Origin of the sequence: Sinobacterium caligoides (assembly GCF_003752585.1) — a bacterium.
Lineage (GTDB): Bacteria > Pseudomonadota > Gammaproteobacteria > Pseudomonadales > Sinobacteriaceae > Sinobacterium > Sinobacterium caligoides.
Map to the genome: position 1 here is coordinate 346,028 of NZ_RKHR01000003.1, position 57,671 is coordinate 403,698.

The following is a 57,671-nucleotide window of genomic DNA, read 5'->3' on the forward strand; positions in this document are numbered from 1 at the left end:
CAGGTGGGTGTACTGCGAGCTACCGCCGAGATGTTTCCCAAAAAGGCCCACAACCCTTTCTCTGTCATTACCGGTACATCCGCCGGCGCCATCAATGCCGTCGCCCTCGCGGCAAGTGCAAACAACTTCCGCCTAGCGGTAAAAAAAGTCGAAGCCATCTGGCGAAACCTGCACGCCAGCTCAGTCTACCAAGTCAAAACCATGGAACTGGCGCGGTGCTTCGGCCGTATTCTACTCTCCTTGACCAATCAGGGCATCGACAATAAGCACGCCATCGCACTACTGAATACCGCCCCTCTTCGGGAGCTACTCACCCACTCTATTCAGTTTAAAAATATTCAACGCCGTATTGATGCCGGCCACCTTGATGCGCTGGGCATCACCGCCTGCGGCTATAGCTCAGGGGAATCGGTCACCTTTTTCCAAGGTAAAGAGTCAATTGAACCCTGGCGTCGACCACGCCGCCACGGCCGCCGAGATGAGCTCAGTGTCAGTCACTTACTCGCCTCATCTGCTATTCCTACTGTGCTCCCTGCCGAACCGCTCGGTGCTGAATATTTCGGTGATGGCGCACTGCGGCAGCTGTCACCCATTAGCCCTGCACTCCACCTCGGTGCTCAGCGTGTGATGGTTATCGGTGTCAGTAACAATGAACAGCAACTTAATAACGTTAAGAAAAACCTTCATTCACCCTCTATCGCACAAATCATTGGCCACGTCTTCAATAGTGCCTTTCTCGATTCACTCGATAATGACATCGACCACCTCATCGCCCTTAACGATATGGTGGCGACGTTGGAAAACGATGCGCCACACTTACAAACCAACAATCGAAGAAAAATTGGCTTGTTAGTCATTAATCCCAGTGTAGAAATTGACGAAATCGCTGCCAAGCATTTCACCGCTCTGCCGCGCGGCATGCGGGCATTAATGCGCGTCATCGGTGCTACCAAAAGCGCAGGAGGTGCCAGTCTAGCCAGCTACTTGCTGTTTGAAAAAGACTTCTGTCGCGAGCTTATCGAGCACGGCTATCGGGATGCACACCGGCAACGTGACGAAATCATCGAGTTTTTTACTCACTAAAATAGTGTTATCAAAACAGCAGATATAAAAAACGCGACAATAAAGTCGCGTTTTTTATATTACTGGGACGCCAACTAAGGCTGAGGAATAAGCCCTGGCGGTAAAGGCATTGCCTTGCCATTAAGATTGACTTCACCCTTATTAAATGAGAAATCAATTTTAAATGTCTTATCGAGATCCTGTAGCATCCCTTGGCCCGCCAGCATCATCAACGTCATTGATGCCTGCTGTTGCGCCATCTGACGTGCTTCTGCCATATCCTGTGGTGCTTGCTGCTGATTCGCCTGCTGTGCTGTAAAGAACTCAGTAGCGATTTTCTCTGCCAGAGGCTTATCGGCAGTAAACGAGCTATCAAAAACAGTATGCTGCAACCAAAATGCATTATCTTCTAGCTTAATATTGTCAGCATTAACACCTTTAACAGCTAGGTTCGCATGACCGATAAAGCTGCCCTCTGGTAAAGTTACTGCGAGCTTTTTAATATTGAACTCAGGATCGTTCTTCAATAGCAGCGGTAAGCTCTTCAGTAAAAGCGCCTGCATATTCTCGGCCTCGAGCGCGCTGTCATCAAGCTGCTCTAGCTGCTCGCTATAGAAATCATTAAACTCATCACTGATATTCTTCACTTCGATCTCTAAGGCAAGATCACTGGCAGTGTGCTCAGCCACTGTCACCTCAGCTGCAGAGTAAGCAACGGTCGCATCAGCCAATTTAGTCTTCGCGTCATAGTCACTGCTCACATCAACCATGAGTTTCTTCAGTGCAAACAGTTCACCTACATCGAGCTGGTCAAGGCTGAAATTCGCAGACATGTTACTCAGTTTACCGTCAACAAACTTATCGAGATCTAGCTCCGTCTCAAAGTTCACATGCAAACCTTTAGCGACAACACTACCGCCTTCGATAGGGATCAAGAGACTCTCTGCTCCTCCCTCATACTGAACAACGCCACGCCCCTCACCCTGGCCTTGGTAGCCACTAAACTTAACCACCCCTGCCTCTGAGTCGATTTCGAAAGGCAACAGACGCTCTGAGAAGTCAATCTTTTGTAGCAGGCCTACAGAGCCTGAGAACTGATACAAGGGCTGGCTATCATCCCAACGCAATAGCGTCTTTAACTGCTCACCGGTTTCTACCTCTAAGTGCCATTTCACCCAGTCTAACGAAGGTGCGCCATCAAAAATCACCGGGCCATGAGCCACTGATAACGGCAGTTTAACCGTAAAATCATCTTCGCCTGCGCCCGCCGTGGCCTCACCATGAAAAGTGACATTGATCACGGCATCGGAAGAAAACCAGCTTTTATTGTAATCGCTGAGCGAAACTTCCAACATAGGTGAACGATTGAGGGTTTTGACCATATCCTCGAGACGGTTTTCAACGGCGTTACCAACAAACTTCGGCGCAATCGCTAGCCCCGCAACAATTAACGCACTCGTGACAATAACAGGGGTCTTCATGAAGCTTCCTTTTTCATCCAGGGAGCCCAGCTGCCCCCATAAAATTAAATATATTTATTGCTGCCGCTAGATCATTACATTAGGCCACAGCAAAAAAAATGGCTGGCAAGGATGATAGATCAATAGCAAATACAGCACAAACCTTTCGGCCAGCTTACGTTAACTGACCTCGACTGCTGCCGTATGTGTACTGGTTCAACCGCCTCGACAGTTTGAATGCCGCAGGCACAAAACAAAAAGACAGTATCGTCGTCAGCACCGTGCCACCGGCAATCGCTATTGCAAAGGGAGGCCAAAACCCCCCGCCTGCTAGAATGAGCGGTAGGAAACCACCAACAGTCGTAATCGTTGTTGACGTAATGTGACGAGCACAGGACATCACGGCCGCGACAATAGCGTCAGCATCACCCGCCCTCGCCCGCTCATCGGACTCGAGCTCAGCCAGAATGACAATTGCCGCATTTATCGCTAAACCGATCAGCCCCAGCACAGCAATAATAACGGTAAAACCGAAAGGGTACGTTGATAGATAGACGCACAACAACCCTAAGCCTGCCGCCTGCATCGCCACCATAAGAATAATCGCGCCAAGCTTGAACGAGTTAAAAGACAACACTAAGACTGCAACCAACAACACCAAGATCACCGTCACATAAGTCATCAGATCATTGATAGAGTCGGCCCTTTTCGCTGACTCACCACCTGTTTCCAATCGGTAACCCGCTGGCAAATCGAACCCCTGCTCAGCCAGTTTCTGCTTAAAAGCCGTTAATACTGAGTCCGGTAGCACGTCCGCTCGCAAATACGCCTCAATGACGTTCACCCGTTGACCGTCACGGTGGGGGATTGCTCCTCGAGAAGGGCGCAACTCTAAATCAGCCAGTGCAGATAGGCGAACACCGCTGTTCTTCTCCCCCGCTACCGTGGGCAAACTTAAGTCACCCAGTGCCGCCAGATCCTTACGCTCCTTATCACCCACGCGAATGCGCACCGGGATCAGCTCCGTCGCTTCAATTACGGAGCCTCTAAGTATCCCGTGTAGGTTGGTCTGTAGCTGCAAGGCTAAATCCGTCAGCTTCATGCCACTCATAAGGCTAGCTTCTTCGTTTACATCAAGCCATATCTTAGGCGCTCCCGGCTGGAGCGTCGCACGTGTATGAATCACATTATCCGTTGTCAGTAATACCCTCTGCACCTCTTCTCCCAGCGTTTTCAACACATCAAGGTTTGGCCCTAAAATACGCATTTCGACGGGCGCATTAAACGGTGGCCCCTGTTCTAACTTACGTACTAAGACTTGCGCACTAGGGAACTGTTTATCGAAGCGCTGTTGTAAAAGAGGGATCAGGCGGTTTGCCGCTTTAAAACTTTCAGCCGTCACCATCGCCTGGGCATAATAATTTGCTCCACGCTGCCTTGGGAGGAGGTTGTAATAAAATGATGGCGCACTCTTGCCAACAAACCAGCTCACCGATTGAATCTCTTGCTGTTCTGACATCACCTCATCCAGCTTTTCCGTCATAGCCCTGGTCGCGATGATGCTCGATTGCGGCGACATATAAAGCTCGATATGAAACATATCACGGTCAGAGGGGGGGAAGAATTGATTGGTCAACTGCCCCGCAGCCACAAACCCTAATAGCGGTAACAAAAGCGCCAAGCCAATACTGGTTTTAGGCCGTGCAATACTCTTCGCTAATAAAGCCTCAAAACGCGCGCTAACCTTTGGTAGTTCAATACCTGTTTGGTACCAGCTGCGCCTTACCGCCTGCCCCTCTGGCAACCAACTCCCCGCTAAGCTTGCGATAATTGTATGAGAGATAAGATAAGAGCCGATAAGAGAGAAAATTACACTAAGCGCAATACCACCAACAAACTCTCCGCCACTACCGGGCATTAATACAATCGGTAAAAACGCTAAAATCGTCGTCATCGTCGACCCTAATAAGGGCAACCAAAGGTGGTTTAATGATTGGCGAACTGCAGTAAGGCGGGCAACCCCCTGCTGGCGCTTCTGCGCAATACTCTCCACCATAACAATCGCGTTATCAACCATGATACCTAACGCAACCACTAAGCCCGTCACCGACATTTGGTGAATAGGTAAACCGTAATATTGCATGCAACTTAAGGTGAACATCAGCGTCAACGGTAGTGACAACGCAACAATAATCGCTGAGCGCCAGCCCAAGGTGACTAACAACACAATCACCACCAGGGTAAAGCCAAGCAAGATATTGCCAACCAACTCCTCGAGCCTACTCTCTGTGTAATGGCGCTGATCAAAAATCGTATCAATAGCGATATTACTCGGTATGTCAGCCTGCAGGGTGGCGACTGTGTTGTCGACCCGCTGCATCCAGTCGGTTATGCGAGTCTCAGCATCCATGCGCACCGCCACAACGACACTATCACGCCCCTCTACAGAGGCAATATCTGAGGGTGGATACTGCACCTCACGTCGTATCTCGGCGAGATCACCTACGCGGTAGACACGACCATTGCTACCAGTAATCACTGGCACCTCTCTAATCCTCTCGATCGTATCTAACGAACCGCCTAGCTCTACTTGAAACTGGTTACGATCACCATAGATCTGACCAGCGGCGACCTTAGCATCAGCACTTTGAATCGCCTCTGCAATCGCCACCGACGACAGCCGTAATGAGCTCGCCACATCCGCATTAACCTCGACCAAGACCTCTTCTTTGGGCATGCCGAACAACTCAATATACTCGCTACCAGGCAATACCCGCAGACGACTTTCAAGCTCTCTTGCATAACGTCCTAAAATCGCGATATCAGATTGGCTATCCCCCTGCCAACGCAGAGCAATCAAAGTAGTAAAAGCATAGCCCCTATCACTATTTAACGAGGGCACAGAGGCACCACTGGGCAGGTTGGGCGCCACATCGGAAATATGATCACGAGCGCGCGACCACACCGGTGTAGACTCCGTCACCCCTGGCTTTAGCATCATGCTGATGATGCTCACTCCCGGGCGCGAGATAGAGGTGATCTCATCAATCTCACTCAGCCGACGCAACTCACTCTCAACAGGTTCCGTGACCAGTGCCTCTACCCGCTCGGCACTAGCCCCTGGGTATGTCGTGGTGACGATCGCAAAGCGATTCAGTAAATGCGGGTCTTCCATGCGCGGAAGGCTTTTCAGAGCGCCTAAACCTGAGACCAGTAGCAAAGCTACCAGCAGAATAAGCATTCTTGGGCTCTCAAGAAATAGCTTCATCGTTATTGCTCCACCAGCGTCACATCCACCGATGCTTTCTTGGTAGGTTCAACAGGTGCTGCAATGACAACCTGCTGGCCAGGCACCAAACGATGCATGCCACCTGCGACGATACTCTCCCCCTCGGCGATGGCGCCAGTCACATAGGCCCGCTCAGCGGTTGCATAAAGCACTCGTATGTCACGCTTCTCCAATATGTAGGAGCTGCCATCAGCATCGGCCATTAACACATAGACATTCCACAGCCCTCTTAAACCATCGGTCAAAGCCGTTAAGGGTACCCAGTATCCGCTACGATGAATCTTTTCCGGCAAAGACAAATAAGCCAGCTGGCCGCTGATCACCGAACTATCAGCCGGCAATGCCAAGCGCAGCTGCACCGTCCGTGTCGCAGGATCAATCACTGCCCCCTTGGTAATAAGTTGCACTGGGAACAGCTTATCAGCAACGGTCACGGACAGATCATCCCCACTATGTAGCTGCTCCAGCATACGCACAGGCACACCAATCTGCGCCTCGTTTGATTGCTGCAACGACAACAAATAAACCGGCATGCTGGCTGTAACAACTTGCCCGAGAGATACCAAGCGACGGCCAATCACGCCGTCAAAAGGCGCCTTCAACGTCGATTTATCAATTTTCAACTGGTTAGCATTAATACCTGCCTGTAATTGATTGAGCTGAGCGAGCAAACTACTTTCACGAGCTGTCTGTTCATCGACACTCTGGGTCGAGGTATAGCCTTTTTCCTGCAGCGAATGTAACCGCTTCAGGTTGGCTCGAACCAGCTTCAAATCTGACTTCGCCTGCTGCCTCTTAGCCTCTAGCTGACGACTCTCGGTATGCAGTAGGCTGACATCCAGCATCATCAACGCCTGTCCCTGTCTAACCTCTTCACCCTCATCCACGAGAATTTCCGAGATTTTACCACTCAGCTCGAAGCCTATGCTGCCGTTTTGGCTCGGCGTTACTAACCCGACAAACTCTCGGTCGAGCTCAAGGTCTTCGCTCCCCCGCAAGGTATAGCTCAATACCGAATGATAATCAGCTGCTTGCACCTCATCGGTGGCATCGCCAGCACAGCCAACTAATCCACTGAGCAAGGCAGGCACGAGAGTCATTAGCAGCAAACATCGACAGTAGACCGAGGGTTTCATAGCAACCTCCATATTGGTTGTGCAATAATAGTTAGACTTATGAGTCCAGTTTAAAACACTTCACACTAGACAGTCCAGTTTGATCTTGGAGTAATCGATGTCACAAACGTTTAAAAATAAGAGTGAACAAAAAGCCCAGCAGATTCTTCAAGCCGCTGAGCAACTTTTCTGCGACCAAGGTTTCAATAATGTCAGCATGGACACCGTCGCCAAGGCCGCCGGTGTATCAAAACAAACCATTTACAGCCATTACGGTACCAAGAACGACCTCTTTACCGCCGCCGTCACCGCCAAATGCGAGATCTATCAGATCAACGATGAGATCTTTAGTCAGCAGCGCCCTCTGCGTGACACCCTGCTCGACTTCTGCCAACGCTTTCACGCGATGATCACCAGCAGCGAGGCTATCGCCATCGTACGCACCTGTGCCGCACAGGCACATTCTCACCCCGAGTTAGGTGCTCTGCTCTACGAGGCAGGCCCCGCTAAGGTCTCTCAGTTATTACAAGACTTTCTACGACTGCAACACGAAACAGGGAAACTGCAAGTCGACAACGTCGAGGATGCCTCTTTCCAACTACTGCTAATGACTCAAAGTGCCTGCAAGGTGCAACTTGACTGTGGCTTAGAGCCGCCAATACCCGACAACGAGCGTTACTTACAGAGTTGTGTCGACATGTTTCTAAGCTATTATCAGCGTTAGAAAGCAAGCACAGCGACGCCGTACAACGAGACACACGGCGCGATGTGACTCTGCACACTGGAAGAATCGATAAATTACTGTACATTAAATATCAGCAGCATTGGCTATCTGCTGCCACAATAATAAACACGCTCACTTTTTCTACCAGACTATTTAGAGTGCCGTATGAAAAAACTCATCAGACCTATCTGCACTATCGCCGCCCTCTGTTTATCCACCTCTATAATGGCGCTCAGCGCCGGTAAGCTCGAGGTTTTATCCGGCATCAACCAGCCCTTCCACGGCAAAGTTACGCTATATAATGTCGGCTTCCTCGACAAAGACACCATCAAAGTTCACCTGGCCGATCAAAGCCAATTCGACCTACTGAATACCGAACGAAAACACCTGCTCACCGAATTGAAATTCAACCCCGTTCTTAACGGTGAACAAAGCTTTATCGATATCAAGGGGCGACAGCCCGTCAAAGAGAGCTATATCGACTTCATCATCGAGATCAAATGGCCACAGGGACACATCATCAGGCCTTATACCGCGCTGCTGCCAATACCTGAAACTCACTAATAATTAGCCGCCGCTATCCGGGCACAAAAAAAAGCAGCCACTAAGGCTGCTTTCTCATTCGCTCACAAGTAATCAGTAGTTGTAGGTCAGATCAAGACCATAGCTACGTGGCTCACCAAAGTAACCGTTATGCGTCACCCCCTGACTGATGGAGTGGACGATATACTCTTCATCCGTCAAATTCTTACCCCATAGCGCCAAGGTCAACTCACCGCTATTCTCACCCAGAGCAACCCCTTCTAAAGCAATACGACCGTTCAGCAAACCATAATGCGGAACTTCAAAGCCCTTCATATCAGCATTGGCCGCCGTGCCATACTGCACGCCACGCCAATTGTAGTTCAGCGTGCTCCTCAGCACCTGCTCTCCTAACGGTACTACGTGATCAAGCACCAGGCTGTAGCTCTCTTCCGGCGCAAAAGGCATGGTGTAATCAGCCGTTACGTCTGCGCCAGTATTGCCATTTGTAACCTTATCAAAATCAGCATCGAGATAGGCATAGTTCGCTGTAATCGCCAGCGTCTTGGTCAGCTGCGCTGTCACATCTAACTCTATTCCCTGCGTCGTCGCCTCACCGGCATTAAAGACATCGGTTAAGAAGATTTTTGAATTGTCGGTGATCTGCTGAATCTGCATATTTTCATAATCATTATAAAATACTGCAGCATTGACCCGCAGACGATTATCAAGCCACATCGACTTCAAACCAGCCTCGTATGACCACAGTTCCTCTTCATCGAAAGGCCGCTGAATGCCTTCATAGGTACTGCGTGCATTGAAGCCACCTGATTTATAGCCATTCACGACCTTGGCATAAGTACTAAGGTCGTCAGTCCAGTTGAACAACGCCGTAAAGCTTGGGTTGGTATTCGAATAGGTCTGCTTACCCTTCACCGCCGCATCCGTTGGGAAGTTGATAATGTCAGCCTTTTCAACTTCACGATGGTCTTCGGTATAACGCACGCCGACAGTAAGATCCAACCGATCATCTAATAGTGCCGGCGTATAGGTTAACTGACCATAGGCTGCGTAGGCGGTATTCTCCGAGTCGATATAACGATCAACGATGACATATTTACTGACGAAACCAACACCTTGCCCCGTTGGCTTAACACCTGGGATTGGATACATACCTGGCGCTGTATCCGCCTCCTTTTCAAGTCCTTCCTCGTAATAATAATACAGGCCCGCAACATAGCTTAAGCGCTCTCCCACATCACCAACCAGCTGAAACTCTTGTGACCACTGTTCATGCGCAATATCGACGTTGACATGAAAGCCTTCCGCCGGCCCACCGGAGTAATCCTGTACGATCGACTCATCTAACTTACGGTAGCCGGTAATCGACTTGAATACCGCACCACCAAGATCATAGCTAACCGTTAAGTTATGACCGGAGACCTTGGTTTGACTGTCTTCCACATCACCGGACCATTGACCTTCTGATTGCCGCTTGTCATTACCTTGTAGGCCTGCGGTAAATATAGGCGCGTAAAAAGCAACTGACTCAGGAGTAAAACCAGAAGCAGCGAGATTATAAGCCATCGCCTGCTCAGCACCTGCTGGTACTGCAGTACTTTGATAGAACTGTTGCGGCCCTTCTACCTCTGAAAAGTCATAGCTGTAGTCAACGGTCAAAGCTTCTGTTGCCGCAAAACTTAATGCAATACGCCCAGCCTCATTGTCTTCCTCACCAAAGTCATTGCCATTACCCAGGTTTTCAACCCAACCGCCGTTATGACTGCGTAGATAGGTCAACTTACCGGTCAATCCATCAACAACCTCACCACTATCGATCGTCGTCTTCGAGGCCCAATGATCATTATTGCCAGCGCCAATAGTTTGCTCAAAAGCAAACTCTTGCGAAGGTTTAGCCGTCACATAGTTAATCGCACCGCCGGTAGTGTTCCGGCCATAGAGCGTGCCCTGTGGCCCACGCAGTACCTCAATGCGCTCCAGTGCTGCAACATCTGTTGTCAAGCCAACAGAGCGGCCTATGTAGACACCATCCATATAGACACCGACCGCAGGATCTTGTGTCGTCTGACTATCGTTATTACCAATGCCGCGAATGAAAACGACAAGTGAAGAGCGACTGTTTGGAAAGGGGGTAATCGACAAGTTAGGCGTTAGCCCCTCAAGATCGCCCATGTTATCGATACCGAACTTTGTCAGGGCAGTATCATCAAAGGCCGCCAGTGAAATCGGCGTATCCTGCAACGTAGCCTCACGCTTCTCAGCGGTAACAACAATCTCCTCAAGGGCAAGGTTCTCTGCGGCTACAGCGTTACCGGACAACAACCCAAGACTGGCCGTAGCAATCATAACGGCCAAAGGTTTGCGAGTAAAAGACGCTAACATGTAAACTCTCCTGATACACGAGACTGTTTCTCGTATAAATAAATTTATTATTCTTGTGCTTTAAGTGACGTACTAAAAGGCGGTAGGATCTGCACTCAGCCTCTTGCCAAGTGACATCATTTTATCGGCTCGCCACAGACACTGCTAACCAGAGTCTAACCCAATAAGGTTAGGTGCATCTAAACAGTAAATGTATCTAGTCATCGTGTTCGATTTTATTTTTTTATGACAAAAAGCATTTCGCATTTGATCAAAACTGACGGCCTAACATATGCACGCCTATACGCCCCCGTTACTATTACGTAACCCACACGTACAATCCATCGCCTCTTCCCTGCAGCCCCGGCGCGCTATGGTGCGTTTTCAAGCAAAGAGCTGGTTAAAGGCCAGCAGCTGCCATATTATCGACTGCAACGGGGTCAAGATGCAGGCCTTCAGCAACATCCACCCACACGCGAAAGGTTTAGTACAGCTTATACACGGCTGGGAAGGCTCTGCCGAATCCAACTATTTAATCAGCGCCGCCCACGCTTTTTATAGCGCTGGCTATAGCATTTTTCGCCTAAATCTTCGTGACCACGGCCACACCCACCACCTCAACCCAACGCTGTTCAATTCCACCAGGATGGACGAGGTACTCCGCGCCCTTGCCTGGGGACAAGAGTTCTGCCAGTCAAAAAATCATTACTTAGTCGGCTTTTCACTTGGAGGAAACTTCGCCCTGCGCACCGCTGCCGACATGCAGCAACAAGCGCTCTCCTTTCAGCGCATCATCGCGGTCTGTCCCGTTATTTCACCACGCCTCACAATGCAGACATTAAGTAATGGCCCAAAAATCTACCACGATTACTTCGCAAGAAAATGGCGAAGATCATTATTCAAAAAACTGATTTTCTACCCACAGCTAGGCTATGGCCAAAAACTAAAAACGCTCTCAAACCTAGAGCAAATGAACCAGTTTTTTGTTCCCGCGCACACCGATTACGACGACACAGAAAGCTATCTGGATGGCTACGCGGTCAATGGCGACCGACTCCAACAACTCCATGCTGACACCCACATCATCGCCGCCATGGATGACCCCGTCATTCAACATCAACACCTTCAAGAAGTTGCTCACAGCCAACAACTTAGCATTGAGCTAAGCCGTTACGGCGGACATTGTGGCTTTTTGCATGATTACGCCTTAAATAGCTGGCTAGACCAACGACTAATAAGCCTGACTGAATAGGAACAACTACAAACGTGTAAAAATGACAGTAAACTAACAATAAAAGGTCATCCTGATTAGACGCAATCAATGATAGATTCATCGTTAGCAATAATTCTGCACAAATAATAACACTGAGCGTTTTTCAACTCACAAGACAGTAGCGATGACTATGACGAAACGACAATGGCAGCACACCGTCGACACTTTAATCGTTGGTTCCGGCAACGGCGCCATGACCACAGCGTTATGCAGCCATATCCTCGGTACAGCGGATATACTACTTATTGAGAAGGACGAAAAAATAGGCGGTACTAGTGCACTTTCAGGCGGTGGCATCTGGATTCCAAACAACCGTTACGCAAAAGCTGCTGGTGCTAAAGATAGCATTGAGGATGCCAAAGCTTATCTCACAGAGACCATACCCGATACAATCCGTCGTGATGACATGATTGACTGCTATCTTGAAAACGCCCCAAAAATGGTCGATATGCTCCACGAAAACACGCGTATTCGTTATGACAGCTTAGAGAAGTACCCCGACTATTACTCAAATGCTACCGGTGCGCGCAATGGTCACCGCTCGCTAGAACCAACACCGTTTAAGGTCACCGAACTCGAAGATGAGCTGGATAATATACTCCCTGGCACTATCTACATGTTCGACCGTATCAACATGTCTCAGCATGATGCACAAATCATGTCGTGCAAGGAAAAAGGCGCCAAACGCCTGGCACTGAAAAAACTATTCAAACACTACAGCGATATTCCCTGGCTACTAAAACATCATCGCGGGCGTGAGGTGAGCTGTGGCTTTGGCGGTATTGCCCAACTCTACATCGCACTACGAGAGCGTAATATTCCGCTATGGCGCAACACCGCAATGATCGAATTAATCAGCGAGGACGGCATAGTCATTGGCGCCGTGGTCGAGAAAGAAGGTAAGCGAATGAATATTCGTGCACGCAAAGCCGTTGTCCTTGCCTGTGGGGGCTTTGAACACAATCAGCAGATGCGCGAAAAATATCTACCCAGCCCAACCAACACCCAATGGAGCGCCGGCACATTGAGCAATACTGGCGATGGCATCAACGCCGGACTTGCCCTTGGCGCACAAACTTCACTCATGGATAACGCTTGGTGGTGCACGACCATGCATATCCCCCGTGTGCCCTACCCCTTTCTGAGTATCGTCACCAAAGCGCAACCCGGCACCATCGTCGTCAACAAAAAAGGCAAGCGCTTTAGTAACGAATCACAGAATTATATGGCGTTTCAAAAAGAGCTATTGTCGCTGCACAGCGAAGAGAACCCATGCGCGCCCTGTTATATGATATTCGATGACAACTTTAAGAAAAAATACGGCGCCTACCCTCTGATGGGGCCGAAGTGGACTATCCCGAAAGACTACTTTGAAGAGGGCTTAGTCGCCTGCGGTGACACCGTCGAGGAGCTGGCAACCAACGCTGGACTTGATGTCGAAAACCTCAAGCAAACCGTCAACACCTTCAATGGCTACGCCAGAACAGGAAAAGACCTCGATTTTAAGCGCGGTGACTACGCCTACGATCGTTACTACGGCGACCCCACCAACAAACCCAACCCCTGTCTTGGCGAGATACTCACACCGCCGCTATACAGCCTGACACTGCAGGCTGGCGACTTTGGCACACAGGGCGGGCTCACCACCAATTGCAACGCGCAAGTCTTAGACACTGAAGGTCAAGCTATCACTGGTTTATATGCAACAGGGAACTGTTCTGCTGCCGTGCTACCAACCTACCCTGGCCCAGGTTCCACACTAGGACCTGCCATGACTTTTGCCTATCAAGCAGCCAAACACATCCAAGGCCAGCAACAACAGTGCAGCAACAGCGATCAAAAAGCAGAGCCCTTAGCCACGAATTAAATCGACAAGCCACCGCTCTTTGACGGTGGCTTATTCAGTGATAATAACTACTAGAGCCCAATGCAGTGGTACTTCTCTTCATAGAAGTCCTCTATGCCTTGGTGCCCGCCCTCCCTGCCGATACCCGACTGCTTGACTCCGCCAAACGGTGCTACCTCACTGGAAAATACTCCGGTATTACAAATCACCATACCGTAGTCAAGCTCTTCTGCAATGCGGTACAGACGACCAATATCCCGAGTATAATAATAAGCAGCTAAACCATACTCACTCGCATTAGCCCTCTCAATCACCTCGTCATCACCCTCAAAAAGCTGAACTGCTGCGATGGGCCCAAAGATCTCCTCATGGGCAAGCCGCATCTCCGTACTCACTTCTGTAATCAGTGTAGGTTGATAAAAATGCCGCCCTTGTGTACCACGCTCACCACCGCAGACAAGCTGAGCGCCATGCGCCAACGCGTCATCAATCAAGCTCACCATATTATTTGCTGCTGCCTCACTGATCAGCGGGCCAACGGTCACACCTGATTGACAGCCATCCCCGATAACAAGTTGGTCAATCGCCGCAGCCAACTTGACTGTAAACTCATCTGCAACGCTACTATGCACGTAGATCCTATTGGTACATACACAGGTCTGTCCAGCATTACGAAACTTCGTTGCCATGCAGGCCTCTACAGCAAGGTCAACATCCGCGTCATCAAAAACAATAAACGGCGCATTACCCCCTAACTCCATCGACACCTTCTTGACCGTCGAGGCACACTGGGCAATCAAGATCTTGCCAACCCGTGTCGAACCGGTAAAAGTAAACTTAGCTACTCTAGGGTCCGTAGTTAGCTCAATACCCAATGCACTCGTATCCGTTCCCACCACCACATTGATCACGCCAGCAGGGATGCCCGCCCGTTCAGCAAGCACACAGAGAGCAAAGGCGGACAAAGGCGTTTCTGTTGCCGGCTTAATAACGACCGTACAACCAGCCGCTAAAGCTGGCGCAGCTTTTCGTGTAATCATAGCGGAGGGGAAATTCCAAGGCGTTACACACCCCACCACACCCACGGGCTGCTTCATGGTTTGCATCCGCCGACCTTGATCCGTCGTCGGTATGGTATCACCGTATCCTCGCTTTGCCTCTTCAGCAAACCATTCTATATAACTTGCACCATAATGGATTTCACTGAGCGCCTCAGGCAAGGGCTTGCCTTGCTCAGCCGTCATGATTGCCGCCAGATCATCGGCGTTTTCAATAATCAAATTAAACCAGGCTCGCAATAAATTAGCACGCTGCTTAGCGGTGGTCTTGCGCCATTGTTTAAAACTTGCAGCTGCAGCGGCGATAGCTTCTCTCATTACCTCAGGCGATGCGTCGTCAACTTCTGCTAACAGCTGCTCAGTCGCAGGGTTGATGACGGGAAAAGTCTTCTCCGCCATGCGCCAGCACCCACTGATATAATTAGCTGTTTTAAGTAATGCTGGGTCTCTTAATACAATACTCGAAGCTACTGCTGAATTTGACATCGTGTTAACTCACTCATACCTATTTACTGGTAACCGAGCACCCTATATCACTCTCATAGGACATGCCGTCATAAATAACTACTCTATACTCTTTTATAAGGGCTTTCGACAACCCTAAGGGGATATAGGCAAGTAGCGACAACAAAAATCACCAAAAAGTGACAGTAGGCTAACTGCAGTATGAATGACTTCAAACTTCCCAAAGAAGTTAAAATAGTCGAGGTGGGACCTAGGGATGGTCTACAAAATGAACGTCAGACCATAAGCACAGCAGATAAGGTCGAGTTTATCAAACGCCTCCACAAGAGTGGCATCAACGATATCGAAATAGGTAGCTTCGCGCACCCAGCGTGGGTTCCACAAATGGCTGATACTGAAGATGTTGTACGCGAACTAACTCCCTTCCAGGGCCACTACAGTGCCCTTGTCCCAAATCGACAAGGGCTTCGTCGAGCCATTGATTCTGGCATCGAAGAGATCGCTATAATTGCCTCGGCCTCTGAAACCTTTAGCCAAAACAACATCAACTGCTCCATCAAAGATAGCCTGAAACGCTTCGAGCAGATAATTACCCTTGCCCATCAACAGAGCATTCGTGTTCGTGGATACGTCTCCTGTGTGGCTGGCTGTCCCTATGAAGGGGATATTGCCCACGACGCCGTCGTTAACCTGAGCTTACAACTAAGCGAGCTGGGTTGTTACGAGATCTCTCTAGGTGACACCATCGGCATTGGTACGCCATTGCAGATAGCTGAGCTTATAAATGCCATCAGTCAACGTGTCGATATTGACACTCTCGCCATTCACTGCCACGACACTTACGGACAGGCACTGGCCAATATCCTAGCAGCCCTTCAACAAGGCGTATCTATCATCGATAGTTCAGTAGCTGGGCTCGGTGGCTGCCCTTATGCAGAAGGAGCAAGTGGTAATGTGGCCACAGAAGATGTCGTCTATTTATTACGAGGGATGGGAATAGCCACGGGCATTGACCTGTTAAAACTACTCAATGCAGGACGCTTCATCTGTCACACATTATCTCGTCGCAGCCAATCTAAAGTCGCTATCGCCATGCAAACTAGTGGAGCAAATATCAATACACCAGCTTAATTCAGAGCGGAGGAAACACCCTTAAAAGCGCTTATATGCTGTAAGTAACTCGTTGACAACAGAGGCATCATGGCCGCGATAGGCCATAAAACGCGCTCGCTTTGTGTATTCTTTTGCATCAGCAATCACACTCTCAGCATATTTTCGCTGATAACACTCGGCAGCGATAGAAAACCAGTCAATATCAAGTTCCTGCAATACCTCCTCTATCAAGTAGGAGCTCACACGCTTTGGATAGAGGTCTTGTTGAATACGGCGCCAACCATGATTTCTATTGATACGACTATGAATGTAGCTTTCGACAAAACGACGGTCACTCTGTAAGCCATCCTGCTGTAATGATTGTAAAGCAGATAGGATCAACTGATGATGTGAGGAGCGCTGCTCTTCATCACATTTGACAAAGCGCTTCTTCAAACGCTCAGTTAATTCACCAAAGGAGTACTCTCTTCTCGCCAGCAAGTCCATTGCTGCATTTTTTGCCTGCTTATAAAGCTCGTAGCTTTGCTCATCCTCAAAAGACTCTGACGGATGAAACTGAGGGGCAGTTTCCGTCAGAGCGGCAACGGTGACAGGGACCCCATCACCGCTTATCGTCTCACCGGCAAAGGCCGACGAAACCATATCTTTAACTGCCTTGGCTCTGTGAAAAACCGCAATAGCGTGTTCATCTAAGAGCTCTTCAGCAGCTTTTTCTGTCATTATTTCGCCGCAGCGGCACTATCTTTCTTGCTCGCTTTATTTGCGGATTTATCAGCAGCTTTGCCTTCTGACTCGGGTGTCGCAGTAGCTAACAACTGAGCGCGAATAGTGCCTTCAATTTCAGCGCAGATTTCAGGGTTTTCTGTTAGGTAGCGTGCCGCATTGGCTTTGCCTTGACCAATTTTACTCCCTTTATAAGCATACCAAGCACCCGACTTATCAACGAGTCCCTGCTTCACACCTAGGTCGATAACCTCACCCATACGATAGATACCCTTACCATACAATATCTGGAATTCCGCCTGCTTGAATGGGGGCGACACCTTGTTCTTCACAACCTTCACTCTGGTCTCATTACCGATCACCTCATCACCGTCTTTCACGGCGCCAATGCGACGGATATCCAAGCGCACTGATGAGTAGAACTTCAAAGCATTACCACCTGTGGTCGTTTCAGGGTTGCCGAACATAACACCAATCTTCATACGAATCTGATTGATGAAAATAACCAGAGTGTTTGAATTCTTAATTACACCCGTCAACTTACGCATCGCCTGCGATAATAAACGCGCCTGGAGACCAACATGGCTATCCCCCATATCACCCTCGATCTCAGCCTTTGGGACTAATGCCGCGACCGAGTCAATAACCAATACATCAACGGCACCAGAGCGCACAAGCATATCGGTAACTTCCAGCGCCTGCTCACCGGTATCTGGCTGAGATAAAATCAGGTTATCAATATTAACCCCTAACTTTTCTGCATAGATTGGATCCAGCGCGTGCTCAGCGTCAATAAAAGCACAGGTACCGCCTACTTTCTGAGCTTCGGCAATCACTGACAGCGTCAACGTTGTCTTACCAGATGACTCTGGCCCGTAGATCTCAACAATCCGCCCCTGGGGCAGCCCGCCAATGCCTAGAGCAATATCCAGCGCCAGAGAGCCGGTAGAAATAGATGGGATGGCCTGCACCTGCTGGTCACCCATGCGCATAACCGTGCCTTTACCAAATTGACGCTCAATCTGTGCTAGTGCGGCTGATAGGGCCTTATCCTTGTTTGCATCCATTAGTCTATGCTCTCTCGAAGTTCTAAATGTTAATCGTTCGCCGCCATGGCATTTAATAAATGTATAACAGTATTCAATGAAGCAGAGCATTCAATGAAACACTGCTGCAGCCCTGAATATAGTTAACTGCATAGGCTAGCGGGTCACTCATCATAATATATTTAAACAGTGAAACCACTGTACACCCATTCAGCTGTATAGATCAACAGTAAATTTGCATTCTACCGATATTTTAGTTCGACAGTGCTCCGCTGCCAATAATAGACGCTCAGCCCGTCGACCTACACCGCCCAAGAGTTGAGCTTGCTCAACACACCACAAAAGGTTTATCCATAGCGCGTAACGCCGCCAAAGTTGCAGACCTTTGGGCTTCAGTGTCCGCTTATAATCACTCTGTAGGTAACCGCAAAGCCGCAGATAATCATCATGATCTAAGCTCAGGATCACTGAGCTGAAGGCCAGCTCCTGCTCTACGGTGCCAAGACTAGCGTATTCCCAATCGATCAGTACACCACCTCGATCATCCGTTAGCACATTCGCCAAGGAGATATCATTGTGACACACGCTTAGATGAGACTCTGGCTCATTGCCCTGCCAGCACGCCATCGCACTGGCCAGCCCCTCCGCATCCTCCCAAGATATCAAGCGAAGTATAGAGGCCGTTATTTCAGTACAGTGCTCGATGCGCCGACGATAGCGTAACAGGTCAGCCCCAGTCGCCAGCGGCTGTAGCTGCGATAACACCGACGACGGACACTTACTCCTACTCACCACTGAGATTAACGAAGCGATTTGCCGCAATGAATCCTGTTTCGCCAGCCCTTTACCTAATAGGTCCCCTCGATCACACCAAGGGTAAATCCACAGATAACCATCTTCACTCACTTGTATGGCAGCCAAACCGAAGCCCTGCTCCGACGCCCAGAGCTCTAATGCACGCGTTTTCGCAACTGATTCAGCAGAGCTCAACACATCTAAGGATTTAACAAAATAGCTGGCATGCTGAGTCTGACACTGATATACAGAGTTCGACTGCCCCAACTCCAGTGCGCTCAAGGAAACAATGTTCCTAACCCCCATTGCCGACAGTTTCGCCAACAGCTCTTGCTGCACCAATTGCTTCACCGTGAGTCCTGCGCCGTCCGCCCTTGCCACTCCCCGCGCCAACGAAAGTAGCCAAAAATGCAGACCAGGCTATAAACGGTAAACAAGAGCGCTGTTACATGTAGCCCTTTCATCACATACAAATACACTGACACTGTATCGATAATAAAAAAATACAACCAGTTAGACAGCACTTTATTAGCGACAAGATAGGTCGCAAACACCGCGAAACAAGTGGTAAAGGCATCCCAATAAGGGAAGTCGGTATGCAGCACATCTTGGCCGAAGCGGGCTAATAAATAAGTCGGCAGCAATAAAGCGACTATCGCCACCGCATGCCAACGCCATGAGTACTCAACCACAGTCAAAGGCTTATCCTCTACTCCTCGACGCCAGCGCCACCAACCATATACAGCCATATACATATAGTAAATTTGCAACAAAGAATCCAACTGCAGGTTAACGCCGTAGAATAACCATGTGTAGATCGCCGTACTAATAAACGCCGCAGGCCAACACCAACGACTGCCTTCTGCCGCCAACACAACATAGCAAACGCTTAATAGCGCTGCCAAGCCTTCCCATCCCCAAAGCATGTCTGCTAATGACACAACTAGATCCATTAAAATATAGCCTTCTCTAATTACTTACACCCGCCCCTATTCTATAGTGACAAGCCCGTCTTATTTGTTACCATAGTCAATAAATACTAAGGTAAGTGCTGAAATAATATTACCTTTCGCTTATACGAGCGGCTAAATTTCTAACATGGCAGATATTGCATCGTCGTCCTGTTAATACAAACAGAATAAAAAGACTTAAACTTATGCGCCTCTCAATACGCAATAAAATGCTCTTCTTCATTGCGCTGCCGTGCACACTTATCTATTTGGCGGCACTGTTCTTTATGCTCCGCTCCAGCTGGCTGCAAAACTATCGCAGCGCTGAGCAGCAACTACGCGATTCCGCAGAGAGCAGTGCTGATCTATTTGAGCAATACATCACTAAATCCGCAAACATTGCTGACACGGGCGCCAGTTTTGTCAGCATTATCGATGACCTTGATGAAAAAGAGCTATACAACCTACTGCACGCCAACGTAGCGAACAACCCGGAAGTCTACGGCTCCGCTATTGCTTTCGAACCAGGTAGCTACCGCAGAACCAACGAACTTTTTGCCCCGTATGTTTATCGTAACAACGATGGCCTTGCCGAGATGAATATATCCCAGGATATTCTTGACTGGTATAACGACCCCAAATGGGAGTGGTGGCACCTTCCGAAAAGTGAACATACCGGGGTTTGGACCTCTCCTTACTTTGATGACGGCGCTGGCAACATCCTGATGACAACCTATTCAGCCCCCTTCTACAACAGAGGGCTATTTTGGGGGGTGATGACCATTGACCTTGACCTGCAAGACTTACAGAAAAAAATCAGCCAATTAGTGCCTGAAGGCACTCAATTGGCCATCATTACTGCAGATACCGGCCAATTTGTCCTCTCGCCCAATACTGATGACATCATGGTCTCTAACATCAATGAAAAACTGCAACAATACAGCCCTGATAATGCCGATATTATTGGCCGTTCCCTCACCGCTGGCGGTAGTGGTGAAATGGAAGTTGACGGCTTGCTTGACGCAAACCCCTCTCTGATCGCCTACACCCCTATAAAGTCGACTAACTGGGTCTTAATCACAGCGACACCCGTCCATCACGCTACCGCCGCATTTCGTGACGTCCTACCACTACTGGTCACTCCCTTTGTCATTGCGCTTCTACTGACAAATGGCACCATTTTACTGATCTCTCGACGACTAACCGGGCCGTTGATGCTGTTGCGCGACAATGCCCTCGCCATCTCCGAAGGGGAGCTAACACCCGAAACCAACCTGCCTGATACCGACGACGAAATTGGCGACCTTTCATTGGCCTTCAAAAAAATGAACACCGATCTTCAGGAAAATATCAATAGGTTGAGCACAGAACACGCCGAGCGCCTACAGGCAGAGGAGTCCAATAGAGCCAAAAGTGAATTCTTGTCGAACATGAGCCATGAGCTACGCACCCCGCTCAACGGCATCATGGGCTACACCCAGGTTATGCAGCGCGACGGTAGCGCCAACGCTAGCCAAAAGAAGATGCTCAACTCACTGCTAAATTGCAGTGAACACCTGCTCAGTCTAATCAATGACGTATTGGACCTATCGAAGATCGAAGCCGGCAGCATGGAGATCAATAACAGCAGCACCGACTTACACCGGCTGCTTAACGACGTCTCCGATATCATCAAGGTAAAGGCAGAAGATAAGGCACTCGATTTCTCTATAAAGGTATCCCCTGAGGTCCCACGTATTATCGAGACCGACAACCGTAAGCTGCGCCAAATACTCATCAATCTACTCGGCAATGCGATCAAATTTACCAGCAAAGGCAGCGTTCACTTGGAGGTCTTCGAACAACCCGATAACCGCCTGCGTCTTGATGTTGTCGATACTGGGGTCGGCATCCACGAGGAACAACAGGAGAAAATATTCGCCCCATTTACTCAGATGAGCGCAGGTAAAGCTGCTGGCGGTACTGGTCTTGGTCTTTCTATATCTAAACTACTTTGTGAAAAAATGGACGGCTCACTGAGCGTAAACAGCACACCTAATGTTGGCAGCCGATTCTCCATTGAGCTCCCACTGAGCGAAACCTTGGAAGAGGAGATTGGTGCCTTCTCCCCACTAGACGACTTCACCTACGCCAAACTATCCTCCGAGCCAATAGACATATTAATTGTTGACGACAGACAGACCAATCGCGAAGTACTGGAGTACCTGCTGGTCAACGCTGGCTTTAATTGCAGCACAGCTAATGATGGCATCGAAGCCATCAGCATGATCAATCATAAGAAGTTCGCATTGGTGCTGATGGATATACGCATGCCAAATATGAACGGCATTGATGCAGTGAAAATAATACGTCGCTCTAAGCAACATCGCCTGCTACCCGTTCTCGCTATTACCGCCAGTGTCTTTCCCGAGTTTAAGGACCAAGCCTCAAGCGTGGGCTTTAACGGCTTTATCGCCAAGCCCTTCAAAGCCGCAGAACTATTCGAGCAAATCCAACGCCTCTGCAATGTGAGCTATAGCAATATTTATCCCACCTCCCCGGCACCGCTGAGTATCGCACTATCGGAACCACAACAATCACCTCGCCCAGATGAACAAGCTATTTACCTGCCTCCAGCTTGGCTAGAACCACTAAAACAAGCCTCCGCCGTAAACAATATTACGACGGTTCTCAGTCTATCAAAGAAGATGATGGCTACTCCTGAGCTACGCGACGCCGCCATAGAAATCGCCAACCTCGCCGAAAGCTTTGAGTTCGAAGAGCTGATGAGGCGGCTACAAACTCACGAAAAGTAAGCTTAAGGTTATTTTTTTAAAGCAAAAAAAAGCCCGCTCATCTGAGCGGGCTTTAAGTATATGGCATCCCGTAGGGGACTCGAACCCCTGTTACCGCCGTGAAAGGGCGGTGTCCTAGGCCTCTAGACGAACGGGACGCGATGCCTTGCTTGATGCCCCTAAGACCATCTTGCTTCGAGGAGGCCAACTCCTCAAGACGGGGCGAATATTACCGGTTTGCCTCAGAAATGCAACCTTCAATCGCTTCTTTTATATTGTTTTTCCAAACAACGATAGATTTGACTAAAAAACAGGTAAATCAAAAGACTCTATTCAGCACCAACCCTTTGATATCAGCACAACAAGAAAATCAGGCAAAAAAAAGCCCGCTCATCTGAGCGGGCTTTTAGTATATGGCATCCCGTAGGGGACTCGAACCCCTGTTACCGCCGTGAAAGGGCGGTGTCCTAGGCCTCTAGACGAACGGGACGCGATGCCTGCAAACTTAGAAACTCGTTCTAAAGCTGCACTGAGGAGGCCAACTCCTCAAGACGGGGCTGATCATAATGACTGAGAGAGTTATTGCAAGCTTTTTTTCTTCCCTTCATCAAATCAACCGAATAGCTGGCTAAATATCAATCACCTTAACTAGGCAACGTAGTCATTTCTATACCCCAAAAAATAAACATCGCGTAAAAAAATCAACAGCACCAACAAGCCACGAATAGCTACTACTACCTAGGGGTTTACACTTAGAGAAAGCCCTTTTTTATCCTGAAGATACAAGTAAACTGGTACTAGCTCACCTTTCTATAAATCTTTATGCAAAAACCTAGAAAAAGGCGCTTCGACTGTATATTTTACGCTATCTTTAGCTGATAAAGATCCGATAAACAAATGAGAGGAAAGCACGACAATGCGTAAAACACTACTTACCAGCACCCTTGCACTAACATCTTTACTGAGCGTTGCAAGTTATGCTGACAACGCAGGCCTTAGCATTAGTGATGACTCTGCAAAATTCGGCTATGAGCACGAAACCGACACCTTCTCCACTCAGGCTAACTGGCTCTACCACGAAGATAATGGCAGCTTATACAGCGGCGGTCTTTACGCCAAAGGCCAAGAAGGCATGTTTAGCGCCAAGCTTGGTGGCAAGATCTATTACGCCGATCTAGAGGACGGTGACGGTTACGGTATCGCCCTCGGCGGTAGCGGCACACTGCATATCACTGAGCAATTCCGCCTTATTGCCGACCTACATTACTCCCCAAGCATACTCGCCTTCAGTGACATCGAGCGCCTTAAAGAGGGGGAGATTAAAGCTCAGTTCCAAGCCCTCCCTAATGCCACCATCGACGTAGGCTACCGAAACGTTACCGCCAAGGTCGACCACTACGGCAACGAGAAGATCGACAAAGGTCTATTCGCTGGCGTTAACATGAGCTTCTAAAGCCAACCTACCTCTACATCTCATTTAAACTAATGATATGTAAAGGCCTATTGCTAGTTCGACAATTCAATGGGGTAATTAACAAGCTCCCCATATGAATTGTCGCGCCATACGGGTTAATATGTTTGCACAATAAACTTACTAACCTTTGGCATAAACATCATGAAGAACATCTTAATTATTGGCGGTGGCGCCGGCGGCCTACCGCTGGCCACCTACCTCGGTAAAAAGCTCGGCAAGAAAGGCCTTGCCAAAATCACCTTAGTCGACAGCAATCACTCGCACATCTGGAAACCTCGTTTTCATGAAGTTGCAACCGGCTCACTCGATTCAGACCTTGACTCCGTCAGCTACCGCGCCCACTCCGGCATCAATCATTACGAGTTTGAGCAAGGCACCCTTACCAGCATCGATCGTGAAAGCAAAACAGTGCAACTGGCTGCCATCATTGATGAGCAAGGTGAAACCATCCTTCCTCAGCGCAGCCTCGCTTACGATTACTTGTGCTTAACCATCGGCAGCCGCAGTAATGACTTCGGTGTCAAAGGCGTACAAGAGAATTGTTGCTTCCTAGATTCTAGCGAGCAAGCCGACCGATTCCGCACCCGCTTTCTCAACGCCTGCCTAAAAACCAACCACAGTAAACAGCCCCTCTCAATCTCCATACTGGGCGGCGGTGCTACTGGCGTCGAGTTGGCAGCTGAAATTCACCATGCCGTTGACATGCTTAAGCTATATGGCCATGGCGAGCTCGATCGCAGCTTACTTAATGTCCAGCTGATCGAAGCAGGCCCTCGCATTCTACCCGCACTAAAAGAGCGCATATCATACTCTGCACATGAGCAGCTAGAGTCCATGGGTGTAAAGGTCCACACAGGCACCGCGGTCACCTCCGTCGGCCATGATGGCTTCCACATTAAAGATGGCTCTGTGATCGGTGGCGACATCCTAGTCTGGGCCGCAGGCATTCTTGCCCCCAAGTTTCTTTCAGAGATCGAAGGGCTAGAAAGTAATCGTATCAACCAATTACTCGTCAAGCCGACCCTGCAGACTACAAACGACGATACTATATTTGCGCTGGGTGATTGTTGCAGCTGCATGGGCGATGATGGCAAGCCAATAGCTCCACGCGCTCAAGCAGCACAACAAATGGCAAAGCAGACTGCGACAAACTTAGTCAATCTGATCAAAGGCAAGCCTCTTGAGGACTTCCATTATGACGACAAGGGTTCGCTGGTATCGCTTAGCAAATTTGCCTCTGTAGGCTATATGATGGGCAGCCTACGTGGCAGCAACTTTTTTGTGGAGGGCTGGCTCGCACGCATCATGTATATCGGTCTCTACCGTTTTCATCAAGCAGCACTGTATGGCTGGCCAAAAACCATCTTACTTCTCATGGCCGGACGATTTAACCGCCTCGTTAGGCCAAGACTCAAATTGCACTAAATCGAGAAAAAAGCCTTATCGGCAAGCGAACTGAGAAGCTCGCTCGCCGATGACGCTACATCATAACAAGGCAAAACAGCCCCCAAAAACAATCTATACAAGTTAGAGCAACTCATCGACAGCCTTGCCAATGATTGCTTTAAAGATCAAACCGATATCATGCCAGGCCGATTGATAGTCGCTATTCCACTTCTCACCAAGAGCCTCCTTCACAGCGAGCTCTAAGCTGTCGATCAAAACAAAGTAATACGCCTCATCCTTAAGCCCATAGATCTGGTGCCGGAGTACCTCCTGCGCAATATGAACCTCTGCAAAATCAGGGTGGTTGACAATATCCGTTATAAACTCAAAAACAATCTTGAGCTTTTTACCTTTAAAGTACCCTATATCTGTACCGGCAAAGTATTGAGAAATTTCAGGGTAGGCCGCAAAGAACTTATCAAAGAAGCTCTCCGCCAACTTGTTCGCACCGACTTTTTCGAGCGCCAGATTAAAAGAGCCTTCTAACTGCGACACATAATCTTCCATAACTTCATCCACTAGAACTGATAGGCTTAACCGTAAACAACTTATTACATCAATTTCATCCCCATATAATTAAACAGAATAAGAAATTAATAGTCCAGTATGCAAATAAAATTACGCTTTTAATACAAGAGCCTGGAGGGTGCTGAAATAGCTAGCTGATATTTTGGCGCAAAACAACTAAACATGCGTTTAATTACTACATGATAATTTATTCTTTGTAGGATGTTGATTAAAATCATTCCAGACAGCAATAACCGTAAGTAGTATCACCTGCGCGTTTCACAGAGGGATCTTAGCTAACTATGTTTACAGATCATCTGCTCGTACATATAACTCATTAGAACAACAGCCCAAACAACGGGCAGCAAGGCTTTAAATATGACCTCTTCAAACCCTCTAAGAGCCTGGCTAAACCTCGCGCTCTGGAAAAAAATCGTAATCGCAATGATACTCGGCGTTATCGTTGGCCTTTTCATGGGCGAAGATGCCCTTTGGCTAAAGCCTATTGGTGACTTATTTGTCAGCACCATCAAAATGCTGATCGTCCCCCTCGTGTTCTGCTCCCTTATTGTCGGCGTCACCTCAATGAAAGACTCAACAGCCATGGGACGCATCAGCATAAAATCAATTATTCTCTATCTGGGAACCACTGCTATCGCGATCACCATCGGCCTTGCGATGGGACACCTGTTCCAACCCGGTGCTGCGATGAACCTTACAGCCAATGCCGCTGCTGACGCCAAGGAAGCCCCCTCTTTAATCGCCACCTTCCTAAACCTAGTACCTAAAAACCCAGTCAACGCATTAGCCGAAGGTAACATTCTTCAAATTATTGTCTTCGCCCTATTTTTGGGCATCTCTCTCGCCTTAATCGGTGAAAAAGGTAAGCCGGCCATCGCGGTTTTCGACAGCCTTGCTGAGGCAATGTACAAGCTAACCGCCATTGTCATGAGCTTCGCGCCATACGGCGTGTTCGCCCTTATTGCATGGGTCGCAGGCACCTACGGCGTAAAAACACTCGGCAACCTCGCCTGGGTTATTCTCGCCGTTTATGTTGGCTGCCTGCTACACATCTATCTCTTCTATGGGGCTCTCGTTAAGTTTCTCGGCCGCCTCAGCCCAATTCGCTTCTTCAAAGGTATTCGTAACGCCCAAGCTATCGCCTATACCACATCGAGCAGTGCAGGAACTTTACCAGCCAGCATGAGCGCCGCCCAAAATCACCTCGGTGTCAGCAAGGGGATCAGCAGCTTCGTATTGCCACTGGGAGCCACCATAAACATGGATGGCACCGCCCTCTACCAAGGCGTCTGCGCCCTGTTTGTAGCCCAGGCCTTTGGCATCGACCTAAGCTCTGGTGATTACGTTACGATCATTATTACCGCAACACTCGCCTCTATTGGTACCGCTGGCGTCCCGGGTGCTGGCCTTATCATGCTGTCACTCATCCTTAGTACCGTCGGCCTACCGATGGAAGGTATTGCCATCATCGCCGGCATCGACCGCATCCTCGACATGGCACGTACTACCGTGAATATCTCCGGCGACCTGATGGTTACCACGCTTGTCGCTAAGAGCGAAGGGCAACTGGACGAATCCATCTACAACGATCCGAATACACAGGAGCCTACTGTTAGCTAACATCTAAACAGTGAACCTAGCATGACCATTAAGATGGCAGCCCAACGGCTGCCATCTTTTTTTTGACCACACAGAACCGCTAGTATTCATTCAGAATCTCTTTACAATATTGCCTATTCACAGTGTATAGAGTTTCCACCCGCTACGAATAAAAAGGCCACTCGCCTTATCAAGAAGAGCCCAACATGACAGAATTAAAAGATAGCATCATTCGAGAAATGAAAGTCCTTCCTACTATCGACGTCGCCTTTGAAGTGCGTCGACGTACTGACTTCATTAAGCAACAACTGCTCAACTCAGGCCTAAAAAGCCTTGTTCTAGGCATTAGCGGCGGCGTCGATTCATCCACCTGTGGCCGCCTCTGCCAACTCGCCATTGAAGAGCTCAACGAAGAAAAACAAGGCTACCGATTTATTGCTGTCCGTCTCCCCTACTCGGTCCAGGCCGATGAAGAGGACGCTCAACTTGCCCTGCAATTCATCAAACCAATGCATTCACTGGTCATCAATGTGCAGGCTGGCGCCGACGGCATTCATCACGAAGTACTTCGTTCTATTAGTGCTGGCGGGCTTCCAGAAACCACCGCCTTCAGCCAGGACTTCAACAAAGGCAATGTTAAAGCCCGGATGCGCATGACGGCACAGTATGAAGTCGCCGGCCTCTATCAAGGCCTCGTCCCAGGCACTGACCATAGCGCTGAAAACATCTCTGGCTTTTTCACTAAGCACGGTGACGGTGCTTGCGATCTAGCCCCTCTATTTGGCCTCAATAAGCGGCAAGTACGCGCCCTTGCCGAGCATTTAGGCGCCCCTACTAGCGTCTACCAAAAAGTGCCAACAGCCGACCTTGAGGATGATCGCCCTCAACTAGAAGACGAAATTGCTCTCGGCGTCAGCTACGATCAAATCGACGACTTTCTTGAAGGTAAAAGTATCGACACGAACGCCGAAAAGAAAATTATCGACACCTACTGCAAAACGCGACACAAACGCGAACCTATTCCAACACCCGTCTAGGGGCTACCGCCATAAACACAACGCCATAGACACAGCTGTATAGTGGCGCGCTATAGCCATAACAAGTCACAGAGAATAAAGGGCATAAAAAACCCGCTCGACCTAGGCCGAGCGGGTTTTTTTTGAAGCTAACGCCTACTTCTTCACGGTCAACATATACTCCGCGATCGCAAGACGCGTCTTCTCGTCAAGATAGTTCTGTGGAGGCATCTCAGGGAAGTCCTTACGCTTTTTAATCGGCGCATTAATATAATCTGAAATTCCTTGAGGATTATCCATGTACATCGCTTGGATAATCTGTGTTGGTGGGCCTATCATACGAACACTGTAAGCATGGCAACCAGCGCAGATACCGTAGTAACCTCGCTCACCTAGCTGCTCAACGGGCACTGTACGCGGCGCAACCGGCTCCGCAAGCAACATAGTCCTAATATGATTCGTGTCGTAAGGCTCACACTGAGCATAATCCGCCCCAAGGTTCAGGCTGTGAATAGCACCCATATTCGCGGCACATTTGTTCACGCCCTTACCTGTATCGGCAAAGTCTGGCCCTTTGCTTTCTAGCTTAGCTGCTAACAAAATCTTCAACTCACCAACAGGGTTATGTCCATTGTCGATCATGAAGTTGTTCAGCAGCTTGATGCCATCAGGGTTAGGCTCAGAGTCAGGGTCATTCGCCACGTTTGCCGCCATACTTAGGTCGGTGATGGTAATACCCGCATTATCATTGCCACTAATGATATTATTTTCAATCACAACGTCATCAGCCGCCATCACCAGAATACCTGTTCCTGGTGGAATACCGGCAACAATAGAGCCTGGTGCACCAAAGTTTTCGTGATTATTATTAACGATGAAGTTATTACGGACGATGACATCGTAGGTCGTTTTGATCGGCAGACCTGGGGTGATAAAAACCAAGATACCGCCCGTATTATCATGGGCATGATTGTTTTCTACGAGAGCGTGACGGGTATTCTCAATCTCAATTCCAGCAACATTATTAAATACTTCGTTATTACGCACATCAATGTTGTCACACATACCGACGTAAATAGCCGCATCTTCAATGCCGCTTAAGACGTTACGCTCAATCAAGCCGTTTTTACCGTACTGAGGGAAAATACCATAAACACCGGTGTCTACGATCCAGTTATTGCGGATAATAAAGTTATTACCCGCCTGCCCCATGATGGCGTTACCCTTGTAGTGAATGATTTTGAAATTCTCTACCGTAATACTGTTGCCCGAATATAAGATCGCATCGTTGCGTTGACGCTCACCATCCAAAACAGGCCACTTACCATCCTTAATGACACCTGTCAGGCGAATATTGTTTTTATCAATGTAAACAATTTGCTTATAGGTGCCAGGCATCACCGCGATAGTGTCGCCAGGTTTTGCTAGCTCAACAGCATCTTGAATCGATTCACCGTCGTTTACAAAGATAGTCTCACCCGTATAAACATTGGCGATCTGTGCTGCCGCTTCGTCGGCACCGTAATCATCGCCCTCGATCGCCGCAACTTGAGCCGACTGCGTAATAACGACAGGCGCACCCCCTCCTCCTAACTGCTTGCCGACCATCACGCCAGCAGCCACTAACACCAAAACCAAGACGGTTTTTAGTAACCTATTCATGTTGCAACTCCATCCTAAAAAACATTTTTATTATCATCGTCATCACTAACGAGCTAGCGAAAACTTTTTACCACAACAACCTGAAGCCACTCCTCGCTTAAATCAAACGAGCGAACGGCCTCGGCATCCTATTCACCTCATCAACGGCGATACTGACCGTGTGCTAGAGGTAATCCCGAAGGCAATAGCGCTGGTACTGCAGGCTTAAAAGACTCATCGGTCAATGTCTGCAGAAAGTCTACCACCCTATCTAACTCATCATCCGTCAGGTTTGGTTCCCATATATGCCAGTGAATATTCAAATGCTCACCCTCCGGCACTGCATGGCCCCGCCCCTGAGTATAAAACTCTACGGCCTCACGCAGCGTGGCAAACCGCCCCGAGTGCATGTAGGGTGCTGTTAAAGCGATATTACGCAGAGAGGGGACTTTAAAGCTACCCCGCTGTGACTTAATGCCGGTAACTTTCTCAGCACCAACATCGCGTGGCATCCCCACTGGCTCCGGCGTGCCTATGACAGCCATCTGTTGATTGGTAAAAAGTGGCGGCGTATGGCACTCGCCACAGCGAGCGACAAAAGAGCGAAAGACATTAAGACCAGCCTTTTCATCCTCGTTTAAAGCATCTGCATAACCGTGAGCATATTGATCATAGCGGCTGTTAAGGGAGATAAGCGTAGACTGAAAAGCAGTAATCGCAGTCAATACTTGCGGCAATGTAATAAGCTTCTCCTCCTCTGCATAAGCCTCTCCGAACATACGCCGATAGACCTCATTATTATTTAGCGCAGCTAGCAAGCCCTCTGGTGTATTATTCATTTCATGCGAATCAAATAACGGCTCTTCAGCCTGCTCTTCTAACGAGTCAGCTCTGGCATCCCAAAATAGCTTATCGAGAAATGCAACATTCCACAGTGTTGGTGCAGAACGCTGTAGCAGTTTTCCATCCCCACCTAAGCTTCTGCCCATGCCGTCACTAAAACCTTGGTCTGGGTCGTGACAGGTCGCACAGGACATCTTACCGTTAGCGGACAGTAAAGGATCAAAGAATAAATACCGACCTAGATCGATCTGCTGCGGGCTAAAACCGTCCCGGTAGCCTGGTGGCAAAGCAATCTGTAATCCGCCTAGCCCTTTGTTTTCAAGTGATTGGTAGTTTTGATAGAGCGTACGAAGCTCGCAGCCTACTGATGTTAACTCAAAGCCCGCTGGGCAATGATCATTTAACGACAACGCGTCGACACTTGTGCTTGCTGGCGTGGCCGCTGGAGTACTGTCAGCAGCCAACACTGCCTGAAAGGCTAGCGCTAGCAGAGCACTCGCGGCGAGAGAGAAGCCAACAATTAAATAACGGAGATGACGAAACATAAAGCCTCCTATTGCTGACCAATGGACTCAATATAACTTACAACGTCGATGACTGCCTGCTCCGAAGGAAGCGTTGAAGCCATTATCGACATTGGCTTACCATACTTATCATCGCTGTGCAGGCCACGCTTCTTAGCACGGAAGTTACTTAACTGACGATAGACATAATCACCGCCTAAACCAGTAAGCGCCGGTGCATTGAGCGCGACATTCCCCACCGCATCAGTACCGTGGCAGGCACCGCATTTTTGAATATAGTAATCTTGACCGTTTTTAATATCACCGTTAAATTTTACCGGCGGTGTGTGTGCAGGAAAAGCTTCGATATACTGAGCTAATGCCGTCACCGTAGCATCATCTTTTATCGACTTCGCCATCGGCTGCATCGTTGCCGCATGTGCGTCTTCAGCCCCCCTGACATCGTTGCGAAAATTGTGCAATTGACGCTCAATGTACCAAGCAGGCAATTGACTTAAGCCTGGTGCGCCGGGCACGACCTCACCCTCACCTTGACTTCCGTGACAACTGGCACAAACAGCATAGTCTGCCGCCGCATCGGCAACCGAGGAAGCGCTAATAAGAAGTGTTGATGCTAACAAAAAAGGCGATATTAAAGCCTTAGGCTTCAATAGATGAGACACCTTTGCGGCCAGGTGGCTATTTTCGTGTACTACAGAGAAGTTGTCTTTCAACATTATTATTCCCACTCACTGCGTTCTTTTACCTCAACTAACCCCGATAAAATACCGAGAGTCTAGCTGGGTATAGACGCTGTTTTTATATTAGTGGGACTATCGTACCACTGTGAGAAAAAAAGGGAAGGGTAACTAAGTATGTTCCATGTTAAATAACAGAAAGAACTAGTGGCCGCATTAACTTAACATCGATAGGTTGGGGTCACTCTTGCTCACGCGCCCAAGACTTCGCCCCCTCATATCCACCGACATTAGTAACATCAACATAACCCAAGCCACGCAGGGTCTCAAGCGCAACACCGGAGCGACGCCCACTACGGCAATAAAGAACAATTTCAGTGTTCTTATCGTCAGCTAATTCCGCAATATGCTTGGCAATGACGTCATAGGGAACATTAACAGCTGCGTCAAGGTGGCCAGCTTGATACTCCTCCGACGTTCGTACATCAATGATGATTCGCTCGGCTACAGCAGCCTGCGACACAAGGCAGCAACCTATAATAAAAGCAAGCAATTTAGCCATACACTGTTCCTGAGTAGGCCTCCGCCAATGATCAGCCTATTAATATTTATTGAGAGCTATATTGCCCTTCTATAACCAAAGTAGCGTCAAGCCTATTTAACCGCTGACAGCAACGAACTAACATTAAAGCCTAACGACGCCATCATTCGGCTCACGCCTAGAGAAAAGCATGCACCCAAACCAAAGCAGAGCAAGATCAATCGCTCTGCCGACTAGATTATTATTTAGTAATGTTTGATACATTGATAATAAAGCCAAATAATTTCTAATAATAGCCTTTAATGCAAAAATAATTGCAGCAGCGTTACGATAACTTATTATCAGCTAACGAACCGCCCCCGCAAGACAACCTTTGTATCGAGAAAATCTGCCATGGATCAATAACAAAATTCACTCTCCTACAGAGCTCAACCTAAACAATGTGTCATAATTACCTATTGGAAATTATGTAATACGCACCCCGAGTGATTTTTTATGAGTGAACACGACATAGCCCTTACTGTCGCAGCTATTGGCCTGACTGGCTTTGCCTGCCAATGGGCTGCTTGGCGAATGAAACTGCCAGCCATTTTACTTCTCCTACTCGCCGGCCTCATTGCCGGTCCGGTTACCAATTTACTTGAGCCGAACTTATTATTTGGCGACCTGTTATTTCCACTGGTTTCCCTGTGCGTAGCAATCATCCTCTTCGAGGGCAGCTTGACTCTGGAGTTTTCGCAACTCAAAGAGGTCGGCAACGTTGTCAAACGCCTTATCAGCTTCGGTGCTATCACGACCCTCAGCCTTACCGCCACAGCCTGCCACTTCGTGCTTGACTTCAGTTGGGGGCTTTCACTCCTTTTCGGCAGCCTTACAGTGGTCACTGGCCCCACGGTAATCGTTCCTTTACTTCGAACAGTGAGACCCAATAGTAAGATTGCTAATACGCTTCGCTGGGAAGGCATACTCATCGATCCGATAGGGGCGCTTTGCGCCGTCCTTGTCTTTGAGTTTCTCGCTTCAGGCGCCCACAATGGTGAGTTTAGCCATGTACTCGTAACCTTTGCCACCATGCTCGCTGTTGGGCTCAGCAGCGGCATTGCCGCAGGCATTTTACTTGCGCGCATGCTACGTAATCACTGGCTACCAGAATACCTTCATAATATTGCGACATTAAGCATCCTGCTCACAGTCTTTGTCGTTTCCAATCAATTTGCCGACGAGTCAGGTCTACTCGCCGTTACTGTTTTCGGCATTTGGCTAGCTAACGCGAAAGAAGTCAACGTTCAGCAAATACTTCACTTCAAAGAAAACCTGACGGTTTTATTAATCTCCGGCCTCTTTATCCTTCTAGCAGCCCGTATCGAGTGGGCTGACCTCATCACCCTCGGCTGGCCCATGCTAGCCTTACTGGCGATCATCCAGTTCGTCGTACGCCCTATCGCCATCTCCGTCTCAACCTTTGGCAGTCAGTTCAACTGGAGAGAACGCGCATTACTCGCCTGGATTGCTCCCCGTGGTATCGTCGCAGCCGCTATCAGCGCATTGTTCGCACTGAAGCTTGCCGAGCAGGGCATTGACCATGCCAACCTATTAGTCCCAGCCACTTTTGCCGTCATCATTGGCACTGTCGTCTTACAGAGCTTAACGGCAGCCCCCATTGCACGATTACTTGGTGTCGCTGAGCCCTCGCCAAGCGGCTTCCTGATCATCGGCGCCAACAGTCTGGCCCGTAAAATAGGCGGGGCGCTACAGGACGCTGGTTTCAGAGTCGTTCTCACCGACTCGATTTGGGAGAATATTTCCGCTGCCCGCCTACTTGGCTTAAAGACCTATTTTGGCAACCCCGCATCGAGCCATGCCGATGAGTACCTCGATTTAACAGGGATCGGTCATATGTTGGCGCTGACACCACAACGCCACCAAAACGTTATGTCTGGTATGCGCTTTATTCGTGAGTTTGGTAGCAATAAAACCTTTTGCATCAAGACCCGCAGCAGAGATACCGCCAAGCACCGTGCCTCGATCCATCATCGCGGCATGACACTATTTAATGCAGATACAAGCTTCCAACAACTTGCCTCGCTGGTCGCAAACGGAGGAGAAATTAAGAGCACTCGCCTCAGTAAAGAATTTAGCTACGAGGATTATTTAGCTAAGAACCAGGACGACCACATCGTGCCACTGTTCGCCATTGACGACAAACAGCACATCCATGTCTATGCCGAGAGTGTCGAGCTTAAACCGGGCTTAGACTGGAAGATCATCGCAATGATCACCCCAGCCAAAAAGGAAAACAACAAGCCGACTGAGGCAGCTGCGACAAAATCCTAACCCCTAACGACTCGTGACGGTGGGAAAACACAACTAAAGGTTGAACCCACCCCCTCCTCGCTATTAATCGTCAATTCCGCATCATGTCGCATCATCACATGCTTGACGATAGCCAAACCAAGTCCTGTGCCACCGGTCGCAATTGAGCGACTGGTATCGACGCGGTAAAAACGCTCAGTCAAACGACTTAAGTGGTGCTGAGCGATACCAAAGCCATTGTCAGATACGGAAAAGGTCGCGCCACCATCACTGTTACCCCTCCAACTAATCGTAACCTGGCCATCCTCACCGCTGTATTTACACGCATTAACAACCAGGTTATTAAAAGCGCTACGTAGCTCCTTAAACTGCCCCGTTAGTTGTATTGAGTCTTCAACCTCGATGACAAACGACTTCCCCTGCCCCGCCGCATGAATCGAGGCCTCCTCCGCCATCTCTCTCGCCGTAGCCGCTACAGCCACCGCCACATCGGAGTCCTCCTGCGGCACCGACTCTAGGCGCGACAGCCACATCAGATCAGTAATCAGGTTTTCCATCCTTTCTGCCTGCTCTTGCATTTGCGTAATCGGACGACGCCAGCGGGAACTCTCACTATCGAGATGCATATCAATCACCTCAAGGTAGCCTTTAATGACCGTCAGCGGTGTACGTAGCTCATGTGACATATTACCGATGAAGTCTTGCCTCATTTTCTCCAAGTGCCTGACTTTGGAGATATCACGAATAAAAATAAGACGATTGCCTGCGCCAAAAAAAGTCATACTGAGCGAAAGTGTTAAATGCGGCGTCGTCGGTGAGACCATCTCTAGTGGTTCACTGAAATCACATTGATTAAAATAATCAATGAACTTTTGATCGACGATCACATTCACTAGCAACTTCTTATAATGGCCAGGGAAAGAAACGCCTATTAACTTTTTCGCCGAACCGTTAGCCCAAGTAAGCTCTCCCCCTCCACCAACGACAATAACGCCATCAGAAAGTGAGGAAGCCGCCTCCTGAAGATAAGTTTCAGCGGCACCAAGACGTCGATGCTGCTCTTCATAACGGCTGCGTAAACGGCTGTAATCAAGCGCCACTTCGCGAACCATCCCGACGCGCTTATCGGCTTCAGCGAGATCGGTTAAAGCAGCTGTATTTTCAAGCCAGCGGCGCAGACGATGCATCCGCCAAAGGTGATCAGCCACAAAGCAAAGGCACCCTGTCAACATGGCAGGCAACATGTATCCCATAGCGCCCCCTACTGCAGAGATGGGCAGGACGAAAATTAATACGCGAAGAATCTCGCGGTTGAAAGCAGGTTGGTAATTCACACGGATTCCATCTAACGAGGTTAACGTCGCTCTAATAAGCTTCAGCCCCAAGAAAGCAGGCTGAGTAAGGTCAAACAGTCACACCTTGCTCTGAGAAGCGGTAACCCGCTCCACGAACAGTCTGAATATAGACACCGAAATCTTGTCCGCTGTCGAGCTGAAGCGCCTTACGCAAACGTCTAATGTGGACATCGACAGTGCGCTCCTCAACATAGACATTACCTCCCCAGACGCGATCAAGTAGCTGTGCACGTGAATAGACCCGATCCTGATGCGTCATGAAGTAATTCAACAGGCGGTATTCGGTGGGACCTAAATTAATCATCGTACCAGCCAATAAAACCCGGTGGTTATCCGGCTCCATCACCAGCTCGCCAACAACAATCTTCTCATTGTCATTACTCGCGCCACTACGCCGCAAAACGGCATTCACTCGCGCTATAAGTTCCCGCGGGGAGAAAGGTTTCGTAATGTAATCATCAACCCCACCCTCTAAACCTTGGATCTTATTACTTTCATCAGCCTTAGCGGTCAGCATAATGACAGGGACATCCGCCACACCATCATCTTTCTTGAGGCGACGCACCAACTCGATACCACTGGTTCCAGGCAACATCCAGTCTAACAACACAAGATCTGGTTGCTCATCGAGTATCTTGCTATGCGCTTCAATCGCATCTGCCGCTTCGACACACTCGAAGTCACTAAACTCTAAGTTCATTCGTAGCATCTCACGAATGGCCGCTTCGTCATCAACAATCAATATTTTTGCGTTACTCATAGCGTCCTCATAATTAGTAGCCTCAGTTATCGTACTGCAGCGTATAGGACTATTTAACGACAGCTGTGTGACAGCTATGTTACAGGCCCTACAGAACGATCAATCGAAGATGACAGTTTTGTTACCCTGAATCATCGCCCTATCCTCTAAGTGCGCCCGTAAACCTCGCGCTAACACTCGCCTCTCGACATCCTTTCCTAGACGAACCATATCGTCTTTACTGTCACGATGGCTGACGCGAATCACATCTTGATCCAATATCGGCCCCTCATCGAGCTGCTCTGTCACATAATGACACGTCGCACCGACCAGCTTTACTCCCCTATCAAAGGCTTTTTGATAGGGGTTAGCGCCAATAAAGGAAGGTAAGAAACTGTGATGGATATTGATAATCTTGCCACTGTATTTCTGACACAAGGCTTGTGGCACTATCTGCATATAACGTGCTAAAACAATCACATCAGGATCTAGCGTTGACAACTGTTGCTCAACTTGTGCGTTTGCAACCGCCTTCTCTTGGCCTTTAAAGTCAATGTAATGGTAAGGGATCTTATGCCACTCCACCATTGCTCTTAAATTCTCATGATTGGCAATCACCGCCACAATATCGCAATTTAGCTCCCCACTCTCCCAGCGATGTAAAATGTCCGCCAAACAATGCGAGGCATGGCTCGCCATCAACACCACCTTCTTGCGTACATCAGAATCATTACAACGCCATTGCATATCGAAGCGATCTGCTAACTCAGCAAATTGTGTATAAAACTCGTCGTAACTCACATTCAAACTATCGGCAAGGATCTCGCTGTGCATGAAAAACTGCCCGGTATCCCGGTCAGCGTGGTAGTTAGCCTCTGTCATCCAACCGTCACGATCAGCGACAAACTGACTAACAGCGGCAACAATACCCACCTTGTCAGGGCAGGAGATAATCAGGCGAAAGGTACGATCCATAACAAAACCTATATAAATACAAAGAGCTACAAAGCAGATGAAGGTAGATAGATAACATCGTCGTTACTATACGCAAATACTATGAATACTCAACGCTACCCCCTTACCCACGTCAGCCTTTTTATTGCCATATCAGCACAGGACAATAGCTTTCACTATCCCTTTAAGGTGACTACACGTATAATTTGCCCTCCGTTTCTACAGCCTCGGTCCTATCGCGTATGTCACACACCGCTACCCCCCTATTCTCCTACCGTAAACACTGGGCAGAATGTTTTGGTCCCGCCCCTTTCTTGCCGATGAGTCGCGAGGAGATGGATGTGCTTGGGTGGGACAGCTGTGACGTCATCATTGTCACCGGTGACGCCTATGTTGACCATCCCAGCTTCGGCATGGCCGTCATCGGCCGGCTACTCGAGGCGCAGGGCTTCCGGGTGGGTATTATCTCGCAGCCAGACTGGACCAATAAAGAAGCTTTCATGACGCTCGGCAAACCCAATCTGTTCTGGGGTATCGCTGCGGGCAACATGGACTCCATGATCAATCGCTACACCGCCGACAAGAAGCTGCGCCATGACGATGCATACACTGCAGGCAATATCGGCGGCAAACGCCCGGACAGAGCGGTCACAGTTTACGCGCAAAAAGTCCGCGAGTGTTACAAGGGCGTACCTGTTGTAATCGGCTCTATCGAGGCCAGTCTGCGACGCATCGCTCATTATGACTACTGGAGCGATACCGTTAAACGCTCTGTACTCGTTGACTCCAAGGCCGACCTGCTTCTCTATGGCAACGCTGACCGCTCAATTGTCGAAGTTGCCCACCGCCTCAATAACGGCGAGCAGATCTCTGAACTGCAAGATATCCGTGGCACCGCCTTTTTTCGCAAAGAACTACCAAAAGACTGGGTTGAGATCGACTCTACCGAGGTCGACCGACCTGGGGTCATCGATAAGAAATACAGCCCATACCAAGACACTGAAGAGCTCGCTAGTTGCGCCAAGAACAGCAACTCTGCTGTCACCGAAGCCATGGCTGATGAAATACAGCCCATCAAGATCTTCGACCTAAACCCACCACGAACTGTCGCGACACGTGATAAGAGCTTCATACGTATCCCCAGCTACGAACAAGTTAAAGGGGATGAGGTACTTTACGCGCACGCTTCTCGCGTGATGCACCTAGAGACAAACCCAGGTAACGCTCGTGCGCTCGTACAACGTCACGGCAAGCGCGACGTATGGCTAACTCCGCCTCCTATCCCACTAGAAACCGATGAGCTTGATGGTGTCTTCGCCCTGCCCTACGCGCGCAATCCACACCCCAGCTACAATGGTGCCCGCATCCCTGCTTTCGAGATGATTCGCTTCTCGATCAATATCATGCGTGGTTGCTTCGGCGGCTGCAGCTTCTGTTCGATTACCGAGCACGAGGGGCGTATCATTCAAAACCGCTCTGAAGATTCTATTATCGCCGAGGTTGAAAACATCCGTGATAAGACCGAGGGCTATACCGGCACAATTTCTGACCTTGGTGGACCAACCGCCAATATGTGGCGCCTAGCTTGCAAAAGCAAAGAGATCGAAGAGAGTTGCCGACGCCTCAGCTGCGTACACCCGGGTATCTGCAAGAATCTAGGCACTGATCAGACACCACTCATTAGCCTCTATCGTCGCGCCAGAAATACCCCTGGTGTCAAACGCGTACTCATCGCATCTGGGTTGCGCTACGACCTTGCGGTAAAGACGCCTGAGTATGTTGAGGAGCTGGTCACACATCATGTCGGGGGCTATCTAAAAATTGCCCCTGAACACACAGAGGAAGGGCCATTGTCTAAGATGATGAAGCCCGCTATCGGCACCTACGACGCCTTCAAAAGGATGTTCGAGAAGTTCTCTAAGGCGGCAGGTAAAGAACAGTATCTAATCCCCTACTTCATCGCCGCCCACCCCGGTACTAGCACCGAAGACATGATGAACCTTGCCCTTTGGCTGAAGAGTCACGGCTTCAAAGCCGATCAAGTGCAAGCTTTTTACCCCTCGCCGATGGCCAACGCTACGACGATGTATCATTCTGGCCGCAACCCGTTAAGCGCTATCAGCCGCAAACGCGGCGAGAAAGTAACGACTGCAAAAGGACTGCGCGCCCGCCGACTACACAAGGCATTCCTGCGCTATCACGATGCGGACAACTGGCCTATGATCCGTGAAGCCCTCAAAGAGATGGGGCGTAACGACCTGATTGGTAACGGCAAGAAGCATCTAGTACCCCGTGATCAACCTCGCACTTGGCTGCTAGAGCAGGCTGAGAAAGGGCGCCACATTAAAACCAAGCACACAGGCTTACCACGCAATCCAAGTGATAAGCGTCACGAAAATAGTAACGACCGCCGTAAAAATGCCCTGCGTGAGGGCGAACAAACTACAAACGGCTCCGCAAGCCACGGCAAACATCAACCAGCCAAGCCTAATCGCAGGCGTGAAGAAAAGAAGGCCTGGTCTGCAACGGCTAAAGGCAACATATCTGAAAGCCCTCGCCCAAACAGAGGCAAGCCAGCAAGCAAAGGCGGCCCTAAAAAAACTGCCGATGCTAGCCACTCTCACAAGAGCAAGAATAGCCGCCCTAAATCAAGCTCCAAACGAACTCGGCGTTAGCACTCTCTTGTCACAGCCCTCTCCCCACGGTGAGGGCTACTCCGCCACGCAAAAAATACCACTACCTCATTAGCGTAGTATTTCTGAAAATTAAGCTGTTTCAGTAAGTCGCCAGTTGGTGACGCCTGCGTACGCTCAATTTATCTGTTATTGTCTCTATACCGTGATACCGATGCACTAGCCCTAAAAAAAATAACAAGGCTGTTAGCAATGAATGGTGAAAACTCTCCACTATCAAAATTCGTCAACCGACTAGACGCCCTCATACCCGAGGAGCTGTTAGCCGATAGTGACACCCATTATCGTGCCCGCACCCTCGTCGGCATGTTAATTAGCTACAGCGTTATCGCGAGTATGATTGCTATTATCCTCATCGCAACCATCCCTTTCGACAGCTATCTATTCAAGCTTGGCGCTGGTCTAACCTTACTTGTAGCCTTCACCTTTGTCGTCATCCTTTATTTCATCAAACGCTGCGGAAAACTCATTCTACACACCAATATTACTGTCGCCACCTTTTACGCAATCGTCGTCTTTTCGGTGTGGATTGCAGGCGGCCCTATCACATCACCTTCGACGATTTTAATGTCAGTGCCTCCTATTTTGGCACTCTGCCTACTAGACCGTAAATACAGTATCGCTTGGTGCCTACTTTGCGCCTCCACACTAATCGCCCTCTTAGTCTTGGAGGTCTACTTTCAATACAGCTTTCTCAGCATGATGGACAGTGAGTACCAAAACATCACCCGCTCACTTAGCCTCGTCGCAGGATTTACCGCTATCGTTGTGATGGCACTGATCAACGATTCCATGTCGCGCCACTACAAAAGTGAGCGCGATGCCCAGCATCGCTACATTGAGCACATGGCTAATCACGACGCCCTCACCGGCCTCGTCAATCGGAGCAAGTTTGACCATGAGCTAGAAACGCTAATGCAAGAATATGATCGGCGCTGCAATCCAGCAGCCATCGTACTCTTTTACATCGATCTCAACGGCTTTAAAAGGGTAAATGACCAGTATGGCCATGCAGCTGGCGACCATTTACTACAGGTGTTATCTCAACGCCTTGCGGGAAACCTCCGTGATAGCGATATTATTGGCCGACTCGGCGGTGATGAGTTTGCCCTAGTAAGCCCGACCATCAGACATAAAAGCGACATTACAACAATCTGCAACAAACTACTTGAGCTACTAAAAACACCGGTAGACTTTCGTGGCCAGATATTGCAAGTCAGCGGCAGCATAGGGGTTGCCACCGCTGAGCTAGGCATCGCACCCGATCAACTCAAACACTTCGCCGACGAGGCGATGTACCATGCAAAACGTGAAAAACTTGGCTGGCACTATGCTGAACGCCAAGCAACAGCTTCAAGCATCGCCTAAGCTTGAGCGATCGCCTATAATACCAGTTTGATCAGTGAGCATATCGCCTTGCATAACTCTCATCACGCCGACACCTTTGAGTACCATCACCAATTTAGTAGCCCAAGCAACGACCCTATCAGCTTTTTAGCGAGCGCTACCGAACTATCCAAACAGCAAGTCAAACAGGCGATGCAAAAAGGAGCTGTTTGGGCTGGAACCGGTAAGAAACTCAAACAGCTTCGCCGCAACCGTCAACTGGAAGCAGGCTGTGGACTACACCTGTACTACAACCCGATAGTTCTAGCATCAGAACCTCCCACCCCCACACTAATACTCGACAAACAAGACTACAGCATTTGGTACAAGCCCTACGGCATGTATACCCAGGGATCTAAATGGGGTGACCACTGCACTATTGCACGCTGGGCTGGAAAGCACCTAGACCGCCCCAGCTTCATTGTGCATCGTCTCGACCGTGCCACAAGTGGGCTTATCATTGTCGCCCACGCAAAACGTACAGCTGCAGCACTATCCGAGCTATTCAGTGAACGTAAAATTCACAAGCGTTACCTCGCCCTCTGTCAAGGCGAGCTAACGGAGAGCACGACGGTTAGGGCCGAAATCGATAGCAAAAACGCTTGCTCCCACCTGCACCCCCTCACCACTGATAAGCAACAAAGCCTTGTCTGTATTGATATTGAAACCGGAAGAAAACACCAAATTCGACGTCACCTTGCCACTATAGGCCACCCTATTATCGGTGACCGCCTACACGGTCAAGCACAGCCTGGCGACCCTGACTTACAGCTAGTCGCCTTTCACCTAGACTTCATCTGCCCTAACACACAACAAACTATCGACATTACGCTAAAGCCTAAACAGCTACCAACAAGCTTCTTACGCTACGAAGTCATAATCTCAACCCTATAAAATAATGCAAGCGCCCTTAACCTTATTATGCAACAGGTACCGTATAGCGCTGCATTCAACATTTTTACAGTGTTATAGACCTCCCATAATTCAGGCTGTGCCCACATGCGTAGGCTCTCTCGTTCACACCCTGCCCTGCACTCTATAACGCCTTGTTTGGGACACAGATCAGAAGCAGCGCCATAGAGAATCAACCATAAACAATTATGCTTGTCTTTTGACTCTATAATCTATATACAAGACCTTCAATTTAGCTTCGCCAAAGGAACACCAATGACCAACAATGATGTGCTACGCCGTATTCGCTATATTTTCAGTTACGATGACAACAAAATGATCGACCTCTTTACTCAAGGAGGGTTGAAAGCCAAACGTGCCGAAGTTTGTGATTGGCTGAAAGGTGAGGAAACTGATGGGTATCAGAACTTGAGTGATCGCCAGCTAGCAACCTTTCTAAATGGCCTGATTAACGATAAGCGAGGCAAACGTGAAGGCCCGCAACCAGAGCCCGAAAACCGTGTCAATAACAACATCATTTTCATGAAATTAAAAATCGCTATGAACCTCAAGGCAGAAGAGATTCTCGACCTACTTGAGCGCGCTGACTTCAATATAAGCAAGCATGAACTCAGTGCATTTTTCCGCAAACCCGGTCACAAACACTACCGAGAATGCAAGGATCAAATATTGCGCAACTTCCTCAAAGGCGTTGAACTCAAATATCACATATAAAAAACTATAGGCAACCGGACATGAAAGCCAGCAAAACAAAAACTAGTTTTTACCGCCGTTTATTAGTCGCGCAATTAATATCCAGCGGCACCAACACAGTCCCTGCCATTCAAGCTCTCACAGCAATGCCAAGGCGCACCGCTCAAGATACCATCTCAGCACTGGCAGAACTTGGTATTTGCTGTGAGTTCATCGGGGCAACCAAAGATGGCTATTACCACATTAGTAACTGGGGGCCAATCAACCCAGAATGGGTAAATAACAACATGGTAGAGATAACTGAGTTATTAAATTATACCTTAGAGTAAGCTAGCAATCCTCTGCCCCACACACATCTGCATACTCCCAACTTCACCTACAGCAGCACCTAACCCTCATCAAGCGCTTCCCCCAGCTCCTTGCCAGTCTTTATTACAGCCGATTGGCGGTCTATCAATTCTTGCTTTAATAATAGGTTCTGCGCCTTCAAGCTATCAATATACTGCGCAACATTAGAGAAATACTCCTCTAAGTTTAACTCATCTTGAACTGGAAGCGCATAATAAACCCAATCGCAGGCACTATCTTTTGTTAAAGTCACCCCGTGCTTTTCCTGCAGCTGTAAGTCAGCTCGCCCCTTCACCTCCGCTGATTTAAAGTCTTTACACACTGTAGCCCAGTACTCTACGACTTCTGGCGTGATAACTCTCATATTGCTGAGACTCACTGGCTCAGGCGAAGATAATGGCAGAGGTGTTAGCAGTGGCGGAAGAATCGGGAGCGACGACAACTTACTGCTATCCTCTCCTCGGCGCGAGGGTGTAACGAACAATAACACTGCAAAAATACAGCTTACGATTAAAACATTGATGAGATTTTCCCGCATAAGAACCTACTTATTTATATTTCAACAAAATAAATGGCAACCATGCCACAACTCAACACTTACAATAGTTACTACTAAGCCCCTTGCCACTCTTGTTAGCGACAGAATTTACGATGCTAGCTGACTAATTCTGGACAACTCGGGGGCTAATCCATTTTCTCTCCAACAACTCAAGTTCATTACGGCCTTCATTAGATTTAAGTATTTCATTAATCATCAAAAGCAGCTCATCTTCTCTATCATGATGAAGAGCGATAGAGTAAACATTATTTTTTCTACCGTAGTTTTCTCGATAAAAACCGGAAAGAAGGCTCAACAAATCAGGACCATAAGTATCAAACCTATTATTACTCAACTCAGAGAATACATGGATTTTATCAGTTACTACTAGGTCAACATTATTATTATCGAGTGCTCGATAAAGCTGTGTTCGCGTCAAGTAATGGGAAACTACATTATAGCCGTATTTCTCAGCTAAGAAGCGAGCAGAGCGCTCATTAATCGAACCCAATACCGCTCCAACAAGCTTTCCCTGCAATCCATCAGGAAAGTTACCCACCATTTTATTCTTAGTGACAAACACCTCATCAGTACGAAAATAACCTTCTGAAAAAACTACATTGTATTTTCTTTCCCACTCTTTCGTTGCCGTCAGGCTAGATATAGCGAGATCAACCTCCCTTTCGCGAAGCTTGGGCAATATCTTACTCATCGGTAGGCGAGAAAAAGTCAACTTTATTGGCGGAACCAGCTTTAATTTCAGATTAATTTCAGAAACAATCCATTCCATAAGATCAATATCAAAACCAATTACTTTGTTGTCTGCAGTCTCTCTATTAAATTTACTCGACATGTCAGGGCTAGTCCCAACGACTAACACCCTTTTTTGCAACACTTTCTTCCACACCGATGGAAAAACCCTAAACAATGAGAAGTTACTCGAGCTTCCTTCCGTCAGCTCAACATCACCCGATCGGTGACCCGGAATAATTCGCCATAGAAACTCACCATACCCCACATTTTTAACGGGCAAATACATACTCTTTAGGTCTGGATTAGTGACATTAAACCGGTATGTCTTCCTTGAATCCAAACTAACTATTTCCAAAATATAGCGCTGACTACCATTATGAAGCCTATAATCCCATTCAAAATTTATTTGAGAGCCGACTAGGTCTGCCTCATTTCTTGGCTCAAGCGTAATTGGTTTATCATGTTCCTGCAGAAGCAACAAATAACTCATGCGTAGATTTTTGATTCTTTCATCATATATCTCCGCCTCAGCAGAGACCCTCTGTAAGCGAGCACTGAGCGATGACGCCTTGCTTTGTAGTGGTGAAATTTGCACATAGCCAAGAAAGAAGTAGGTAACACTGACAACCCACACTGACACAGTAATAACACTAGCCATAGTCAAGTGATGTCTCGAGGTTATCTGGATCCTCTTATAAGCTACTTCTTCAGACATACAAACTTTTCTCACTCAACATTACTACCTCCACCAGGCACCCTCACAAACTGAATTACAAGCCCACGTTAAGCACCATAGACCCAACGCTTTTCTAGCTGGGATAACTTAGCCTGCCCTCTTGGCGATAATATAATTTCATTAATTTTATTCAACAATTCATCACTCAACTCTCGACGTAGAGCAAATGCATAGTATTGCTCCTCGTGACCAAAGCTTTCTTTATAGAACTCTTTCATCACCTCATCTAGATCTGGCCCATATATTTCAAACCACTCGCTATTAACATGAACCATCGCATCAACCTTATCTGCGACAACAAAATTTATCTCACCAGCTTCTAGCGCCTTCAGCATATCCCCATAATATTTGAACTTAGAGTTGACTTTAAAACCATAGATTTTTGACAAATATATTGCAGTACTCTCACTCGTTGTATTATCTATAACACCAACAACACCACCTTTTAACCCATCAGGGAAACCATTAACCGGTGTTTTTTTAACAACAAACAATTCATGTGCACGGAAATATTTTTCGGAAAAAACCACATTAAAGCTCACCTCACGCTCTTTCGTTGCAGTCATGCTAGACACAACAATATCAACCTCTTGATCTCTCAACTTTGGCAACAACTGATCCCAAGGCAAACTTACAAAAGAAACTTTAATTGGCACATCCAGGTTTTCTTTATAATTTATCTCATCTATCACCCATTTAATTAAATCAATATCGAAACCAACCAGCTCATTATTCGCACTAACTCTTGCAAACACTCCTGACATCTTTGGTGTTGTAGCAACTAAGATCTCCCTTTTTTTTAGTACTTTTCTCCAAGCGGACGAGAACACTCTAAACAGGGAGTAGTTACTCCCTCCCCCTTGAACAAGATCAACATCTCCAAAACGATGACCCGGAGTGACGCGCCATAGAAACTCTCCATAACCAACGCGATAGACAGGAACATGCATGCTTTCCAACCCTAAGTTAGTGACATTAAAACTATAGTCTTTACCATCGTCTAGGTTTCTCATCTCAAGAATATAACGTTGAAACTCATTATTACCGGCATAGCTCCAGCTAAAGTTTAACTGACTAGAAATAATATCCTGCTCATTAGCTGGCGATAAGAGAGCGGGCTGATTACGTTGTTGCTGAATAGAGTTAAAATTATCCTCAAGCTTGTTAGCTTTTGCTTTAAATATATCGACATCCTTATCCTTTTCATCCACCTGATCCCGTAGCAAAGTTACTCTATCGACTAGCGGTGACAACTGAGTTTTCTCTACCAAAAAATATGTCGCGCCCATCATCCAAAGAAATTGAAGAACAAGAAACACCAATGCCATGACATGCTTAGTTTTTAATCTAGTAGCACTCTTTAATAACATCTCCATCGCCACCCTCATAAAACCTGATGATATTACACCGAAACAACCAGCTTCTCAGCATAGATATAGAAGCTGCCAACAAAACACAACAACATAAGATCAAGACAACATTAAAGCGCCTAACAACGCGTAAAGACTTGGATAAATCGGGGAAAGTGTATGCGGCAACACACTTTCAATAAAAAGGGAATTTACCACACTACAATGCTAAACAAAGAAAGAAACAAAAAAACAAAAAAACAAACAAACAAACAAACAAACAAACAAACAAACAAACAACAGGCTATAACAGCCTTTATAATACTAGCTACACTAGAGACCACACAGAAAAACCTAAGACCTCACCACGACAAATAATACCTCATCTTGGGCCACCCTTAGCAACCACCTATACAAACAGAGTGAGATTATTCAACCTATTTGCTTACATTTACGCTATGAAAGTCTCGACGACGCAGCTTAACCTTGTTGTCTTCAATCAATAGAGGTCTAGAATCATACCCCCCACCTTTTTCATCTATTACGGCAATAGTCTGAAATATCACATCCCAACGATTAACAGCAGCATCACCACGCTGACGAGGACTTTCCATTGACTCCTTCTCTTCAGTTAAACGTAATTTATCAATCTTTCTGGCTAAGTTTTCATTTCTATTTCTAACTTGCTCAATCCGCTTTCTATATTCGCTCAACCTCTTCTGGCCTAACTGAACAACCCGCATTGATGTCTCAACACTAACCTTTTCTTCTTCCAGAGAGTCTTGTAGCCTAATATTTTCTAGGTTTTTTCGCTCAATCACATCTTTTAAAATGCTTATTTCCCCATGTAACTCTGCACTCGTGATTTTCTCCATCTGCCAAAGAACAGTGACAGAGAACGACAACATAGCTCCAACCACCAAAACTATCAGTGTAACATTCATCAACCACCTCATATTTAAAGATATGAATACTAGAAACCACCAGAATAACTTTAATGTGAGCCAAAAAAGGCCTCCCACTAAAAAACCTAGCACCAGGATATAAAACGCCGTAAACCTGATAAAAACGGCAAAGGAATAATGAGAATTAACACACAGTAAACACTAACCACATCTCATCACTCAAAATCACCAAAGAGGTTTGTTTTAAAAGCAACAAGAGTCTTCGTTTAGTCAAGCACTCACCTTATAATCTTTACATAGATACCTACTGCAACGCAGGTAATATAGACTTAACCTTATTTTTATACTGACGCGGAGTCATACCTTCTTGCTGCTTAAAAGCTTTTTCAAAGTAACTTAAGTCACCGAAGCCAACCTCGTAAGAAACTGACGTTATCTTTTCACTTGGCCTTGCAACAAACACGCTTTTAGCATGCCCAAGCCTCAGCTCGATAAGAACTTTCTTAAAACTTTTATTTAAATGAACTTTAAAAAGATACGAAAGATGAGAAGGGCTAACACAAGCATTATTCGCCAAGCCTTGCAGAGTTATTCTTTCCCTATAATTATTAGCGATGTAGATCAATGACTTTTGAAGAGCTAAATGTAAGTAGTTCAGCCTTGTAAATTTCTTGCTCTTTAGATCATCAATTAGATTCTGAGCCAGAAAGCTATGCCCTAAATGAGGCGGTGCAGTCATCAACAGCTCAGGACTGTGCTTGGCAATATCTTCCTTGCCTATGACATCATTTTTAGCTAATGTCACCAAGCGTATGACGACTCTATTGAGCTCAGAATAATTGCCTGGCCAGCTATAAGAGTAAATTACATGTTTTGCATCCTCAGAGAAACTCTGGCTTGGGAATATCTGATACTCCATTAATAATGCCTGTAAAATATACGGTATATCTTCCTTCCTTTCTCTTAACGAAGGGACCTCAACCTCTAGGAAGTTAAATGATGAGAAAAGGAATTGAGAGAACTCTGCTCTTCTAACCTCACCCTTTAAATCCTTAGTTGATGATACAATCAGCCTAACGTTCACGCTGTTAGCAGACACCTGGTTATCAGGCTGAAGACTACTAACACAAAGAAAATCAACTAATATATTTTGCTGATCTCTATCTAAGAAGTCTATTTCGCTGAGAAATAACGTACCTCCCTTCGACATCTCTGCATATCTGTATAGTTTTTCATGGAAATTATTTTCACCAACAGCAGAACAGTTTAGCTCTATAAATGCCTCTTCTTTTCTATCACTGTTGTAATGAATAGCACTTGCTATTGACAGCTTTTCACAGCCAGATTCTCCTTTGATAACCACCGGACAATCTATACAGGAAGCACGCTCTATAAACCGCTCCAGACTAAGTACATGCTCACTAAGCCCTACTAATTCTTGCCCCTTACCCAGGCAGTGCTTTGATATGGTATTGGTAAGATGACGGTTAATTAGTAACGCTAGCTTATTTTTGGTGTCCGGAATATATTCCTGCCCTTGATCAGTATCTATATCTAATGTTGGTATATTCAACAAGCCAATTTCTTTCCTTTGATAGTAAATAGGGAAAGAGGAGTAACCATCGTACTCACACTCTTTATCATCAAACAGCGTCAAGCCTATGTTTGACATACCCAATTCATCTTTATCCTTACTATGAATCAGTATCGTGGAGTTACTTAAGTTAGATTCAGCTATGATTGAGCTGAGAATTGACTCCAAATTATTTTGACTTACTCTTTCCAAGATATCAAAAACTGCAGGTAATCCCATTTCTCTTCCTCAACGGCACTTATTATTAATAACAAAGCTAAAACAATCACAACAAACCTAAAAACATTACATCAAGTAAATATTTACAGACTTATATTTTTAACTAAGATTATTTTGCTTAATAGGCAAACTAAGTTATTAGATAATTTGATTTTATAATCGGCATAATATGCGGATTAATGACGCAAATCGACGATCGGATTAAAACAAGCATACTCTTAATTTTAAATACTACCCAGCACAAAAAAGAAAGACGATAAACATATGTCGCTGATTTAAAACATAATTACAAAGATCTTCGCCATCAATAAAAATATAAGAGTATCTCATTCCTAAGAAACAAGTCATTTAAAATAAATGTTTAGTAACACGATGAAAATCTATTTCTCAACAAACCTTCATTAACAAACAACAACCTTAAGATCATTACTAAACAGCAACATCATCTTTTTAGCCTAACAAAGTGATAACAGATTATCTGAACATTTATTCTATCTCCTTAGACAGACACACCCTTGGTACAGCGCGAAAGGGCTACAATAGGCTTTATTTACTCAACACTTACGAAATAGTGAGTAGAAGTTTAAAGTCTTCGTAACTGCCATGACATTGCATCACGCCAAGCTACGCCACTAAAATACTAGCGCACTTATAAGCACATTCGCAATTATCTCTATATCCTTGTAATATCTTTATAATATTTCTTATTGGCATTTAAAGTAGACTTTCTACAGCCTCAACCATCTTCTCTAGCCCCTCTGAAACATCAGCGATGCCGGCATCATACATATAGGCGGGAGTTGTTACGAGTTTATTAATTACGTCAACATGAATTTCATTTACAGCACAATGCATATGCCTGCCTCCCATCAACTCAATTACTCGTGCAGTATCTTTATCGCAACCAATCGTACACTCAACATCCATCCCGAAGATGCGAACCGACAGCGCCGGGGAAATACACGCAAGACCAATGGGCTTTCTTGCTGCTTTAAATGCCTGTGCAAAGGCTAAAAAGTCTGGGTTAAGTTGACACTCTTCTCCACTTAACGCTAAATCACTTAGGTTTTTCGCGACACCATAGCCACCCGGAACAATCAAAGCGTCAAACTCAGCCGCCTTCGCATCAGCCAAGTCCATAATATCCCCCCTGACAATACGAGCCGATTCAACTAATACATTCCTCCTTTCGTTACCGGCAGGCTCTCCAGTTAAGTGATTGACTACATGCCATTGCTCTATATTCGGAGCAAAACACTGATAGTCAATTCCTCTCTTATCCAGATGTAGCAGTGTCAACACTGCCTCTTGCACCTCAGCTCCATCCATGTAGCCGCAACCAGAAAGCACTACCGCAAATTTTGTCATATTCAATCCCCCTATTATTAACGTTAATTTATCTCTAAATTAGCACAACAGGGGCATGACTTACGTTAATTTATTTTCAGGCTGCTTATTTAAAATTAAGCTTCTCGCTGATCATCAAGCTCAAGCAACAATGATTGTAAGCGTTCACTATATTCCCCAGGTTCTTGCCACATCCCCCGTTGACACGCCTCTAACAAGCGCTCCGCCATTTCCTCCAAAGCATGCGGGTTATTCTTCTGCATAAAGTCACGATTCTTATTGTCAAACAGCAAGCTATCAGTAACCATCCGATACTGGTAATCTTTTATTAAGTTGGTAGTAGCATCATAGGCAAACATATAGTCAACACTAGCTGACATCTCAAACGCACCTTTATAGCCATGTTCACGCATTCCCTCAATCCACTTAGGGTTTAATAAGCGAGAACGAATCACACGATTAAGCTCCTCTTGCAAGGTACGCACCTTAGGCATCGTGGGGTTAGAGTGATCACCATGATAAATGACGGGCTCACGCTCTGACAGCACCGCCACTGCGTTAGTCATGCCTCCTTGGAACTGATAATAGTCATCAGAATCTAGCAGGTCATGTTCACGATTGTCTTGATTTTGCACCACCACCTGTAACTGCCCTAAGCGTTGCGCAAAAGCATCCTTCGCTTCTATTCCGTCAGCCTTGCCATCAATACCTGTACCGTAGGCGTACCCTCCCCAGTTTAAGTACGCTTCAGCTAAATCCCCACGATCGCTCCAGCAACGCTCATCAATGAGTCCTTGCAGTCCGGCACCGTAAGCCCCTGGCTTACTGCCAAAGACACGATAACGTGATTCAGAAAATGCACGCTGTTCGCTTAACCCTTGCTCTATAAGCATCGTTTGACGGCTTTCAATATTCTCCCTAATAGGGTTACTCGCCGCGTTTTCATTCATCTTTGCAATTGCCTCTACTGCGGCATTAAACAAGCGCATAACATTAGCAAAGGCATCACGGAAAAAGCCAGATACCCGTAGAGTTACATCGATACGTGGACGACCAAGCAACATTGCCGGGATCACCTCAATGTCGATCACCCGCTGTGAACCTGCCGCCCATACTGGCCTCACCCCCATCAGAGCAAACGCTTGGGCAATATCATCGCCACCTGTACGCATTGTCGCAGTTCCCCATACCGATAAGCCAAGATCGCGCGGATAATCACCCTGCTCCTGTAGGTGACGCTCAATTAACGCATCCGCTGAAGCTTGCCCTATAGCCCAAGCAGCCTGTGACGGAATACTACGATTATCGACCGAATAGAAGTTGCGGCCTGTCGGTAACGTATCTAGACGGCCTCGCGTTGGCGCACCACTTGGACCTGGCTCAACAAAATCACCTTGCAACCCCTTTATTAAGGCGCCTATTTCATTCTGGGCGCTCTCATGCAAAGATTTTAACAGCACTGCTTGGGCGTGTTCACAAAGTCGCCTGCTCGAAATTAACACCGCATCCCACAAAGGATCGGCATCTTCAACCTGTAGTACCCAGCTAGCAACCAAACGCTGTGCAAGCAACTCTAAACGTTCACGGGTATCAGATTGCGTCCGCCATAAACTATCATCAATAGCACATAAAATAGTTGGTCGAACACCCAACCAAGGTTCGGTATTTGCAGCTAAAGGATTAAAGTTCTCGCCGTCAACCGTCAAGGCTAAGTCTTCAGCAATAACATGTAAAATGCCTCGTTCTGCTACCGCCAAACCTCTTGGTAGGCGCAATAACGCAACAACCGTGTTTAGTAACTTCTCCTCATAAGGAAGACGCCCTAAAACATGTAAACCATGACGAATTTGCGCCTCTTTAATCTCACATAGATAGGTATCAAGGCTGTTAAATACTTGCTCGTCGTCTGCTGTATTGCTAACTGACAGCTCCCCCAGCAGATTCGCTTGCTTCACCTCTGCTAATATTTTTTCCCTCAGCCACGTCTCACGACGACTATCCATACCCATCGCCTGGTAATACTCATCGACTAACGCTTCTAGTGCTGCCAGGTCTCCATAACTCTCCGCTCTCGTCATCGGAGGCATCAGATGATCAATGATCACTGCCTGAGTACGGCGCTTTGCCTGAGCCCCCTCCCCTGGATCATTAACAATAAAAGGATAAAAATGTGGCATCGGCCCCAATATAACGTCAGGCCAACACTCGTTCGATAACGCCGTTCCCTTACCTGGCAACCACTCTAGGTTTCCATGCTTACCCACATGAATAATCGCCTGTACCTTATAGTGGTGGCGCAACCAAAAGTAACAAGCTAAGTAGCTATGGGGCGGTACAAGATCCGGGTCGTGATAGTTAGCGCTGAGATCTAGGTTAAAACCGCGTGCAGGCTGAATGCCTACAAACGTCTCACCTAGACGAATACCGGCAATCATTAAGCGACCGTTTCGGCATTTAGGGTCATTCTCTGGCGGCCCCCAACGGTCCCACAAACTCCTCTGTAATATTTCTGGCAGGCAAGCAAAATGATTAAGGTACTCTTCAATTGCGATACTTTGCCAGCACGGTAAAGTATGTAGCGTATTTGGATTGTTAGTCACGCTCTCTAACAATGCTTCGATCAGTGCATTACCGTCTTGCGGTAACTCTGCCAATGGATATCCCGCAGCCGACATTGCCTCGAGAATATTAAGTGTCGATGCCGGTGTATCCAGCCCCACGCCATTACCAATTCGACCATCCTTAGTGGGATAATTTGCCAGCATCAACGCTATTCGCTTATCAGCATTTTTCGTCGAAGATAGTGCGCAGTAGCGACGGGCTAGCTCTGCAACGAAGTCACCACGCTCTCGATGCAGGCTGTAACGCACAATACTGATCTGGCAGCGCTCATTATAATGACTGGCCGCTTTAAAACTAATCGCCCGACTAATAATACGCCCATCCATTTCTGGCAACACCACTTGCATCGCCACATCCCGGCTACGTAATCCCTGGCTATGCTTTTGCCAATCATCCTCTGTGGAAGAGGCGAGAATCACCTGTAGCACCGGTAGCGGACGCTCAAAGGGTGACGAGAAAGCTGTCGGGCTACTGCTGAGTCCTGGGCTATCAACACGATTACTCGCAAACCCTGTTGTGTTGATAATCAGTTTTGCATCGATCTGTTCCACTAGCGTATTAATCAGAGTCATCGACTCATCATCTTTCAGCGAAGCAATCGCAATAGGCAAAACATTCTGCTGCTGTTGCTCTAGGCTTTGTATCAGCTCATCAAACATGGCCGTATTAGCACTTTGTAGGTGACTGCGATAAAACAGCAGAATCACATGCGGCCAGCACTCATCACCGTACAAGCGCCAGTGCTGCTGCCACTCAACCAACGCTGCCTGCTGTGAACTTGTCTCTATCGCTGACATAAAAGCAGGCCGATAGAGCAAGCAACGCGGGATCGTTCGCGGCTCTTGACAGCTTAGCGTTACACCAGGTAATCGGCAGGCTAAACTTTTCAATAACTGCTGCGCATTTGTGACGCCACCTTGACGCAGGTATTGCCAACAGCGCCGCCACATAGGTTCATCGACGCTGCTGAGTGCTTGCAGCTCAGGGTCAAAGGTATCATCACCTGGAACCACGACCAAGCTTCGCCCTGGCTTTTCCTGTTGCCACTGCACCAACCTTTCAACACCGTAACGCCAGTAACTCGCCCCACCTAACAGTGACACCAAAACAACCGACGCGTGATCTAACACTTGTGATTGGTAGTAATCGAATGCCGCTGGCTTGAGCAACTGCATCCAATTTGCGAGCCTTAGGCTGGGCAGCTGCTCAGCCAAACCATCTGCAGCGACAGCCAGCGACGCTAATGCACTATCGGCTGCGGAAAGCACCACCAATGAAGCCGGCGTCTGTTGCAGGTCGATAATCCCTTCGTCATCGACAAAACCTCCAGGCTGCGCCGCCAGTAAATGCATTAAGCGCTCACCAGCTGAATCTCTGCCCCCATAAGCGCCTGTTTAATCTTTTCCTCTTCAATCCCTTTACCGATAAAGACAAGTTGGCTACGGCGCTGCTCTGTAGGTAACCACAAGCGATCGAAGTGTACGTCTAGACGCTCCCCTACCGCCTGTAACACTTGACGCATAGGCTTATTAGGTAATGCAGCGAAGCCCTTAGCACGAAAAATATTATGCTCGCTCAATAGCGAACGTAGAATCGCTTGTAGCTTATCACTGTCAACCTCTCCAAGACTAATCACAAAGGAGTCAAAGTGATCGTGCGCATGCTCATGATGCTCGCCATGGTCATGATGATGATCATGGTGCGTATGTACCGAATCGATACGCTGCTCTGCAGCAGCCTCAACACCGATGAGTGCATCCAACGAAGCTTCACCATGACTGACATAACAGGTCTTCACAGACGCGGGTAGGCGTGCCTGTGCTACCGCCTGAACACGCTGCCTTTGCTCATCGCTTAGTAGATCGTTTTTACTGATCACCACCAAATCTGCTGCGCTCAGCTGATCATCGAGTAACTCTTGCAATGATGGGTCATGATCCAAGCTTTCATCAGCCAAACGCTGAGCTTGCACCTTATCAGCATCGCTGGCAAAGCGACCAGCGGCAACGGCTGGGCCATCAATCACCGTAATAACCGCATCGACAGTACAATGCTGCTTAATATCCGGCCAATTAAAGGCTTGCACTAACGGTTTAGGTAATGCCAAGCCACTGGTCTCGATAAGGATATGGTCAATATCATCACGACGCGCTACCAGCTGCTCCATCACAGGCAAAAACTCTTCTTCAACAGTACAGCAGATACAGCCATTGGCTAACTCATAAATGCCATCTTCCCCTGCCACCACAGCTCCCTGCTCATCATCACACTCCAAAGGGCACGAACGTAACAGGTCTGCATCGATATCAAGCTCACCAAACTCATTGACGATAACCGCAATACGTTTACCTGCGGCTTGTTTTAAGATGTTTGATAGCAGAGTAGTTTTACCACTACCGAGAAAGCCAGTAACAATTGTTGCGGGTATTTTATTCAGCTGCATGGTGATATTCCTTTAATTGAGTTCGTTTAACTTTCTAAAACCTGTCGCTTCACTGTACGTGGCGTTGCGGGCTTAACCTTTGGGCGATAGACATGCGCCTTTGCTTCATCATATAGGTAGGAATCACGGAACTCATCGGCATCTAACACTCGACCAACCAGTATCAACGAGGTGCGAGTAAACTTCTTTGCACGCACTTTCTCGACAATGTCAGCGAGCGTTCCTGTCACTTTATCCTGGTCGGGCCAACTCGTGCGATAACACACCGCTACTGGGCAGCCTTCGCCATAATGTGGGATCAACTCTTCGATCACCTTATGTATTCGAGTCACACCAAGGTGAATCGCAAGCGTTGCGCCAGACGCCGCCAATGCCGGTAGACGCTCACGCTCAGGGAACGGTGTCTTTCCTTCATAACGTGTCATGATGATTGTCTGCGACACCCCGGACAGCGTTAACTCTTTCCCCAGCCACGCCGCCGAAGCCGATGTCGCCGTTACACCTGGAATAATTTCAAAATCAATACCTAACGCCTCCAACCTTCTAATCTGCTCACCTATTGCACCATAAACAGAGGGGTCTCCAGAGTGCACACGAGCAACATCCAAACCCTTATCTCTAGCATCGACAATATGTGCAATAATTTGCTCTAAATCTAACGATGCCGTATCAGTAATCTCAGCACGATCTTCCACCGATGCTAAAATTTCTCTCGGCACCAGTGAGCCCGCATACAAGACGACAGGGCAGCTCTGCAACAATCGCAACCCTTTTACCGTAATCAATTCCGGGTCACCAGGTCCAGCACCGATAAAATAGACTTTCATATTTATTTCTCTAGTTTATTGTTATAAATCCCATCAAAAACTATAATTTTTTCTTATAC

The 57,671-nt window shown here is 47.6% G+C and carries 44 protein-coding genes and 2 tRNA genes (2 of these 46 running past the window's edge); 17 read left to right on the forward strand and 29 right to left on the reverse strand.

The window, feature by feature from the left end; translation table 11 throughout:
- A protein-coding gene (locus EDC56_RS01745) for a patatin-like phospholipase family protein (RefSeq protein ID WP_123710808.1) crosses the window boundary here: on the forward strand, nucleotides 1–1,083 show its 3' portion. It extends 75 nt beyond the left edge of the window; 1,083 of the gene's 1,158 nt are visible here — the last part of the coding sequence; its start codon lies off the left edge, out of view; it ends in the stop codon at nucleotides 1,081–1,083.
- Nucleotides 1,084–1,157: 74 nt separating this feature from the next.
- On the opposite strand, the gene EDC56_RS01750 is transcribed toward EDC56_RS01745, so the two are convergent.
- The 3 genes from EDC56_RS01750 to EDC56_RS01760 form a co-directional block, all read right to left on the reverse strand.
- On the reverse strand, nucleotides 1,158–2,543 hold the full coding sequence (locus EDC56_RS01750; RefSeq protein ID WP_123710809.1) for a YdgA family protein: 1,386 nt from the start codon (nucleotides 2,541–2,543) through the stop codon (nucleotides 1,158–1,160).
- Between the two features lie 154 nt (nucleotides 2,544–2,697).
- Entirely contained in the window at nucleotides 2,698–5,790 is a 3,093-nt protein-coding gene (locus EDC56_RS01755) for an efflux RND transporter permease subunit (RefSeq protein WP_123710810.1), read from the reverse strand.
- Between the two features lie 2 nt (nucleotides 5,791–5,792).
- A complete protein-coding gene (locus EDC56_RS01760; protein WP_162844049.1) occupies nucleotides 5,793–6,947 on the reverse strand; it encodes an efflux RND transporter periplasmic adaptor subunit in 1,155 nt (384 codons plus the stop codon).
- A gap of 97 nt (nucleotides 6,948–7,044) precedes the next feature.
- Here EDC56_RS01760 and EDC56_RS01765 point away from each other — a divergent pair, with 97 nt between their 5' ends.
- Both EDC56_RS01765 and EDC56_RS01770 read left to right on the forward strand, forming a co-directional pair.
- A complete protein-coding gene (locus EDC56_RS01765; RefSeq protein WP_123710812.1) occupies nucleotides 7,045–7,650 on the forward strand; it encodes a TetR/AcrR family transcriptional regulator in 606 nt (201 codons plus the stop codon).
- 165 nt (nucleotides 7,651–7,815) lie between these two features.
- Complete coding sequence (locus tag EDC56_RS01770) at nucleotides 7,816–8,214, forward strand: type IV pilus assembly protein FimV (RefSeq protein WP_123710813.1); 399 nt, start codon at nucleotides 7,816–7,818, stop codon at nucleotides 8,212–8,214.
- A gap of 72 nt (nucleotides 8,215–8,286) precedes the next feature.
- Here the strand turns inward: EDC56_RS01770 and EDC56_RS01775 are convergent, their stop codons facing one another.
- Nucleotides 8,287–10,575: a TonB-dependent receptor gene (locus tag EDC56_RS01775; RefSeq protein ID WP_123710814.1), complete on the reverse strand. Its 2,289-nt coding sequence runs from the start codon at nucleotides 10,573–10,575 to the stop codon at nucleotides 8,287–8,289.
- Between the two features lie 352 nt (nucleotides 10,576–10,927).
- Between EDC56_RS01775 and EDC56_RS01780 the strand changes: the two genes are divergently transcribed.
- Nucleotides 10,928–11,806, forward strand: coding sequence for a YheT family hydrolase (locus tag EDC56_RS01780; protein WP_211333525.1), 879 nt, complete (start codon nucleotides 10,928–10,930; stop codon nucleotides 11,804–11,806).
- A 145-nt stretch (nucleotides 11,807–11,951) separates the two neighbouring features.
- Nucleotides 11,952–13,694, forward strand: coding sequence for an FAD-binding protein (locus EDC56_RS01785; RefSeq protein WP_245980626.1), 1,743 nt, complete (start codon nucleotides 11,952–11,954; stop codon nucleotides 13,692–13,694).
- Nucleotides 13,695–13,744: 50 nt separating this feature from the next.
- On the opposite strand, the gene EDC56_RS01790 is transcribed toward EDC56_RS01785, so the two are convergent.
- Nucleotides 13,745–15,130 (reverse strand): NAD-dependent succinate-semialdehyde dehydrogenase, encoded by a 1,386-nt coding sequence (locus EDC56_RS01790; protein WP_281273331.1) that lies wholly within the window; start codon nucleotides 15,128–15,130, stop codon nucleotides 13,745–13,747.
- A 267-nt stretch (nucleotides 15,131–15,397) separates the two neighbouring features.
- Between EDC56_RS01790 and EDC56_RS01795 the strand changes: the two genes are divergently transcribed.
- A complete protein-coding gene (locus tag EDC56_RS01795; protein WP_123710817.1) occupies nucleotides 15,398–16,327 on the forward strand; it encodes a hydroxymethylglutaryl-CoA lyase in 930 nt (309 codons plus the stop codon).
- A gap of 21 nt (nucleotides 16,328–16,348) precedes the next feature.
- Here EDC56_RS01795 and EDC56_RS01800 read toward each other — a convergent pair whose 3' ends face one another.
- From EDC56_RS01800 to pnuC, 4 genes are all read right to left on the reverse strand, one after another.
- Nucleotides 16,349–17,029: a regulatory protein RecX gene (locus EDC56_RS01800; protein ID WP_123710818.1), complete on the reverse strand. Its 681-nt coding sequence runs from the start codon at nucleotides 17,027–17,029 to the stop codon at nucleotides 16,349–16,351.
- Nucleotides 17,029–18,099, reverse strand: a complete 1,071-nt coding sequence (recA, locus tag EDC56_RS01805) for a recombinase RecA (RefSeq protein ID WP_123710819.1) — start codon at nucleotides 18,097–18,099, stop codon at nucleotides 17,029–17,031. Before recA ends, EDC56_RS01800 begins: the two co-directional genes overlap by 1 nt.
- A gap of 189 nt (nucleotides 18,100–18,288) precedes the next feature.
- On the reverse strand, nucleotides 18,289–19,224 hold the full coding sequence (locus EDC56_RS01810) for an aminoglycoside phosphotransferase family protein (protein ID WP_123710820.1): 936 nt from the start codon (nucleotides 19,222–19,224) through the stop codon (nucleotides 18,289–18,291).
- Nucleotides 19,221–19,826: a nicotinamide riboside transporter PnuC gene (gene pnuC / locus EDC56_RS01815; RefSeq protein ID WP_123710821.1), complete on the reverse strand. Its 606-nt coding sequence runs from the start codon at nucleotides 19,824–19,826 to the stop codon at nucleotides 19,221–19,223. Before pnuC ends, EDC56_RS01810 begins: the two co-directional genes overlap by 4 nt.
- 203 nt (nucleotides 19,827–20,029) lie before the next feature.
- Here pnuC and EDC56_RS01820 point away from each other — a divergent pair, with 203 nt between their 5' ends.
- On the forward strand, nucleotides 20,030–22,618 hold the full coding sequence (locus EDC56_RS01820; RefSeq protein WP_123710822.1) for a PDC sensor domain-containing protein: 2,589 nt from the start codon (nucleotides 20,030–20,032) through the stop codon (nucleotides 22,616–22,618).
- Nucleotides 22,619–22,679: 61 nt separating this feature from the next.
- Here EDC56_RS01820 and EDC56_RS01825 read toward each other — a convergent pair.
- A tRNA-Glu gene (locus EDC56_RS01825) sits at nucleotides 22,680–22,755 on the reverse strand.
- Between the two features lie 256 nt (nucleotides 22,756–23,011).
- Nucleotides 23,012–23,087: transfer RNA gene (locus EDC56_RS01830), tRNA-Glu, on the reverse strand.
- A 426-nt stretch (nucleotides 23,088–23,513) separates the two neighbouring features.
- On the opposite strand from EDC56_RS01830, the gene EDC56_RS01835 reads away from it, so the two are divergent.
- Complete coding sequence (locus EDC56_RS01835) at nucleotides 23,514–24,050, forward strand: YfaZ family outer membrane protein (protein ID WP_123710823.1); 537 nt, start codon at nucleotides 23,514–23,516, stop codon at nucleotides 24,048–24,050.
- Between the two features lie 162 nt (nucleotides 24,051–24,212).
- Nucleotides 24,213–25,496, forward strand: a complete 1,284-nt coding sequence (locus EDC56_RS01840) for an NAD(P)/FAD-dependent oxidoreductase (RefSeq protein WP_123710824.1) — start codon at nucleotides 24,213–24,215, stop codon at nucleotides 25,494–25,496.
- A gap of 102 nt (nucleotides 25,497–25,598) precedes the next feature.
- Here the strand turns inward: EDC56_RS01840 and EDC56_RS01845 are convergent, their stop codons facing one another.
- Nucleotides 25,599–26,024 (reverse strand): globin domain-containing protein, encoded by a 426-nt coding sequence (locus EDC56_RS01845; RefSeq protein ID WP_148059278.1) that lies wholly within the window; start codon nucleotides 26,022–26,024, stop codon nucleotides 25,599–25,601.
- Between the two features lie 378 nt (nucleotides 26,025–26,402).
- Here EDC56_RS01845 and EDC56_RS01850 point away from each other — a divergent pair, with 378 nt between their 5' ends.
- Together EDC56_RS01850 and nadE are read left to right on the forward strand one after the other, a co-directional pair.
- The gene (locus EDC56_RS01850; protein WP_123710826.1) at nucleotides 26,403–27,665 is read left to right on the forward strand and encodes a dicarboxylate/amino acid:cation symporter; all 1,263 of its coding nucleotides are present in this window, start codon (nucleotides 26,403–26,405) and stop codon (nucleotides 27,663–27,665) included.
- Nucleotides 27,666–27,850: 185 nt separating this feature from the next.
- Nucleotides 27,851–28,681, forward strand: a complete 831-nt coding sequence (gene nadE / locus EDC56_RS01855) for an ammonia-dependent NAD(+) synthetase (protein WP_123710827.1) — start codon at nucleotides 27,851–27,853, stop codon at nucleotides 28,679–28,681.
- 135 nt (nucleotides 28,682–28,816) lie between these two features.
- Here the strand turns inward: nadE and EDC56_RS01860 are convergent, their stop codons facing one another.
- The 4 genes from EDC56_RS01860 to EDC56_RS01875 form a co-directional block, all read right to left on the reverse strand.
- Nucleotides 28,817–30,322 carry a parallel beta-helix domain-containing protein gene (locus EDC56_RS01860; RefSeq protein WP_123710828.1) on the reverse strand — a complete coding sequence of 502 codons (1,506 nt, stop codon included), beginning with the start codon at nucleotides 30,320–30,322 and terminating at the stop codon, nucleotides 28,817–28,819.
- Nucleotides 30,323–30,462: 140 nt separating this feature from the next.
- Complete coding sequence (locus tag EDC56_RS01865; RefSeq protein ID WP_123710829.1) at nucleotides 30,463–31,689, reverse strand: cytochrome-c peroxidase; 1,227 nt, start codon at nucleotides 31,687–31,689, stop codon at nucleotides 30,463–30,465.
- An 8-nt stretch (nucleotides 31,690–31,697) separates the two neighbouring features.
- A complete protein-coding gene (locus EDC56_RS01870) occupies nucleotides 31,698–32,384 on the reverse strand; it encodes a c-type cytochrome (RefSeq protein ID WP_123710830.1) in 687 nt (228 codons plus the stop codon).
- Between the two features lie 202 nt (nucleotides 32,385–32,586).
- Nucleotides 32,587–32,907: a rhodanese-like domain-containing protein gene (locus EDC56_RS01875; protein WP_123710831.1), complete on the reverse strand. Its 321-nt coding sequence runs from the start codon at nucleotides 32,905–32,907 to the stop codon at nucleotides 32,587–32,589.
- A gap of 474 nt (nucleotides 32,908–33,381) precedes the next feature.
- Here EDC56_RS01875 and EDC56_RS01880 point away from each other — a divergent pair, with 474 nt between their 5' ends.
- Entirely contained in the window at nucleotides 33,382–35,220 is a 1,839-nt protein-coding gene (locus tag EDC56_RS01880) for a cation:proton antiporter (protein WP_123710832.1), read from the forward strand.
- Here the strand turns inward: EDC56_RS01880 and phoR are convergent.
- The 3 genes from phoR to purU all read right to left on the reverse strand — a co-directional run bounded on the left by phoR (nucleotide 35,217) and on the right by purU (nucleotide 38,268).
- On the reverse strand, nucleotides 35,217–36,533 hold the full coding sequence (gene phoR / locus EDC56_RS01885) for a phosphate regulon sensor histidine kinase PhoR (RefSeq protein WP_148059279.1): 1,317 nt from the start codon (nucleotides 36,531–36,533) through the stop codon (nucleotides 35,217–35,219). The genes EDC56_RS01880 and phoR overlap by 4 nt on opposite strands.
- Before the next feature lie 70 nt (nucleotides 36,534–36,603).
- Nucleotides 36,604–37,314 carry a phosphate regulon transcriptional regulator PhoB gene (phoB, locus tag EDC56_RS01890; protein ID WP_123710834.1) on the reverse strand — a complete coding sequence of 237 codons (711 nt, stop codon included), beginning with the start codon at nucleotides 37,312–37,314 and terminating at the stop codon, nucleotides 36,604–36,606.
- A gap of 99 nt (nucleotides 37,315–37,413) precedes the next feature.
- Nucleotides 37,414–38,268 carry a formyltetrahydrofolate deformylase gene (gene purU / locus EDC56_RS01895; protein WP_123710835.1) on the reverse strand — a complete coding sequence of 285 codons (855 nt, stop codon included), beginning with the start codon at nucleotides 38,266–38,268 and terminating at the stop codon, nucleotides 37,414–37,416.
- A gap of 221 nt (nucleotides 38,269–38,489) precedes the next feature.
- On the opposite strand from purU, the gene EDC56_RS01900 reads away from it, so the two are divergent.
- The 5 genes from EDC56_RS01900 to EDC56_RS01920 all read left to right on the forward strand — a co-directional run bounded on the left by EDC56_RS01900 (nucleotide 38,490) and on the right by EDC56_RS01920 (nucleotide 44,260).
- Nucleotides 38,490–40,922 carry a YgiQ family radical SAM protein gene (locus EDC56_RS01900; RefSeq protein WP_123710836.1) on the forward strand — a complete coding sequence of 811 codons (2,433 nt, stop codon included), beginning with the start codon at nucleotides 38,490–38,492 and terminating at the stop codon, nucleotides 40,920–40,922.
- A gap of 210 nt (nucleotides 40,923–41,132) precedes the next feature.
- Nucleotides 41,133–42,308: a GGDEF domain-containing protein gene (locus EDC56_RS01905; RefSeq protein ID WP_123710837.1), complete on the forward strand. Its 1,176-nt coding sequence runs from the start codon at nucleotides 41,133–41,135 to the stop codon at nucleotides 42,306–42,308.
- A gap of 48 nt (nucleotides 42,309–42,356) precedes the next feature.
- On the forward strand, nucleotides 42,357–43,220 hold the full coding sequence (locus tag EDC56_RS01910; RefSeq protein ID WP_211333526.1) for an RluA family pseudouridine synthase: 864 nt from the start codon (nucleotides 42,357–42,359) through the stop codon (nucleotides 43,218–43,220).
- Nucleotides 43,221–43,493: 273 nt separating this feature from the next.
- Entirely contained in the window at nucleotides 43,494–43,952 is a 459-nt protein-coding gene (locus EDC56_RS01915; RefSeq protein ID WP_123710839.1) for a YehS family protein, read from the forward strand.
- 20 nt (nucleotides 43,953–43,972) lie between these two features.
- A complete protein-coding gene (locus tag EDC56_RS01920) occupies nucleotides 43,973–44,260 on the forward strand; it encodes a winged helix-turn-helix domain-containing protein (RefSeq protein ID WP_123710840.1) in 288 nt (95 codons plus the stop codon).
- A 59-nt stretch (nucleotides 44,261–44,319) separates the two neighbouring features.
- On the opposite strand, the gene EDC56_RS01925 is transcribed toward EDC56_RS01920, so the two are convergent.
- The 10 genes from EDC56_RS01925 to cobJ all read right to left on the reverse strand — a co-directional run.
- Entirely contained in the window at nucleotides 44,320–44,817 is a 498-nt protein-coding gene (locus EDC56_RS01925) for a hypothetical protein (RefSeq protein ID WP_123710841.1), read from the reverse strand.
- Nucleotides 44,818–44,941: 124 nt separating this feature from the next.
- Nucleotides 44,942–46,285, reverse strand: coding sequence for a substrate-binding periplasmic protein (locus tag EDC56_RS01930; protein WP_123710842.1), 1,344 nt, complete (start codon nucleotides 46,283–46,285; stop codon nucleotides 44,942–44,944).
- A 68-nt stretch (nucleotides 46,286–46,353) separates the two neighbouring features.
- Nucleotides 46,354–47,682, reverse strand: a complete 1,329-nt coding sequence (locus EDC56_RS01935; RefSeq protein WP_162844050.1) for an ABC transporter substrate-binding protein — start codon at nucleotides 47,680–47,682, stop codon at nucleotides 46,354–46,356.
- Nucleotides 47,683–48,092: 410 nt separating this feature from the next.
- Nucleotides 48,093–48,599, reverse strand: coding sequence for a hypothetical protein (locus tag EDC56_RS01945; protein ID WP_148059280.1), 507 nt, complete (start codon nucleotides 48,597–48,599; stop codon nucleotides 48,093–48,095).
- Between the two features lie 265 nt (nucleotides 48,600–48,864).
- Entirely contained in the window at nucleotides 48,865–50,373 is a 1,509-nt protein-coding gene (locus tag EDC56_RS01950) for an AraC family transcriptional regulator (RefSeq protein WP_123710846.1), read from the reverse strand.
- Between the two features lie 714 nt (nucleotides 50,374–51,087).
- Complete coding sequence (gene elbB / locus EDC56_RS01955; protein ID WP_123710847.1) at nucleotides 51,088–51,741, reverse strand: isoprenoid biosynthesis glyoxalase ElbB; 654 nt, start codon at nucleotides 51,739–51,741, stop codon at nucleotides 51,088–51,090.
- Between the two features lie 95 nt (nucleotides 51,742–51,836).
- A complete protein-coding gene (gene cobN / locus EDC56_RS01960; RefSeq protein ID WP_123710848.1) occupies nucleotides 51,837–55,694 on the reverse strand; it encodes a cobaltochelatase subunit CobN in 3,858 nt (1,285 codons plus the stop codon).
- Nucleotides 55,694–56,785, reverse strand: a complete 1,092-nt coding sequence (gene cobW / locus EDC56_RS01965; protein ID WP_123710849.1) for a cobalamin biosynthesis protein CobW — start codon at nucleotides 56,783–56,785, stop codon at nucleotides 55,694–55,696. The genes cobN and cobW overlap by 1 nt, the downstream gene beginning before the upstream one ends.
- Nucleotides 56,786–56,811: 26 nt before the next feature.
- The gene (gene cobM / locus EDC56_RS01970; RefSeq protein WP_123710850.1) at nucleotides 56,812–57,612 is read right to left on the reverse strand and encodes a precorrin-4 C(11)-methyltransferase; all 801 of its coding nucleotides are present in this window, start codon (nucleotides 57,610–57,612) and stop codon (nucleotides 56,812–56,814) included.
- Nucleotides 57,613–57,652: 40 nt separating this feature from the next.
- Nucleotides 57,653–57,671: the 3' end of a precorrin-3B C(17)-methyltransferase gene (gene cobJ / locus EDC56_RS01975; protein WP_123710851.1), read on the reverse strand. It continues 758 nt past the right edge of the window; the window shows 19 of its 777 coding nt (coding positions 759–777); the start codon falls outside the window, past its right edge; its stop codon occupies nucleotides 57,653–57,655.

What these genes read in the sequence shown, in the direction of transcription:
- EDC56_RS01750 (WP_123710809.1), bottom strand. Translation starts at nt 2,543, where the DNA reads ATGAAGACCCCTGTTATTGTCACGAGTGCGTTAATTGTTGCGGGGCTA.
- EDC56_RS01755 (WP_123710810.1), bottom strand. Translation starts at nt 5,790, where the DNA reads ATGAAGCTATTTCTTGAGAGCCCAAGAATGCTTATTCTGCTGGTAGCT.
- EDC56_RS01760 (WP_162844049.1), bottom strand. Translation starts at nt 6,947, where the DNA reads ATGAAACCCTCGGTCTACTGTCGATGTTTGCTGCTAATGACTCTCGTG.
- EDC56_RS01765 (WP_123710812.1), top strand. Translation starts at nt 7,045, where the DNA reads ATGTCACAAACGTTTAAAAATAAGAGTGAACAAAAAGCCCAGCAGATT.
- EDC56_RS01770 (WP_123710813.1), top strand. Translation starts at nt 7,816, where the DNA reads ATGAAAAAACTCATCAGACCTATCTGCACTATCGCCGCCCTCTGTTTA.
- EDC56_RS01775 (WP_123710814.1), bottom strand. Translation starts at nt 10,575, where the DNA reads ATGTTAGCGTCTTTTACTCGCAAACCTTTGGCCGTTATGATTGCTACG.
- EDC56_RS01780 (WP_211333525.1), top strand. Translation starts at nt 10,928, where the DNA reads ATGGTGCGTTTTCAAGCAAAGAGCTGGTTAAAGGCCAGCAGCTGCCAT.
- EDC56_RS01785 (WP_245980626.1), top strand. Translation starts at nt 11,952, where the DNA reads ATGACTATGACGAAACGACAATGGCAGCACACCGTCGACACTTTAATC.
- EDC56_RS01790 (WP_281273331.1), bottom strand. Translation starts at nt 15,130, where the DNA reads ATGGCGGAGAAGACTTTTCCCGTCATCAACCCTGCGACTGAGCAGCTG.
- EDC56_RS01795 (WP_123710817.1), top strand. Translation starts at nt 15,398, where the DNA reads ATGAATGACTTCAAACTTCCCAAAGAAGTTAAAATAGTCGAGGTGGGA.
- EDC56_RS01800 (WP_123710818.1), bottom strand. Translation starts at nt 17,029, where the DNA reads ATGACAGAAAAAGCTGCTGAAGAGCTCTTAGATGAACACGCTATTGCG.
- recA (WP_123710819.1), bottom strand. Translation starts at nt 18,099, where the DNA reads ATGGATGCAAACAAGGATAAGGCCCTATCAGCCGCACTAGCACAGATT.
- pnuC (WP_123710821.1), bottom strand. Translation starts at nt 19,826, where the DNA reads ATGGATCTAGTTGTGTCATTAGCAGACATGCTTTGGGGATGGGAAGGC.
- EDC56_RS01820 (WP_123710822.1), top strand. Translation starts at nt 20,030, where the DNA reads ATGCGCCTCTCAATACGCAATAAAATGCTCTTCTTCATTGCGCTGCCG.
- EDC56_RS01835 (WP_123710823.1), top strand. Translation starts at nt 23,514, where the DNA reads ATGCGTAAAACACTACTTACCAGCACCCTTGCACTAACATCTTTACTG.
- EDC56_RS01840 (WP_123710824.1), top strand. Translation starts at nt 24,213, where the DNA reads ATGAAGAACATCTTAATTATTGGCGGTGGCGCCGGCGGCCTACCGCTG.
- EDC56_RS01845 (WP_148059278.1), bottom strand. Translation starts at nt 26,024, where the DNA reads ATGGAAGATTATGTGTCGCAGTTAGAAGGCTCTTTTAATCTGGCGCTC.
- EDC56_RS01850 (WP_123710826.1), top strand. Translation starts at nt 26,403, where the DNA reads ATGACCTCTTCAAACCCTCTAAGAGCCTGGCTAAACCTCGCGCTCTGG.
- nadE (WP_123710827.1), top strand. Translation starts at nt 27,851, where the DNA reads ATGACAGAATTAAAAGATAGCATCATTCGAGAAATGAAAGTCCTTCCT.
- EDC56_RS01860 (WP_123710828.1), bottom strand. Translation starts at nt 30,322, where the DNA reads ATGAATAGGTTACTAAAAACCGTCTTGGTTTTGGTGTTAGTGGCTGCT.
- EDC56_RS01865 (WP_123710829.1), bottom strand. Translation starts at nt 31,689, where the DNA reads ATGTTTCGTCATCTCCGTTATTTAATTGTTGGCTTCTCTCTCGCCGCG.
- EDC56_RS01870 (WP_123710830.1), bottom strand. Translation starts at nt 32,384, where the DNA reads ATGTTGAAAGACAACTTCTCTGTAGTACACGAAAATAGCCACCTGGCC.
- EDC56_RS01875 (WP_123710831.1), bottom strand. Translation starts at nt 32,907, where the DNA reads ATGGCTAAATTGCTTGCTTTTATTATAGGTTGCTGCCTTGTGTCGCAG.
- EDC56_RS01880 (WP_123710832.1), top strand. Translation starts at nt 33,382, where the DNA reads ATGAGTGAACACGACATAGCCCTTACTGTCGCAGCTATTGGCCTGACT.
- phoB (WP_123710834.1), bottom strand. Translation starts at nt 37,314, where the DNA reads ATGAGTAACGCAAAAATATTGATTGTTGATGACGAAGCGGCCATTCGT.
- purU (WP_123710835.1), bottom strand. Translation starts at nt 38,268, where the DNA reads ATGGATCGTACCTTTCGCCTGATTATCTCCTGCCCTGACAAGGTGGGT.
- EDC56_RS01900 (WP_123710836.1), top strand. Translation starts at nt 38,490, where the DNA reads ATGTCACACACCGCTACCCCCCTATTCTCCTACCGTAAACACTGGGCA.
- EDC56_RS01905 (WP_123710837.1), top strand. Translation starts at nt 41,133, where the DNA reads ATGAATGGTGAAAACTCTCCACTATCAAAATTCGTCAACCGACTAGAC.
- EDC56_RS01915 (WP_123710839.1), top strand. Translation starts at nt 43,494, where the DNA reads ATGACCAACAATGATGTGCTACGCCGTATTCGCTATATTTTCAGTTAC.
- EDC56_RS01920 (WP_123710840.1), top strand. Translation starts at nt 43,973, where the DNA reads ATGAAAGCCAGCAAAACAAAAACTAGTTTTTACCGCCGTTTATTAGTC.
- EDC56_RS01925 (WP_123710841.1), bottom strand. Translation starts at nt 44,817, where the DNA reads ATGCGGGAAAATCTCATCAATGTTTTAATCGTAAGCTGTATTTTTGCA.
- EDC56_RS01930 (WP_123710842.1), bottom strand. Translation starts at nt 46,285, where the DNA reads ATGTCTGAAGAAGTAGCTTATAAGAGGATCCAGATAACCTCGAGACAT.
- EDC56_RS01935 (WP_162844050.1), bottom strand. Translation starts at nt 47,682, where the DNA reads ATGGAGATGTTATTAAAGAGTGCTACTAGATTAAAAACTAAGCATGTC.
- EDC56_RS01945 (WP_148059280.1), bottom strand. Translation starts at nt 48,599, where the DNA reads ATGAATGTTACACTGATAGTTTTGGTGGTTGGAGCTATGTTGTCGTTC.
- EDC56_RS01950 (WP_123710846.1), bottom strand. Translation starts at nt 50,373, where the DNA reads ATGGGATTACCTGCAGTTTTTGATATCTTGGAAAGAGTAAGTCAAAAT.
- elbB (WP_123710847.1), bottom strand. Translation starts at nt 51,741, where the DNA reads ATGACAAAATTTGCGGTAGTGCTTTCTGGTTGCGGCTACATGGATGGA.
- cobN (WP_123710848.1), bottom strand. Translation starts at nt 55,694, where the DNA reads ATGCATTTACTGGCGGCGCAGCCTGGAGGTTTTGTCGATGACGAAGGG.
- cobW (WP_123710849.1), bottom strand. Translation starts at nt 56,785, where the DNA reads ATGCAGCTGAATAAAATACCCGCAACAATTGTTACTGGCTTTCTCGGT.
- cobM (WP_123710850.1), bottom strand. Translation starts at nt 57,612, where the DNA reads ATGAAAGTCTATTTTATCGGTGCTGGACCTGGTGACCCGGAATTGATT.